The organism is Psychrobacillus sp. PGGUH221 (assembly GCF_042055255.1).
GTDB lineage: Bacteria > Bacillota > Bacilli > Bacillales_A > Planococcaceae > Psychrobacillus.
The window spans coordinates 1-57,671 of sequence record NZ_JAQMHQ010000002.1 but is presented as its reverse complement, the minus strand read 5'-3'; the positions used below and the strand labels follow the sequence as shown (position 1 = coordinate 57,671).

54 protein-coding genes are annotated in these 57,671 nt (G+C 35.2%); 32 read left to right on the top strand and 22 right to left on the bottom strand.

The features are described 5' to 3' along the window. Positions 1 to 15 precede the first annotated feature (15 nt). Positions 16 to 189 (bottom strand): hypothetical protein, encoded by a 174-nt coding sequence (locus PGC35_RS04235; RefSeq protein WP_375218312.1) that lies wholly within the window; start codon positions 187 to 189, stop codon positions 16 to 18. Between the two features lie 206 nt (positions 190 to 395). Between PGC35_RS04235 and PGC35_RS04230 the strand changes: the two genes are divergently transcribed. The 3 genes from PGC35_RS04230 to PGC35_RS04220 all read left to right on the top strand — a co-directional run bounded on the left by PGC35_RS04230 (position 396) and on the right by PGC35_RS04220 (position 4,974). Then, positions 396 to 2,291, top strand: a complete 1,896-nt coding sequence (locus tag PGC35_RS04230) for a PrkA family serine protein kinase (RefSeq protein ID WP_053590773.1) — start codon at positions 396 to 398, stop codon at positions 2,289 to 2,291. 107 nt (positions 2,292 to 2,398) lie between these two features. Next, positions 2,399 to 3,553: a sporulation protein YhbH gene (yhbH, locus tag PGC35_RS04225; RefSeq protein ID WP_056828590.1), complete on the top strand. Its 1,155-nt coding sequence runs from the start codon at positions 2,399 to 2,401 to the stop codon at positions 3,551 to 3,553. Between the two features lie 17 nt (positions 3,554 to 3,570). After that, complete coding sequence (locus tag PGC35_RS04220) at positions 3,571 to 4,974, top strand: SpoVR family protein (protein ID WP_056828588.1); 1,404 nt, start codon at positions 3,571 to 3,573, stop codon at positions 4,972 to 4,974. A gap of 77 nt (positions 4,975 to 5,051) precedes the next feature. Here the strand turns inward: PGC35_RS04220 and PGC35_RS04215 are convergent, their stop codons facing one another. Then, positions 5,052 to 5,681 carry a nitroreductase family protein gene (locus PGC35_RS04215; RefSeq protein WP_375218311.1) on the bottom strand — a complete coding sequence of 210 codons (630 nt, stop codon included), beginning with the start codon at positions 5,679 to 5,681 and terminating at the stop codon, positions 5,052 to 5,054. A gap of 132 nt (positions 5,682 to 5,813) precedes the next feature. Between PGC35_RS04215 and PGC35_RS04210 the strand changes: the two genes are divergently transcribed. Continuing rightward, positions 5,814 to 6,164: a winged helix-turn-helix transcriptional regulator gene (locus PGC35_RS04210; RefSeq protein ID WP_375218310.1), complete on the top strand. Its 351-nt coding sequence runs from the start codon at positions 5,814 to 5,816 to the stop codon at positions 6,162 to 6,164. A gap of 59 nt (positions 6,165 to 6,223) precedes the next feature. Here the strand turns inward: PGC35_RS04210 and PGC35_RS04205 are convergent, their stop codons facing one another. Further along, positions 6,224 to 6,610 carry a winged helix-turn-helix transcriptional regulator gene (locus PGC35_RS04205; RefSeq protein WP_056828582.1) on the bottom strand — a complete coding sequence of 129 codons (387 nt, stop codon included), beginning with the start codon at positions 6,608 to 6,610 and terminating at the stop codon, positions 6,224 to 6,226. 190 nt (positions 6,611 to 6,800) lie between these two features. Between PGC35_RS04205 and PGC35_RS04200 the strand changes: the two genes are divergently transcribed. Together PGC35_RS04200 and PGC35_RS04195 are read left to right on the top strand one after the other, a co-directional pair. Next, positions 6,801 to 8,000: an MFS transporter gene (locus PGC35_RS04200; protein WP_375218309.1), complete on the top strand. Its 1,200-nt coding sequence runs from the start codon at positions 6,801 to 6,803 to the stop codon at positions 7,998 to 8,000. Positions 8,001 to 8,069: 69 nt separating this feature from the next. Then, the gene (locus tag PGC35_RS04195) at positions 8,070 to 8,909 is read left to right on the top strand and encodes an aldo/keto reductase (protein ID WP_375218308.1); all 840 of its coding nucleotides are present in this window, start codon (positions 8,070 to 8,072) and stop codon (positions 8,907 to 8,909) included. Between the two features lie 445 nt (positions 8,910 to 9,354). On the opposite strand, the gene PGC35_RS04190 is transcribed toward PGC35_RS04195, so the two are convergent. Continuing rightward, positions 9,355 to 10,236 (bottom strand): SDR family oxidoreductase, encoded by an 882-nt coding sequence (locus PGC35_RS04190; protein ID WP_375218307.1) that lies wholly within the window; start codon positions 10,234 to 10,236, stop codon positions 9,355 to 9,357. Between the two features lie 160 nt (positions 10,237 to 10,396). Between PGC35_RS04190 and PGC35_RS04185 the strand changes: the two genes are divergently transcribed. The 3 genes from PGC35_RS04185 to PGC35_RS04175 all read left to right on the top strand — a co-directional run bounded on the left by PGC35_RS04185 (position 10,397) and on the right by PGC35_RS04175 (position 12,627). After that, positions 10,397 to 11,116 carry a gamma-glutamyl-gamma-aminobutyrate hydrolase family protein gene (locus PGC35_RS04185; protein ID WP_056828574.1) on the top strand — a complete coding sequence of 240 codons (720 nt, stop codon included), beginning with the start codon at positions 10,397 to 10,399 and terminating at the stop codon, positions 11,114 to 11,116. 170 nt (positions 11,117 to 11,286) lie between these two features. Continuing rightward, complete coding sequence (locus PGC35_RS04180) at positions 11,287 to 12,396, top strand: threonine aldolase family protein (RefSeq protein ID WP_375218306.1); 1,110 nt, start codon at positions 11,287 to 11,289, stop codon at positions 12,394 to 12,396. A gap of 45 nt (positions 12,397 to 12,441) precedes the next feature. Then, positions 12,442 to 12,627, top strand: coding sequence for a hypothetical protein (locus PGC35_RS04175; RefSeq protein ID WP_053590762.1), 186 nt, complete (start codon positions 12,442 to 12,444; stop codon positions 12,625 to 12,627). Positions 12,628 to 12,664: 37 nt separating this feature from the next. Here PGC35_RS04175 and PGC35_RS04170 read toward each other — a convergent pair whose 3' ends face one another. After that, positions 12,665 to 13,927, bottom strand: a complete 1,263-nt coding sequence (locus PGC35_RS04170; protein WP_275788540.1) for an Nramp family divalent metal transporter — start codon at positions 13,925 to 13,927, stop codon at positions 12,665 to 12,667. Between the two features lie 283 nt (positions 13,928 to 14,210). Between PGC35_RS04170 and PGC35_RS04165 the strand changes: the two genes are divergently transcribed. The 3 genes from PGC35_RS04165 to PGC35_RS04155 all read left to right on the top strand — a co-directional run bounded on the left by PGC35_RS04165 (position 14,211) and on the right by PGC35_RS04155 (position 16,476). Further along, entirely contained in the window at positions 14,211 to 15,083 is an 873-nt protein-coding gene (locus tag PGC35_RS04165) for a patatin-like phospholipase family protein (protein WP_375218305.1), read from the top strand. Positions 15,084 to 15,165: 82 nt separating this feature from the next. After that, a complete protein-coding gene (locus PGC35_RS04160) occupies positions 15,166 to 15,579 on the top strand; it encodes a pyridoxamine 5'-phosphate oxidase family protein (RefSeq protein ID WP_275788537.1) in 414 nt (137 codons plus the stop codon). A gap of 288 nt (positions 15,580 to 15,867) precedes the next feature. Then, on the top strand, positions 15,868 to 16,476 hold the full coding sequence (locus PGC35_RS04155) for a protein kinase family protein (protein WP_375218304.1): 609 nt from the start codon (positions 15,868 to 15,870) through the stop codon (positions 16,474 to 16,476). Positions 16,477 to 16,500: 24 nt separating this feature from the next. Here PGC35_RS04155 and PGC35_RS04150 read toward each other — a convergent pair whose 3' ends face one another. Beyond that, a complete protein-coding gene (locus PGC35_RS04150) occupies positions 16,501 to 17,304 on the bottom strand; it encodes an EcsC family protein (protein WP_375218303.1) in 804 nt (267 codons plus the stop codon). Between the two features lie 143 nt (positions 17,305 to 17,447). Here PGC35_RS04150 and PGC35_RS04145 point away from each other — a divergent pair, with 143 nt between their 5' ends. The 4 genes from PGC35_RS04145 to ptsP all read left to right on the top strand — a co-directional run bounded on the left by PGC35_RS04145 (position 17,448) and on the right by ptsP (position 23,022). Next, on the top strand, positions 17,448 to 18,908 hold the full coding sequence (locus PGC35_RS04145; RefSeq protein ID WP_375218302.1) for a spore germination protein: 1,461 nt from the start codon (positions 17,448 to 17,450) through the stop codon (positions 18,906 to 18,908). A gap of 25 nt (positions 18,909 to 18,933) precedes the next feature. Beyond that, entirely contained in the window at positions 18,934 to 20,013 is a 1,080-nt protein-coding gene (locus PGC35_RS04140) for a GerAB/ArcD/ProY family transporter (protein WP_375218301.1), read from the top strand. Next, on the top strand, positions 20,010 to 21,122 hold the full coding sequence (locus PGC35_RS04135) for a Ger(x)C family spore germination protein (protein WP_375218300.1): 1,113 nt from the start codon (positions 20,010 to 20,012) through the stop codon (positions 21,120 to 21,122). Before PGC35_RS04140 ends, PGC35_RS04135 begins: the two co-directional genes overlap by 4 nt. 178 nt (positions 21,123 to 21,300) lie before the next feature. Further along, positions 21,301 to 23,022 (top strand): phosphoenolpyruvate--protein phosphotransferase, encoded by a 1,722-nt coding sequence (gene ptsP, locus PGC35_RS04130; protein ID WP_375218299.1) that lies wholly within the window; start codon positions 21,301 to 21,303, stop codon positions 23,020 to 23,022. A gap of 25 nt (positions 23,023 to 23,047) precedes the next feature. On the opposite strand, the gene PGC35_RS04125 is transcribed toward ptsP, so the two are convergent. From PGC35_RS04125 to PGC35_RS04075, 11 genes are all read right to left on the bottom strand, one after another. Beyond that, positions 23,048 to 23,212: a YfhD family protein gene (locus PGC35_RS04125; RefSeq protein WP_375218298.1), complete on the bottom strand. Its 165-nt coding sequence runs from the start codon at positions 23,210 to 23,212 to the stop codon at positions 23,048 to 23,050. A 103-nt stretch (positions 23,213 to 23,315) separates the two neighbouring features. Continuing rightward, positions 23,316 to 24,608 (bottom strand): ATP-binding protein, encoded by a 1,293-nt coding sequence (locus PGC35_RS04120; RefSeq protein WP_375218297.1) that lies wholly within the window; start codon positions 24,606 to 24,608, stop codon positions 23,316 to 23,318. A gap of 45 nt (positions 24,609 to 24,653) precedes the next feature. Then, positions 24,654 to 25,865, bottom strand: coding sequence for a histidine kinase dimerization/phospho-acceptor domain-containing protein (locus PGC35_RS04115; protein WP_375218296.1), 1,212 nt, complete (start codon positions 25,863 to 25,865; stop codon positions 24,654 to 24,656). Positions 25,866 to 26,041: 176 nt separating this feature from the next. After that, positions 26,042 to 26,470: a hypothetical protein gene (locus PGC35_RS04110; RefSeq protein ID WP_053590754.1), complete on the bottom strand. Its 429-nt coding sequence runs from the start codon at positions 26,468 to 26,470 to the stop codon at positions 26,042 to 26,044. A gap of 212 nt (positions 26,471 to 26,682) precedes the next feature. Further along, positions 26,683 to 28,053 (bottom strand): DL-endopeptidase inhibitor IseA family protein, encoded by a 1,371-nt coding sequence (locus PGC35_RS04105; RefSeq protein WP_375218295.1) that lies wholly within the window; start codon positions 28,051 to 28,053, stop codon positions 26,683 to 26,685. A 628-nt stretch (positions 28,054 to 28,681) separates the two neighbouring features. Then, positions 28,682 to 29,779 (bottom strand): hypothetical protein, encoded by a 1,098-nt coding sequence (locus tag PGC35_RS04100; protein WP_375218294.1) that lies wholly within the window; start codon positions 29,777 to 29,779, stop codon positions 28,682 to 28,684. A gap of 121 nt (positions 29,780 to 29,900) precedes the next feature. After that, positions 29,901 to 30,203, bottom strand: a complete 303-nt coding sequence (locus PGC35_RS04095; protein ID WP_275788503.1) for a nucleotide pyrophosphohydrolase — start codon at positions 30,201 to 30,203, stop codon at positions 29,901 to 29,903. A gap of 180 nt (positions 30,204 to 30,383) precedes the next feature. Beyond that, positions 30,384 to 31,262, bottom strand: coding sequence for a DMT family transporter (locus PGC35_RS04090; RefSeq protein ID WP_053590750.1), 879 nt, complete (start codon positions 31,260 to 31,262; stop codon positions 30,384 to 30,386). Between the two features lie 429 nt (positions 31,263 to 31,691). Next, positions 31,692 to 32,906, bottom strand: coding sequence for an amidohydrolase (locus PGC35_RS04085; RefSeq protein WP_375218293.1), 1,215 nt, complete (start codon positions 32,904 to 32,906; stop codon positions 31,692 to 31,694). Continuing rightward, positions 32,903 to 34,150, bottom strand: coding sequence for an amidohydrolase family protein (locus PGC35_RS04080; protein WP_375218292.1), 1,248 nt, complete (start codon positions 34,148 to 34,150; stop codon positions 32,903 to 32,905). The genes PGC35_RS04085 and PGC35_RS04080 overlap by 4 nt, the downstream gene beginning before the upstream one ends. Before the next feature lie 54 nt (positions 34,151 to 34,204). After that, positions 34,205 to 35,779, bottom strand: a complete 1,575-nt coding sequence (locus PGC35_RS04075) for a glutathione ABC transporter substrate-binding protein (RefSeq protein WP_375218291.1) — start codon at positions 35,777 to 35,779, stop codon at positions 34,205 to 34,207. A gap of 195 nt (positions 35,780 to 35,974) precedes the next feature. Here PGC35_RS04075 and PGC35_RS04070 point away from each other — a divergent pair, with 195 nt between their 5' ends. From PGC35_RS04070 to PGC35_RS04025, 10 genes are all read left to right on the top strand, one after another. Beyond that, positions 35,975 to 36,877, top strand: coding sequence for an ABC transporter permease (locus tag PGC35_RS04070; protein WP_053590746.1), 903 nt, complete (start codon positions 35,975 to 35,977; stop codon positions 36,875 to 36,877). A gap of 14 nt (positions 36,878 to 36,891) precedes the next feature. After that, on the top strand, positions 36,892 to 37,812 hold the full coding sequence (gene nikB / locus PGC35_RS04065; protein WP_053590745.1) for a nickel ABC transporter permease: 921 nt from the start codon (positions 36,892 to 36,894) through the stop codon (positions 37,810 to 37,812). A gap of 11 nt (positions 37,813 to 37,823) precedes the next feature. After that, on the top strand, positions 37,824 to 38,837 hold the full coding sequence (locus PGC35_RS04060; RefSeq protein ID WP_375218290.1) for an ABC transporter ATP-binding protein: 1,014 nt from the start codon (positions 37,824 to 37,826) through the stop codon (positions 38,835 to 38,837). After that, positions 38,834 to 39,835 (top strand): ABC transporter ATP-binding protein, encoded by a 1,002-nt coding sequence (locus tag PGC35_RS04055; protein ID WP_375218289.1) that lies wholly within the window; start codon positions 38,834 to 38,836, stop codon positions 39,833 to 39,835. Before PGC35_RS04060 ends, PGC35_RS04055 begins: the two co-directional genes overlap by 4 nt. An 82-nt stretch (positions 39,836 to 39,917) precedes the next feature. Beyond that, positions 39,918 to 40,670, top strand: a complete 753-nt coding sequence (locus tag PGC35_RS04050; protein ID WP_375218288.1) for a sensor histidine kinase — start codon at positions 39,918 to 39,920, stop codon at positions 40,668 to 40,670. Between the two features lie 47 nt (positions 40,671 to 40,717). Then, positions 40,718 to 41,425 (top strand): response regulator transcription factor, encoded by a 708-nt coding sequence (locus PGC35_RS04045; protein WP_053590741.1) that lies wholly within the window; start codon positions 40,718 to 40,720, stop codon positions 41,423 to 41,425. Next, positions 41,422 to 42,720: an SLC5/6 family protein gene (locus PGC35_RS04040; protein ID WP_375218287.1), complete on the top strand. Its 1,299-nt coding sequence runs from the start codon at positions 41,422 to 41,424 to the stop codon at positions 42,718 to 42,720. The genes PGC35_RS04045 and PGC35_RS04040 overlap by 4 nt, the downstream gene beginning before the upstream one ends. Positions 42,721 to 42,769: 49 nt before the next feature. Next, entirely contained in the window at positions 42,770 to 43,075 is a 306-nt protein-coding gene (locus PGC35_RS04035; RefSeq protein WP_375218286.1) for a monooxygenase, read from the top strand. A gap of 226 nt (positions 43,076 to 43,301) precedes the next feature. Beyond that, complete coding sequence (locus PGC35_RS04030; protein WP_375218285.1) at positions 43,302 to 44,291, top strand: YecA family protein; 990 nt, start codon at positions 43,302 to 43,304, stop codon at positions 44,289 to 44,291. Between the two features lie 172 nt (positions 44,292 to 44,463). Then, positions 44,464 to 46,566, top strand: a complete 2,103-nt coding sequence (locus PGC35_RS04025) for a methyl-accepting chemotaxis protein (RefSeq protein WP_375218284.1) — start codon at positions 44,464 to 44,466, stop codon at positions 46,564 to 46,566. Positions 46,567 to 46,615: 49 nt separating this feature from the next. Here the strand turns inward: PGC35_RS04025 and PGC35_RS04020 are convergent, their stop codons facing one another. Then, positions 46,616 to 50,326, bottom strand: coding sequence for a S8 family serine peptidase (locus tag PGC35_RS04020; RefSeq protein ID WP_375218486.1), 3,711 nt, complete (start codon positions 50,324 to 50,326; stop codon positions 46,616 to 46,618). Between the two features lie 249 nt (positions 50,327 to 50,575). Then, positions 50,576 to 50,764, bottom strand: coding sequence for a hypothetical protein (locus tag PGC35_RS04015; protein WP_275788469.1), 189 nt, complete (start codon positions 50,762 to 50,764; stop codon positions 50,576 to 50,578). A 156-nt stretch (positions 50,765 to 50,920) separates the two neighbouring features. On the opposite strand from PGC35_RS04015, the gene PGC35_RS04010 reads away from it, so the two are divergent. The 6 genes from PGC35_RS04010 (at position 50,921) to PGC35_RS03985 (ending at position 55,180) form a co-directional block, all read left to right on the top strand. Then, positions 50,921 to 51,142, top strand: a complete 222-nt coding sequence (locus PGC35_RS04010; protein WP_053590736.1) for a hypothetical protein — start codon at positions 50,921 to 50,923, stop codon at positions 51,140 to 51,142. Positions 51,143 to 51,214: 72 nt separating this feature from the next. Then, entirely contained in the window at positions 51,215 to 51,649 is a 435-nt protein-coding gene (locus PGC35_RS04005) for a YusW family protein (protein ID WP_375218283.1), read from the top strand. Between the two features lie 134 nt (positions 51,650 to 51,783). Further along, positions 51,784 to 52,131, top strand: coding sequence for a PadR family transcriptional regulator (locus PGC35_RS04000; protein WP_375218282.1), 348 nt, complete (start codon positions 51,784 to 51,786; stop codon positions 52,129 to 52,131). Further along, positions 52,118 to 53,116 carry an HAAS signaling domain-containing protein gene (locus PGC35_RS03995; RefSeq protein ID WP_375218281.1) on the top strand — a complete coding sequence of 333 codons (999 nt, stop codon included), beginning with the start codon at positions 52,118 to 52,120 and terminating at the stop codon, positions 53,114 to 53,116. The genes PGC35_RS04000 and PGC35_RS03995 overlap by 14 nt, the downstream gene beginning before the upstream one ends. Positions 53,117 to 53,336: 220 nt before the next feature. Further along, entirely contained in the window at positions 53,337 to 54,167 is an 831-nt protein-coding gene (locus PGC35_RS03990) for a general stress protein (RefSeq protein WP_375218280.1), read from the top strand. 98 nt (positions 54,168 to 54,265) lie between these two features. Beyond that, positions 54,266 to 55,180, top strand: coding sequence for an exonuclease domain-containing protein (locus PGC35_RS03985; protein WP_375218279.1), 915 nt, complete (start codon positions 54,266 to 54,268; stop codon positions 55,178 to 55,180). Between the two features lie 430 nt (positions 55,181 to 55,610). On the opposite strand, the gene PGC35_RS03980 is transcribed toward PGC35_RS03985, so the two are convergent. The 3 genes from PGC35_RS03980 to argS form a co-directional block, all read right to left on the bottom strand. Further along, the gene (locus tag PGC35_RS03980; protein WP_375218278.1) at positions 55,611 to 56,189 is read right to left on the bottom strand and encodes a collagen-like triple helix repeat-containing protein; all 579 of its coding nucleotides are present in this window, start codon (positions 56,187 to 56,189) and stop codon (positions 55,611 to 55,613) included. Further along, complete coding sequence (locus PGC35_RS03975) at positions 56,096 to 56,620, bottom strand: hypothetical protein (RefSeq protein ID WP_375218277.1); 525 nt, start codon at positions 56,618 to 56,620, stop codon at positions 56,096 to 56,098. The genes PGC35_RS03980 and PGC35_RS03975 overlap by 94 nt, the downstream gene beginning before the upstream one ends. A gap of 358 nt (positions 56,621 to 56,978) precedes the next feature. Continuing rightward, entirely contained in the window at positions 56,979 to 57,548 is a 570-nt protein-coding gene (argS, locus tag PGC35_RS03970; RefSeq protein ID WP_375218276.1) for an arginine--tRNA ligase domain-containing protein, read from the bottom strand. Positions 57,549 to 57,671: the final 123 nt, after the last annotated feature.

The following is a 57,671-nucleotide window of genomic DNA, read 5'->3' as shown; positions in this document are numbered from 1 at the left end:
CCGCATTTTTATAACTTATTCACCGTCTTTGTCTTCCTCTTCCATTTCTTGATCTACATCTTCTTCCATATTGTCATCCACATCTGATTCATTTTCACCGTCTCCACAACCAGCCAATAAACCTACTGAAAGAAATGCAGCAGCACCGATTTTCCACCATTTTTCCCCTGCAATTGATTTCATCGTCATAATAATTCCTCCAATTCTACAATTAGTGGTGTTTCGACATACTTACTGAGTAGATACCCTAAAACAAATTGATATTAAACATAAATCGTAATTAAATAATGTGTAGTTCATGTAAGAAAGAATTAGCATCTACAAAATTAATAGGTATCATAAATTCTCTCTTTTCATACTATGTATAAAACAATGCCCCTGAATGGAGGGAATAAATGGATATTTTGAACAAGGTTAGGAACTACCGTGAAGAAGAGAGTAAACTTAAGTGGGAAGGCACGTTCGAGGAGTATTTAGCCATTGTGAGGGATAGACCAGAAGTTGCCCAAACTGCACATTCTCGTGTATATAACATGATTAAAAGCTCAGGGCTAACGGAGAGAGATGGACTTAAGATGTACCATTTCTTTGGGAAAGAAATATTTGGATTAGAGACAGCGATTGAACGCTTGGTAGAAGAATATTTTCATCCAGCTGCAAAAAGATTAGACGTTCGAAAACGAATTCTTTTATTGATGGGACCTGTTAGTGGAGGTAAATCCTCCATTGTTACATTGTTAAAACGAGGACTAGAGCAGTATTCTAGAACTGATGAGGGAGCAGTTTATGCTATACAAGGGTGCCCTATGCATGAAGATCCGCTCCACCTAATTCCACAACATTTACGGGAAGATTTTGTAGATGAATATGGAATCCGTATTGAGGGTAGTTTGTCGCCACTTAATACGATGAGACTAGAAAAAGAATACGATGGACGAATTGAAAATGTTAGAGTAGAGAGAATTTTTTTCTCAGAAGACAAACGGGTCGGAATAGGAACATTTACTCCATCTGATCCTAAGTCGCAAGATATCGCTGATTTAACAGGGAGTATCGATTTTTCAACAATTGCAGAGTTTGGCTCAGAATCAGATCCACGTGCATATCGTTTCGATGGTGAATTAAATAAAGCGAATCGTGGAATGATGGAATTTCAAGAAATGCTGAAACTAGATGAAAAATTTCTATGGCATTTATTATCGTTAACGCAAGAAGGAAATTTTAAAGCAGGAAGATTTGCTTTAATTAGTGCTGATGAGTTGATAGTAGCGCATACAAACGAAACAGAATACCGTTCTTTTATTTCCAATAAAAAGAATGAAGCACTACATTCAAGAATTATCGTTATGCCTATTCCGTATAATTTAAAAGTAAGTCAGGAAGAACGCATATATGAAAAAATGATTAAGGAAAGTGATATGACGCATGTTCATATTGCACCCCATGCGTTAAGGGCAGCTGCTATCTTTTCCATTTTAACAAGACTGGAAGTTCCTAAAAAGCAAGGCATTGATATTGTAAAGAAAATGCGACTTTATGATGGAGAAAGCGTGGAAGGATTTAACGAAATTGATGTGGAGGAATTGAAAAAGGAAACTGTGAACGAGGGAATGCATGGAATAGATCCACGTTACGTCATTAATAGAATTTCTTCTGCAATCATACGGAAGGAAATCCCTTCTATTAATGCGTTGGACGTATTAAGAGCTTTAAAAGAAGGTCTTGATCAACATGCATCTATATCACAAGAAGATCGTGAAAAATACATGAATTACATTGCTATTGCCAGAAAAGAATATGATGAAATCGCGAAAAAAGAAGTTCAAAAAGCGTTTGTTTATTCATATGAAGAGTCAGCCATTTCCTTAATGAACAATTACTTGGATAATGTGGAGGCTTATTGTAATAAAAACAAAATGAGAGATCCACTTACGGGTGAAGAAATGAATCCAGATGAAAAATTGATGCGCTCGATTGAAGAACAAATTGGTATTTCAGAAAACGCGAAGAAAGCTTTTAGAGAGGAAATCCTAATTCGACTCTCTGCATATGCTAGAAAAGGAAAACGTTTTGAATATAATTCTCATGAACGTTTGCGTGAAGCTATTCAAAAGAAACTTTTTGCAGATTTAAAAGATGTTGTGAAAATAACCACTTCTTCTAAAACCCCAGATGAGACTCAGCTGAAGAAGGTAAATGAGGTTGTTGCAAGACTAATAGATGAACATGGCTATAATTCCACTTCAGCAAACGAGTTATTGCGGTATGTAGGTAGTCTACTCAACAGGTAATAAAGAAGAACAAGACTGATTTTTATATTGGTCTTGTTTTTTTATATACATTGGCAATAACTTTGAGTAGCTGGCATATGATAAACAATAGGTAGGTGTTGATGAAAATGAATGAAAAACAAGAGAATCATTACGTCATCTCACAGGAAAACTGGTCATTGCACCGTAAAGGTTACCAAGATCAGCAACGTCATATGGATAAAGTGAAAGAAGCTATTAAAGACAATTTACCAGACTTGATCAGTGAAGAAAGCATTATTATGTCAAATGGACGAGAAGTAATTAAAATACCAATTCGTTCATTGGATGAATATAAGATTCGTTACAACTATGATAAAACCAAACATGTTGGCCAAGGGGATGGCGACAGTCAGGTAGGAGATGTGATTGCTCGTGATTCCGGTGAAGGAGAACAGGCTTCCGGTCAAGGAAAACAAGCTGGAGATAAAGCAGGAAAAGACTATTACGAGGCAGAAGTGACTATAGCAGAATTAGAAAGCGTACTTTTTAAAGAGATGGAATTACCGAATTTACAGCAAAAAGAACAGGCAAACATTATAACGGATAAAGTCGAATTTAATGATATACGTAAAAAAGGACTTATGGGAAATATCGATAAGAAGCGTACAATAATGACTGCTATTAAAAGAAATGCGATGAAAGGGAAAGCAGAAATTTCACCACTTCATAATGATGATTTACGTTTTAAAACATGGGATGAAGTGACAAAACCAGAGTCAAAAGCAGTTGTCCTTGCGATGATGGACACGAGTGGATCGATGGGTGCTTTTGAGAAGTATTGTGCAAGAAGTTTCTTTTTTTGGATGGCTCGATTTTTAAGATCGAAATATAAATCCGTAGATATTGAATTTATAGCACATCATACGGAGGCTAAAGTTGTAACGGAAGAGGCATTTTTCTCGAAAGGTGAAAGCGGTGGAACAATTTGTTCATCTGCATATTACCAGGCACTAGCACTGATTGAAGAAAAGTATAGTCCTAATCAATTTAATATTTATCCTGTTCACTTTTCAGACGGTGAAAATATGACAAGTGACAATGAAAAATGTATGAAGCTTGTAACCCAACTAATGGAAGTATCTAGTATGTTTGGGTATGGAGAAGTGAATCCCCATAGCCGATATTCTACGTTAATGAATACGTATAAAACAATTAATGACCCAAAGTTCCGCCATTATGTATTAAAGGATAAAAAAGATGTATATGAAGCTTTGAAAAGTCTTTTTAAAGTGCCAAAATAACAGAAAGGAGACAATGAATGGATACGAAGCTTCATCATGCAATTGCGGAGATTACGGAAATTGCCTCTGGATTTGGCCTTGATTTTTATCCGATGCGCTATGAAATCTGTCCTGCTGATATTATCTATACATTTGGAGCATACGGCATGCCAACTCGCTTTACGCATTGGAGCTTTGGAAAGCAATTTCACAAAATGAAGATCCAATACGATTTTGGATTAAGCCAAATTTATGAGCTAGTTATTAATTCGAATCCTTGTTATGCATTTTTGCTTGATACGAATAGTTTAATACAAAATAAACTTATTATCGCCCATGTGCTAGCGCATTGTGACTTTTTTAAAAATAATGTTCGTTTTTCTAACACAAGAAGAGATATGGTTGAAAGTATGACAGCAACAGCAGAAAGAATTGCGAATTACGAAATGATTTATGGGAAAGAAGAAGTAGAAAGCTTTCTTGATGCAGTATTGGCTATCCAAGAACATATTGATCCATCCATTATTAGACCTAAACTGCCGGAATATGATTTGCAAGAGGAAGAGGAAGAAAAAGAAGACCTACGCAGAACACCTTATGATGATTTATGGAATATAGATCAATCATCCGTTAATAAAAAACCTTTAAATATTAAGAGAAAAAAGTTTCCCCCTAATCCTGAAAAAGATTTATTGTTGTTTATTCAAGAGTACAGTCGTGAATTGGAGGATTGGCAAAGGGATATTTTAACAATGATGCGAGAAGAAATGCTTTATTTCTGGCCGCAATTAGAAACGAAAATTATGAACGAGGGTTGGGCTTCTTATTGGCATCAACGAATTTTAAGAGAAATGAATTTAACTACAGATGAAACGATAGAGTTTGCTAAATTAAATGCAAACGTAGTCCAGCCATCAGCGACGACTATTAATCCATACTATTTAGGGTTGAAAATTTTTGAAGACATTGAAAAGAGATATAATCAGCCATCAGAGGAAATGAAAAGATTGGGGATTAAGCCTGATTCGGGGAGAGAAAAGATTTTTGAAGTAAGAGAAATCGAATCGGATATTTCGTTTATACGAAATTACTTAACGAAGGATTTAATGAAGCAGGAAGATTTATATTTGTTTGAGAAAAAGAATGGGAACTATCAAATTACGGATAAAGATTATGAACATGTACGAGATCAACTAGTTTCCATGCGAGTTAATGGAGGCTTTCCATACATTGTGGTGGAAGATGGTGATTATTCACGAACTGGGGAACTGTACTTAAAGCATGGATATGAGGGGATGGAGCTAGACCCTCACTATTTAGAAAATGTATTACCTTATATTTATCAACTATGGGGGCGTGCTGTATTTTTGGAAACATATGTAGAGGAAAAGCCAACCCTCTATTCATATGATGGAAAAAAGGTTTCTAGAAGTACTATATAAATGAAAAACAAAATAATCATTTAAAAACGAGATTCCATTAATTTGGAATCTCGGCTAATATTGCATAAATGCTTTTCTTAAATAAATTGAACAAACTCATTTAGAGGTAGACGGGATGAACCATATGCTGGTGCAGCTGCCTTACCTATTGCAATAAGAACAACAGGAAAAATGTGCTCGGGTAAATCGAATCTTTCTACAAATTTCGTTTTATCAAATCCACCCATAGTAACGGTGTCATATCCTTTTTCTTTTGCGACTAACATTAGCTGCATGGAAATGAGACCTGCGTCAAAGGTTGCTATATTTTTTCTCACTTCAAGTGAAGCATATGGATAAGATCGATTTGTGCTAGTGATCATTAAATCCTTCGTAGTCTCATCCATATGATCTTCAGCTACATTTTGGGAATATATTTGTTCTACATTTTTGTACATTTCAGCATTCCCTAATACTGCTATAACTGCAGAAGAAGTTTCAACTTGTTCTTGGTTATTCGCTATCGCGCGAAGCTCTACTTTTGTTTTGTCATCTTGAATGACAAGGAATTTCCATGGCTGGAGGTTACTAGAAGAAGGAGCGCTTGTCGCCTCTTTAATAATTTCTTCAATTGTTTTCTGTGGAATTTTATGAGTGGGATCGTACACTCTAACTGATTTTCTTGCATGCATAATTGTATACAAATTTGAATCGTTTACTGTAGACATATTGTTTCCTCCTGAAACTTACTATTAGTAAGTTTATTCGAAAGTAAGCTTACCATTAGTAAGTTTATGCGTCAACTATAAAATCTTATATGATACAATAAAATAAAAGTGATAATAATGGAGGGTTTTTCATTGGATAAACCTAAAGATACATGTAGCAACTATTGTAGCAACTATCATCAAGCGATTGAATTTATGGGCAAGCGTTGGATGGGGATGATTATTTACACATTATTATCAGGCTCCAAACGCTATAACGAAATTCTCGCTAATATTCCAGGCATTTCTGATCGATTACTTACAGAAAGACTAAATGATTTAGTCGAGGCCAAGTTAGTAAATAAAAAATTTCTCGAATCCTCAACCAAAAAAGTGGAATATGAGCTAACTGCAAGCGGTATTGCCTTTAAAGAAGTGATTGGATCATTACAGAAATGGATTGAAATTTGTGAAATTGAAAAGCAATCTCAAGATTCAAAGTAAAAGTACTAAACCAGTGTAGCTTATTACTTTGGACAATTCGGATAAAAAACGAGGTTCCATTAAGTTGGAATCTCGTTTTTAAGTTTGTCATTTAATATACTGTCCTCCAAGACAGAAAATTTATCTCCATATACTTTTGTAATATGAACCTCTCCCCAGGCACATAATGCATCTAAAATACTCCCAAGGCTTTGACCATACTCACTCAATTCATACTCTACCTTTGGTGGTACTTGATTGTAAGCAATACGATTAATTACCCCATCGGCTTCAAGTTCTCTTAACTGCTGCGTTAGCATTTTCTGTGTAATGTCAGGCATAAGACGTTTCAATTCACTTGTCCTTTTCTTCCCATGAGTAAGATGGCAGAGAATAACACATTTCCACTTCCCTCCGATTACTTCTAATGTTGCTTCAACGGATATATTATATTTCTTTTTTTTCATTCAATACCTCTTTCTAAAGGAACTAAAAAGTACCTATATAACTTTTTGGTGTCTATATTACTTGAAAGTGCGTACTTTTCTTTTAAATCTCTATGAACCATAATAACATCTGCTGGTGTATTTACACTATGTTTATATTTTGTACTCCGGAGATTTATTCATACAGCACACTCAAGAAAGGAAGAGAGAAATGAGTTTAGATAAAAAAAGAAGTATGTTTGCACTTCTAGCACTTGCAATTAGTGCATTTGCAATAGGAACAACAGAGTTTGTTAGCGTTGGACTCTTGCCTCTTATTTCTAAAGACTTGGATATATCACTTACAACAGCAGGTCTGACTGTTTCGCTTTATGCATTAGGAGTAATGATAGGAGCTCCAGTTTTAACATCCCTAACTTCAAAAATTCCTCGCAAATCATTACTGCTATGGATAATGATTGTATTTATCATAGGAAATAGTATTGCGGCAAGTGCAACAAGTGTTACAGTCTTATTAGTTGCCCGAGTTATTTCGGCATTTTCTCATGGAATATTTATGTCGATAGGTTCAACTATTGCCGCAGATTTGGTTCCTGAAAATCGTAGGGCGAGTGCAATTTCCATCATGTTTACGGGACTAACCGTTGCTACGATAACCGGAGTTCCGTTTGGTACATTTATCGGTCAACAGCTTGGCTGGCGTTTTGCATTTGTCCTAATCATTGTCATTGGTGTAATTGGTTTTATCGCAAATAGCGTTCTTGTTCCGTCAGATTTACGACAAGGTACTGTAACAACAATACGAGATCAGTTTAAGCTCATAACAAACGGACGTTTATTATTAGTATTATTTATTACAGCCTTAGGGTATGGTGGAACATTTGTTGTATTCACCTACCTAACTCCATTACTACAAGCTGTAACCGGATTTAAACAAGGCACAATAGCGATTATTTTGCTTGTATATGGTATTGCAATTGCAATAGGAAATATGATTGGAGGGAAGCTCTCGAATAAAAATCCAATTGGTTCTTTATTTTATATGTTTGTAGCACAAGCAATCGTGCTTCTAATTCTAACTATTACTGCACCATTTAAAATTGCTGGATTAATAACAATTATATTAATGGGCTTGTTTGCATTTATGAACGTGCCTGGACTTCAAGTATACGTTGTAATACTAGCAGAACGTTTTGTACCAAGTGCTGTTGACGTTGCTTCAGCAATGAACATAGCTGCTTTTAATGCAGGGATAGCAATTGGTTCGTATATAGGGGGAGTAGTGACAGATTCAATAGGTTTAATCCATACTGCTTGGATTGGAGCAATAATGGTTATAATAGCTGCAATTTTAACTGCTGTTAGTCGATTGCTGGAAACAAAAGATAAAAAACGATTAAACATATTGTAATAAGGGTAACTTTATATGGGCTTGAATGAACTTTGGCTGAAAACAAAAAATATCGGAGGTAATGAAACAATGCAAAATTTACAATCTACTACAACTTTGAATAACGGTGTGGAAATGCCTTGGTTAGGACTGGGAGTATTTAAGGTAGAAGAGGGACAAGAGCTAGTAAATGCAGTAAAAACTGCAATTACTCATGGCTATCGTAGTATTGATACCGCTACTGTATATGGTAATGAAGTCGGGGTTGGACAAGGTATCCGTAAAGCAATAGAAGAAGAGGGTGTTGCAAGAGAAGACCTTTTTGTTACTTCGAAAGTTTGGAACTCGGAGCTAGGATATGAAAAAACAATTGAAGCCTATGAAGAGAGCTTAACTAAACTAGGCTTAGATTACTTAGATTTATACCTTATTCATTGGCCGGTGGAAGGCAAATATAAGGATGCATGGAGAGCATTAGAAAAGCTTTATAAAGATGGACGAGTTAAAGCGATCGGTGTAAGTAACTTCCATATACATCATTTGAAGGATTTATTAACAGACGCAGAAATCAAACCTATGGTGAACCAAATAGAATATCATCCACGATTGACTCAAAAAGATTTACAAGTATTCTGTGAGCAACAAAATATTCAGATAGAAGCATGGTCGCCGCTTATGCAGGGACAATTGCTCGACAATGATGATTTGAAAAACATAGCGGCTAAATATGAAAAATCGGTGGCACAGGTTATTTTACGGTGGGACTTACAAAATGGAGTTGTTACAATTCCAAAGTCAACGAAGGAACATCGAATTGTTGAAAATGCAAACGTTTTTGATTTTGTATTAACAACAGAAGACATGGAGCGCATTAATCGTTTAAATCAAAATCATAGAGTAGGACCAGATCCTGATAATTTTGATTTTTAGGAAGCAATAGAAAGAAGTCTTTTCTTAGTAAAAAGACTTCTGAGGTTTTCGACCAATGGATAAATGAAGGAGAAATCAATCGTCAGCATCTCTATCTGTTCATGTTCATTAATTTGGTTTTTAATCATCATGATATTCAACACTTCAACGTTTTATAAGATTTAGAAACTCAACACTTTATAAATTTGCCAACACTAGTCGATTGGAGTGGAAGGCGCGAAGACTCCTACGGGAACAGCACGAGTCGAAGCACCCGGACTGAGCGTAGCGAGGGAGAAGGCTGAGGCCGTGCCCGTGGAAAGCGTAGCGCCTAAAACGGAAATCGACGATTTCTTACTATGTATTGTAAATAAAAAAAGACTATAGACAATTTCAAATTTCTTTGAGTTTGTCTACAGTCTGAGAAGTCTTTTCCATAGGAAAAGACTTCTTTTTGTTATTATTCTTATGAGCCGACAAAGTCACCGCCATCTACATGGATGGTCTGTCCAGTCATATAGCTGGAGTCGGAGGAGGCTAAAAATACATATGCTGGCGCGTTTTCAGCTGGTTGACCTCGTCTGCCTATCGGGGTATTGCCCCCATGCTCTTCCACTTTCTTTTTATCAAAAGTTGCTGGAATAAGCGGCGTCCAAATTGGTCCTGGAGCAACAGCATTTACACGTATTCCTTTCTCGACTAAGTTAAGTGCAAGTGACCGTGTGAAGGAAGTAATAGCCCCTTTTGTCGCTGAATAGTCAATAAGTTCCGGAGAACCATTATATGCAGTGATAGAAGAGGTGTTGACAATAGTATCTCCCTTTGTCATATGAGGGAGTGCAGCCTGTGTTAAATAAAACATGGCATAAATATTTGTAGAAAACGTTTCTTGTAATTGATCTGGCGTTATCTTTAAAAAGTCTTTTGTAGGAAACTGTTTTCCAGCGTTATTTACTAAGACATTTATCTGTCCAAATTTTTGAATCACTTGATCTACAACATTTTGACAATTCTCATCATCACTTAAATCTGTTTGTATTCTAAATGCTTTTACTCCGTATTCCTCTATATGCTTTATGGTTGTTTCAGCGTCATCTTGTTCATTTTCATCCAAATAAACAATGGCGACATTAGCTCCTTCTTTAGCAAAGGCTATAGAAACTGCTCGTCCAATCCCGCTATCACCACCTGTAACGAGCGCGACTTTCCCTTTTAATTTACCGGAACCTTTATAGTTTTTGTCGTCAAAAATAGGAGCAGGAGTCATTTCTTCCTCTACACCAGGTTGTTGCTTCTGAGTTTGTCCAGGGACTTCTTCATGAATTTTTTCATATTTATCCTTAGTCATTGGAATCCTCCTTCTAAATGTTATCTATCATATTCTTCCCTTAAAGAACTAAAACAAACTTATAATTAGCAAATAATTGGAAGGTAAATTTCGTTTTTATTAAATAAATAGGGGGTATATTAAATTAATGTAGTACATATGAAAGAACGGAGAATATTATATGAAACCAATCATTGGTATAACGGTAGAAGTAAAAGAGGATGGAAATTATTTTATGCCCTCAGTATATGGTCAAGCGATTTCACAAGCTGGAGGTATACCCGTATTAATTCCTTTAATTCCAGATATGGATATAGATGAGCTTTGTGAAAAAATCGATGGACTTTTTCTTACGGGGGGAGAAGATATAGACCCATCCTATTATGGTGCGGAACCAATAGTTCATCTAGGTAGAATCACACCCAAACTCGATGCAATGGAGTTTGCAACGGTACAGAAAATACTGGAGCTAAATAAACCTTATATAGGAGTTTGTCGGGGATTACATATGCTGAACATAGTTTCTGGAGGAACTCTATACCAGTCGATTCACTCCCAGCGAAAGGAGCCTGTTATTCAGCATTTACAAAAGGCTGAGCGAACACATAGGTCGCATACTGTAAAAGTAGAAAAAGATAGTCGTTTATATGAATTAGTGCAAGAAGAGGAATTTAAGGTGAATTCTTTTCACCACCAAGCAGTAAATGAAATAGGAAAAGATTTACGAGTAGTTGCAAAAGCAACGGATGGGATTATTGAATGCGTGGAAAGCACGAAGCACAATTTTGTATTCGGCTTTCAATGGCATCCCGAGGAATTTGCAATGGATGGGGACGAAGCCTCAAAAAGAATTTTCGAAGCATACATTCAAGCTGCATTAAAACGACAAGGCGAAAAGTAAACCTTTGAAAGAGAGATATCACTTAAAAAAGTGATATCTCTCTTTATTTTCTTATATGATAAAACTAGCAACAAGACAGAGAATTAGTGACAAACTAATGGTTTGATGATTTTTACAATATATTTATATAGAATTGTATGAATAAATAAAATAAAAGGGCGGAATTTAAAATGACGAAAATAAATAATCTGTTTGAATCATTCAGACAAACGCAGTATCAGATAAATGGACATGGAAAAAGAAATATACACGTTTTAAAAGAAGCGTTCCAAGAGGTAGACGACCATTTAGAGAGTGATATTTATGGGAATGGAAAGATTATTATAGATTTTCAAGAAAAGATGGCATCTTATTTAGGGAAAGAAACGGCTGTATTTTTCCCCAGTGGTACAATGGCCCAACAAATTGCATTACGTATATGGTGTGATAAAAAAGAATTGAAAAAAGTTGCCTATCATCCTTTATGCCATTTAGAGATTCATGAGGAAAACGGCTTAAAGGAATTACATCATATTGAACCTATTTTGTTAGCGGATAAAAATAGACTAATCAAATTAGATGATGTAGTAGATATGCAGCAGGATATTGCTTGCTTATTATTAGAACTGCCACAACGAGAAATCGGTGGTCAATTACCTGATTTCGAAACGCTTGAAGAAATTTCTAACTATTGTCGTAAAAAAGGGATTAAGCTACATTTAGATGGGGCAAGACTTTTTGAGGTTCTTCCTTTTTATAATAAAACAGCTGCTGAAATTTGTAGTCTTTTTGATAGTGTGTACGTTTCTTTTTACAAAGGTATCGGGGGTATTGCTGGAGCTATTCTTGCTGGGGAAAAGGACTTTACAGAGGAATCTAAGATTTGGAAAAGACGACATGGTGGTGATTTAATAAGCTTGTATCCGTATATTATAAGTGCGGATTATTATTTCAAAGAAAAATGTCCAAAAATGGAGCAGTATTACGAAGATGCAAAGGAATTAGCTTCTTTTTTTAACTCATGTCAAGCAATTTCTACAATTCCAAGAGAGCCTGTGTCTAATATGTTCCATGTCTACTTCCAGGCACCTAAAGTGGATATGGAAAAGGTTTTAATAGATGTATATGAACAAACGGGCATTGGTTTAACTGGGTATGTAAATAAAAAAACGAATAAAACTTGCTATTTCGAAGTGAATATAGGGGATCAATATGCAATGCTTCCAAAAGAAAAAGTGAAAAAAGTAATACAAATGATCGATGAGCAGATAATACGTTCTACATTCACTGAGATGGAATAAAAACCTGTCATTTGCACAAGTTATTCTTCATGGAGGTGAAAATTCATGACAAACAATAACAAAAACAAAAATAAACTTAAGAAAAGTAATACATTAGATCGGGAAGAATATGGATACGGGTACGATTTAAGTCCGGATGATTTAGATGTAAGAGGCATTAATGATGAGGCAGAGACAATTGCAGACAGTGAAAACAAAGTAAAGCCAACGAATAATAATCGTCATAAATAAAAGAAAACCCGTTTATATACAATAAACGGGTTTTCCATTACATAAATTTAGAGAATAGCTTAACTAACTCTTGTATTCCAAGATAGCCAAACATAATTAAACAACCAGTTAACACAGCATTTGGTACCCATTTGTTTCTAGACTCTATTGCTATTGTTTTTGAATTTAATAGGAGCAGTAAAGAAAGTGCTAAAAATGGCATGAATATAGCTCCAAGTGCTCCATAAAGAATGATCAGCTCAACTGGCTTCCCAAAGTAGAATAAAATCATCGGTGGGAAAGTAAGCCAGAATAAATAAAAGCGGTATGCTGGGTCTTTAACAGATACTTCTTGTTTATTTTTTCGGATTGTTTTGATGAAATCCGCAAACAGATAGGGAACTCCATTCCATACTCCAAGCAGTGACGAATAGGCAGCGGACCAGAAAGCCACTAAGAACATCCATCTCATTGGTGTACCAAACTCAGCTCCTAGCATTTCGGAAAGTTTTATTAATCCTTCGTCATCTCGAATACTTACACCCGTTCCAGCTAAAAATTGTGCACCAATAATGAGACCTGCAAGAGTAAATAAACCAGTTAGAAAATATGCAATTTTTGCATCTGTACGCATTGCTGCGATCCACTGTTTACCGTTCCAACCTTTCTCACGTAACCAATATCCATAGGAAGCCATCGTGATAGTTCCACCTACACCACCAATCAATCCAAGCATTAGGATGAAAGAACCTTGTGGAACTCGTGGCACGAAGCCAAATGCAAAGTCACCGAAGCTTGGTAAAAATAAAGCTGCTGTACCGATAATCGTGACAAACATAACAGCGATTAGAGCCGTCATAACTTTTTCAAAGAGAAGATATTTTCCTACCCAAATTAAAATAAATCCTACAATTGCATGAATGATAGACCAGGCCCAAACTGGCATAATAGGAAACATTGCGTGCATTGCCATGCCTGAAGTGGATGCGGCAGCAGCACCATAAACAAAGCCCCAAATGATTGAGTAGACTCCGAAATATCCTGTAGCCCACTTACCTAACTGTTGCCAGCCGTCTAAGATTGTCTGACCTGTTGCTAAATACCATCTTCCTACGCCTTCATTTAGAAAGTATTTTAAAACAGATCCAACAATAATTGCCCATACAAATGTCATACCAAATTGAGTGCCGAGTACAAGAGAAGTGATTAGATCTGCTGTTCCGGCTCCTGTAGCGGCAACGACAATTCCTGGGCCAATGTTTTTTAATTTTTCACCAAAAGTTCTAGGTGGAATTAGCTGTTGATTAATTTCCATTGTCATGTATGTTCCCCCTTTAGTTCATGTAACCCCTTACATTTCTCTAATGTCAAAAACATTTGCCTTAAAAAGTAGATTCATATTTTGTACGTATATCGTACAAAAGTACGCTTTTCGATAATAGATTTATTATAACGAAGCAAATAAATAATATCAATTAAAATTTTTAAATTAGTTAGATTTATCTAAAAGTGATGGAGTTGCAGATGTTTCAACAATTTTAGTTCTATTATTCCTATTTTTCTCTTAAAGTGTAACAACACCAAGAAAAAAGGGGGATAAAGATATGTTAATAGATGGGGTGTTTTCAGGAGGTGGATTAAAGGGTTTTGCCCTAGTCGGCGCATATCAAGTGTTAGAAGAGAAAGGTTACCGTTTCAAACGAGTTGCTGGAACAAGTGCGGGATCAATTCTAGCTGCTTTTATCGCTGCTGGTTTTTCAAGTAAAGAAATAGAAAATTTACTAGATGAGCTGGATACAAACACTCTACTGGATCCTCGAAAAACACTTCTTCCTATTCCGTTTATGAAATGGTTAAACTTGTATTGGCGTATGGGATTATATCAAGGAAAAGCATTAGAAAACTGGTTTTTAGAAAAACTTGCAATAAAAGGTGTTTATACATTTTCTGATTTACAACCAGGTTCACTAAAAGTAGTTGCCTCGGATCTGACGAATGGCAAAATGATTGTGATTCCTGACGACTTAGGAGATTATGGAATATCTGCTGACAGTTTTCCTGTTGCTCGAGCTATACGAATGAGCTGCGGGATTCCATTTTTCTTTGAACCGATCAAGTTAAAGACAGGAACTGGAGATACAATAGTAGTGGATGGTGGAGTGTTAAGTAACTTTCCCATGTGGATATATGATAATGGTAATAAGGAACGACCAGTCCTTGGTTTAAAGCTAAGTGGTAGCTCTGAGGATGCTCCAGGACATATAATAAACAATGGTCTACAGTTGTTCGAAGCTCTATTTTCAACAATGAAAAATGCACATGATGAAAGATACATTTCAAGAAAAATTGAAAAGAATATAATTTTTATTCCAGTGGAGGATTATAGTGCTACGCAATTTGATATGACGGAAGAAATGAAAAAGGATTTATTGGAAAAGGGACGTCAACGAGCTATTCAATTTCTGAAAATATGGTAATATTTCATTTCAAAATCAATGTTTAATTAAGATTATTTAAGGAATAATAAAAAGGAGATGAGTGGAAGGAGACGATTTATTTATGGCAAAAGAATTAGCACTTAAAATCTTAAACGATAGCAAAATTGGTACAATGGCGACTATACAGCAAAATAAACCACACTCCCGCTATATGACTTTCTTTAACGATGAATTTATCCTGTACACTGCGACTAGTAAAAAGACACACAAAGTGGAAGAGGTTCAAAAAAATCCGAACACGCATATTCTAATCGGGTACGAAGGTAAAGGACTAGGAGATTCTTTTTTAGAAATTGAAGGTACTGTAGAGGAATCCGATGAAGAAAATGTAAAGGAAAAAGTGTGGAATGCTGATTTAAAAGGTTGGTTTACAGGTCCGGATGATCCTGATCTGACTATCTTAAAAATAACTCCTACACAAGTTAGGGTAATGAACACAAAAGGGGAAGAGCCCCAGGTAGTCGAATTCAAATGATTGACTCTCCATTTGGAAACGCATATACTAAGCCTACAAAATAAAAAATATCTTCCGTTAAGGGGAGTAGCTATACGGCAAAGTCGTCAATACAGGAATAGATTCCTCGGCTTTGTTGGCAACGAAAGTTGTTAGCGAGACCTTACCAATTATTTGGTTAAGGTTTGTCTAAGAGACGATATGACCAAATATTGGTTATGTCGTTTTTTTTACGATTAGAAGCTACTTCCTCAGGTTGAGGAGATGAAGGAGTATTATTCCTTTTTATTATTTATTGGGGGTCACAGCTTGAATAATTATTATGCACTCGCGAGTTCAGTTATTATAAACGAAGAAAATCGACTTATTTCATATGATCAATCCTTAGAGCTTGTAGGGGTAGGAAGAAGTGCATTTGTTTTCAGAATAATATCAACAAACATTGCAATTAAAGTGTACTATCCAGACTTAATATTTGTTGCACAAGAGGAAGCAGAAATTTATCAACTGCTTCAAGGAATTGACTATTACCCTATTCTTTATGATTCAGGGGTCAATTATATAGTAATTGATTTCGTTGAAGGTGATACGATATTTGAGAATGTTACGCTTGGAAATGAAATAACCGCAGCCCAAGTAAAAGAAATTGATCTAGCACTATCGTTAGCTTCGAATAAAGGATTGAATCCCTCTGATATTCACTTACGTAACATTATTATTACACCAAATGGGGACATTAAGATTATTGATGTTGCTCGTTATAGACAATCAAAAGAATGTATGCGTTGGAATCATCTAAAAAAATTCCATAGACAGTTTTATAGAAAACGTTATTTTCCAAAGAAATTATCTGCTAGATTACTAGATGGTATTGGTATTTTATATAAAAAAGGACTTATACCATTTTATAGAGATTAAATGGCATAAGTCTTTGACTAGTTATTATAAATGATCGTTATTGTTTAGCCTCTCGCTGATTCTTCTTTTACGGTAAAGCATAATGCCGGCTTCTGCAATATCATTGACAGCGGAACGGTTGATAAAGGCACCAAAGACTAGTCCGGCTATTGGAATCATTTGAAATAACTTTTTCCAACCGAATTGATCTCTATAAGCAAAAACTACCTCACGCCAACCTTGCATCTCTGAAACAACCTCTCTTTTGATGGTCTCATCGTGATGATCAAACTTCGATAATTGTGAAATAATAGTTTGTTTTCCAACAATATCAGCGGACACAAATTGTAAGCATTTTATAATAAATAAACGTTCTATTTTGTCATTAGGATCGTAACCATAGCTAATGGCTATGTCCTGTAAAGTTTTTAACTGTAAACCTAAAAGGAGCGGAATATCCAGTGTAAGTGTAAAAATTCCTCCAATGCCGGTTCCAGCACCTTGAATAGTTGCGATGTTTTTTCTATTTTTCGTAAGATTGGCTACTGATTTGTCCATTAGAGAGACAGATAGTTTTTGTACATCTTCTAATGTTTCAACTCCTAAATCAGGATAATAAGATGGGATCTTAGATACAGAACTTAAATAGTTACCACCAGTTTGAACGTACTGACCAAGCTCGTCCAAAAGTACCCCTATTTTGTTTTGTATAAATTTAGGTGTCCATTTATCAATCATTTTAAAAGGGAGACGTCCGAGCTTTTCCCAAAACCATAAATCACTTTGATCTTTCTCCCAAGCCTCTACCTTTGTTAGTTCTTCTGTTAACCATTCTTTCGAATCTTTCACTTGACCGCTCGCCTCTTTCTTTTCTTATTTACTTGAACGAAATTCGTATGAAAAAGTTCAATTCACTTTTAGATCTTATGGAATACTATTATTTAAAATGGATAAACTAGTCATTAAAGCTTGAAGAAGGGTATGTGGTACTAATGAAAAATCGTAAGTTGGTACGTACCACAATAGGTCGGCCATCTCAAAAAAGAGAAGAAAATAAAACTAAAGCTAAACCGGAGCAACCAATTGATATTATCAAGCAGTATACCAGTCAAATTAATGATGTTATATATAAAAAAATACCTACCGATGAGGGATTAGTCACAGTTATTTATAGCAACTCACTCGTAGAGAAAATGACGTTACAAGCAATGGTTCTAATACCGCTTGCCAATCATTTAAATCAAATTCATCAAGTATCTGAAATGTTGGATACATCCAATGCCTCTGAGGTCACGTCAAAACTCATTTCAGGTTATACACTTTTGTATTTTCACGAAACTAAATTGTTGGTAAATATAGATACTTATAGTGCACCTACTCGGGCTATTACAAATACCGAGACAGAATCAACGGTTATAGGGCCACAAGATGCGTTTACGGAATCATTGGAAACAAATATATCATTAGTAAGAAGACGTATTCGTAATCCAATGTTAAAGAATGAAGATAGAACGATTGGATCGGAAACGAATACAAAGATTTCTATTCTATATATGGAGGACATCGTAAATAAAGAAAATCTTGAAAAGGTAAGAGGCAGAATTGATAAATTAAACCAACCTTATTTCACCGATATTTCTATATTAAAACAGCTTATAGAGGATAATCCCTTTTCACCTTTTCCACAGTTCTATATGTCGGTTAGGCCTGATAGCATAACACATTATTTAATCGATGGAAGAATTGCGATATTTATGGATAATAGCCAATCGGCACTTATTTGTCCTACATCCTTTTTAGAGATGTTTGTTTCCATTGAAGATTATTATAATCGTTGGACAACAGCTACTTTACTTCGTTTCCTTCGATTTTTTGGTTTTTTCTTAACCATAATGATAACTCCTATGTATGTATCGATATTAACGTTTCACCCAGAAATTTTTCCCTATGAACTTTTATTGAATTTACAGGAGTCTAGGGCAAAAGTTCCTTTTCCTCCTCTTTTTGAAGTTTTGTTTCTCGAGTTAATTATAGAAGTACTAAGGGAGGCTGGATCTAGAATGCCTGCAAAAGTTGGACAAACGATAGGTATCGTAGGAGGTATTGTTATTGGTACAGCTGCAGTGGAGGCAGGACTAATAAGTAATATTCTAATTGTATTAGTAGCAATCTCCGCATTACTATCATTTCTTCCTCCTATCTTTTTAATGAGTAATACAAGTAGATTTGTTCGATATATCTTTATTATTTCGGCAGGGATGTTTGGGTTAATGGGTCAAATGCTTGCGTTTGCTTGGTTAATCGCTCATCTACTAAGGTTAAATTCCTTAGGAACTCCTTTTATGTCACCGATTATACCAAGAAAAGCAGGGGACTTAAAGGATGGCATTTTTAGGTTTCCAATAGCTTTCCTTAAAAATAAAACAGGAATAGCAAGATCACAGAAAAAGTAAAATCAGTTTGGAGAGGTAGGTTAGGGTGAGTACAAACAAACGAAAGCTTTTGAATGGTTATCATGTAGTTTTCTTGGCGCAAAGTGCAATGTTTGGTACTGGAATCCTTTCACTTCCTCAACGGCTAAGTTCTTTAGGTTACAGTGAGGCATTTTTTCCATTAGTGCTAGGTGTAATTGCAAGTTTAACATTATGGCCAATGATATGGATTATGTCTAAATTTCCAAATGAAAATTTGTTTCGAATAAACGAGCTTTTGTTAGGTAAATGGATAGGTAAAAGTATAAATATATTTTTTGTTTTACAATTTACTTTGTTTCTAGCTGCAATCATCAGTAACTATATGCAGCTCATTCAAACTACTGCCCTGCCAGAACAAAAAATTACTCCCCCTGTATTTTTATTAATTTTGATTCTAATATACATTGTTCAAGGTGGCATAAAATCTATTGCACGATTTTGTATGATGGCATTTTTTTTAACATTACCTATGCTATATTTTTTACGATGGGCAATTGAAAAAGGAGATGTAAGTCATATTTTCCCTTTATTTAATTACAATTTCAAAGAAATGTTTGAAGCTTTACGAAAAGGATATTTATCTATTCTTGGGTATGAATTAATCTTGTTTTATTATCCTTATATTGTGAATCAAAAAAAGGCATTTAAACATGCATCTATTGGAATTTGGATAAGTATAATTCTTTGTCTCATAACAACATTTGTAAGTGTTATGTACTATTCAGAGTGGCAATTAAAAAATGTCGAATTCTCCGTGTTGCAATTGTTTAAAGCAGGTGAGCTTACTTTTATAGAAAGAATAGATATTATTGGAATGACGATGTGGGTATTTTTAGTTTTGTCATCATTGGCAGGATACCTATGGAGTGCGAAGAAAGGATTAGATTCCATTCGATCAAAAAAAAGCAAGCTTCATGTTTATATACTTACTACCGTTGTTTTTTTGATCATTATCTTCCCTTATTCTAATGAAATGAAGCAAAAACTATATGAAGGAAGCTTTTATGCAGGTTATCTGCTGGTAGTTTGGCCAATATTTTTGAGTATTGTACATGTACTTAGAAAAAAGAAGGTGCAACAATGAAAGGAAAATTAAAATTGCTTGCAATTACTTTCTGCTTTATATTCTTAGCAGGTTGTACAGAAAAAGAATTAAAAATACCTCTTGAAGATGTAGGCATGGTAGGAGTCTTAGCATTTGACTATATAGATGATGAGCAAACACAGATAACGGTAGCCATCCCGCAATACGATCCAGAAGCGAAGGAGCACACACAAATCTTCAGCGTTTCCACTGATTTGATATCAAAAGGAATAGTGGAAATAGAAGCACTTTCTGATAAAAAGATAGTACTAAATCAATTACGGGTTGTTCTTGTTAATGAGCAATTTGCACTTCAAGGGGATGTTCGTAATGCAATTCAACAGCTATATAGAAACGCTGAAGTTGGTAACAAAGTACTCATTGCAGTAGTTAAAGAAAGTGCAGAAGATATGCTGAAACAAGAATATCCAGATAAACCTAGCGTAATAATGTATTTAAACGATTTATTACAGCCTAGTGTTAATACAGCATTTAATCCAAATACGAATATTCATGATTTTATGTATACACAAACCAACCCTAATTTTGACTCTATCGCTCCATTCCTAAAAACTAAAGACGGGAAAATAGATATTGATGGCATTGCTTTATTTAAAGAAAAAAGGATGCTCAAAAGTTTATCTACAAATGAAGGGTTAATCATACAGGCGTTGCAAGGAAGAAAAAAACTGGCACCACTAAATATCGAGCTTAACAATGAAAACCAAAAAGAAAAATTATTGATTGACTTGATTGATAGTAAAGTAAAAATTAGAAGTAATAAAGATTTAAAAGCACCAAAATTGAACATTGTGCTAAAAATGTCAGGTACTTTAATAGAATATAGAGGCGAGAGAGAAAACAAGTTAAAAAGTATAGATAACATCGTTGACCTGGAAAAAGATGTGAATAAAAAAGTTGAACAAGACATTAGTAATTTTTTGGAGGAAATTAAAAAACTAGAAGTGGACCCAATAGGTTTAACTGAAAATTTTCGAATGCACTACAAAGGAAATTGGGACAAGGAATTAACAAATGAAACCATTAGTAAGTTAGAGTGGGATATTCAAGTGGATACTTCTATTTTGAGTACTGGGATTTTAAGATAATTTGTAAGAGAAGTACTAAATATCAACAGTAGGAAAAGTTCGGTTAAAACAATCCGGGCTTTTTTCTTTTTTAAGAATAAGTATTGTATTGCTTTACTATGATGGTAATAGATTTTATAGCAAGAAGGGGACGATCGATGTTTAGAACAATCAATATAATAATTCTCAGGACTACTACATGGTGAATTTAAAAGGGATAGCTGCATCCACTGGAATTGCAATTGGGAAGGCTTTTTTGCTAGTGGAACCTAATCTTACAGTCATTAAAAAAGCCATTACTAGCATGGAGGAAGAAATTACTCGTTTTCACTCCGCTTTACAAGAGGCAAAAAGAGAGATACAAAAAATCAGAGATCGTACCGCAGATGGTATAGGAGAAGAACATGGTGCAATTTTTGATGCTCATTTGCTAATTCTGAGTGATCCAGAGCTATTGGGAACGATAGAGAATAAAGTAAAAGTAGATAATGTAAATGTAGAGTTTGCATTGCAAGAAACTACGGATGCTTTAATCGAGATGTTTGAGCAATTGGATAACGAATATATGCAGGAGCGTGCCGCAGATATTAGAGATGTCACAAAAAGACTATTAGCAAAGCTATTGAAGTTAGAAATCCCTAACATAGCAATGATTGATGAAGAGGTAATAATAGTTGCAAAAGATTTAGCGCCATCTGACACAGCACAATTAAATAGGGAATATGCTAAGGGATTTACAACTGACATGGGTGGGCGTACATCCCATTCTGCTATTATGGCTCGATCTTTGGAGATTCCCTCCGTTGTAGGTACATTAAAGGCAACCTCATCTATAAAAAATGGGGATTTACTAATTATTGATGGAGATAATGGAGAAGTTTTTATAAATCCATCTAAAGAAAAGATTGATTTATATATAGAGAGACGAAACAAGCATGAACTTCAAGAGAAAACATTAACATTACTTAAAAATAAACGAACGATCACGTTAGATGGTAAACAAGTTGAAGTTGCTGCTAATATTGGTTCGCCACGGGACATAGAAAGTGTCATTGCATATGGAGGGGAGGGAGTAGGCCTTTACAGAACTGAATTTCTTTATATGGAAAGAGATAATTTTCCTACAGAGGAAGAACAATTTCAAGCATATAAACAAGTCCTAGAAAAGATGAAAGATAAGCCAGTGGTCGTTAGAACATTGGATATTGGTGGCGACAAAAAGCTTCCTTATCTGAACTTATCTAAGGAGTTAAACCCATTTTTAGGTTTCCGTGCAATTCGTCTTTGTTTAGCAGAACAAGAATTATTCCGAGTTCAATTACGTGCTTTGCTCCGAGCAAGTAATTTTGGAAATCTTAAAATAATGTTCCCAATGATTGCAACTCTAGAAGAATTCCGAGAAGCAAAGCGGCTTTTATTAAACGAAAAAGCAGTTCTTTTAAAGGAAGGATTCGAGGTAGGTAAACATATTGAAATTGGAATAATGGTAGAAATCCCTTCTACAGCAATAGTGGCTGATCAATTTGCAAATGAAGTTGATTTTTTTAGTATAGGAACGAATGATTTAATCCAATATACAATGGCAGCGGATAGAATGAACGAGCATGTATCTTATTTGTATCAACCATATCATCCTGCAATCTTAAGATTAGTCAAAATGGTCATCGACGCTGCACATGCAAAAGGAAAGTGGGTAGGGATGTGCGGAGAAATGGCTGGGGATTCCATAGCAATTCCATTATTGCTAGGGCTAGGATTAGATGAGTTTTCTATGAGCGCACCATCCATGTTAAAAGCTAGAAATCAAATCAATCATTTGAAGGAAAGTGAAATGAAGGAACTTGTAGATAAAGCCTTGTTTTTGCAGACATCTGAACAAGTAATGCAATATGTTAAAGAAAGGATAAATCCCACTAGTTGAAATTCTAGTGGGATTGTTTTCACAATTAGCTCTTCTTATTATTTAACTTGTTTGTTCCTTTTTCTCTGAGTTCAGCAAATTCACGTGAAAACTCTTCTTGAATTTCATTTGGCTTTATCTTTTGGTTTTTTGGGGTCTGTGGTAGCGAATCTTTATTTTTACTTTTTCCTTGCTTATTGTCTCTTCCCAAGTGAATTCTCCTTTCTCCTATTAACGTTCTTTACTAATATGGCTTATTAAACTCAATTTAATCATAAAAAAGCACTGAGCTATTAGCTCAGTGCGTGACATGTTTAACTTAAAACATATTCCTTTTTATTTTCGAGAATTTCTATTTGTTCTAAAGACTGAGATAATAAGGGGAACGTAAACTTAAAGGTCGTACCCGAATTTATTTCACTTTCCACATGGATTGTTCCATTCATAGCACTTACGATACTATAGACTACCATCAGACCAAGGCCTGTCCCTTTATTTCCCTTTGTGGAATAATAAGGTTCTCCTAAACGTACCAATTGATCAGGTGTCATGCCTGTTCCTGTATCTTTAATTAGAATGTTAACTGCTGAAGAGGTAGACTCTGTTTCAATGGTCAATGTTCCTCCTCTAGGCATTGCTTCGATTCCATTCTTCATAATGTTTATGAAGCATTGATGAAACTTTTGCTTGTCACCAATTATCACTAAATCATTTGAGAAGAATGTTTTGATCTTGATGGACTTTTTCTTTGCAGTTAATTGCAGTGCTTGAATAGCTTGCATGAGCTGATCATGAACATGAATAGTTTCTGTTAAAAAGTCTTCTGTTTTAGAAAAAGTTAGATAATCTTGAATAACCCTTTCTGCTGATTTTAGTTCTTTTTTTATAATCGAGAGATATTGAGCACGGCTCTCCATAGAAATATTTTCACTCTGCAAAAGTTGAACAAAACCAATCGCTGCAGTCAACGGATTGCGAATTTCATGCGAAATAGAAGCCCCCATTTGTTCAACTGCTTCCAGCCTTTTTGAATTTAAAAGATGCTGTCGCAACAGGATGGTTCTAGTAATTTCTTCTATAAAATATGCAATCATTCCAACTCCTAAAGGCTGTATAAATAAAACAGCAAAATACAAATCATATTTAGGATATGGTAGATGCAAAAATTCCAATACTGTTTGTATTAAACTGAAGAGAAAAGTTAGTCCAACAGAAAAATATATGCGTTGATTAGAAGATAGTTTTAAAAAAACTGGAGAAAGTCGCCATAGCGAAATTGTTATTACACCATAAAGCGTAAAAGTCACCCAAAAAGAATCGTTAATTCCATAAAATGCTTTAATGCAGATGGTTAGTAACCCTAATAAAGGTCCTAGCCCCATATAGAGACCGCTTATAATGAGGGGAATATTTTTTAAGTCAAACAGAAAGCCGTCATGTATTGGATAGCTAAATGCAAAACATAAGAAGAAGCTAACAACAAAATATAGAATGGCAATCTGTTGAATTTGTAGTAAATTGTTTAACCGTTCAACCCATAATACACAAAAAAACATTAATACAATCAATAAAGACAAATTGAAAAAAAAGTGCTCTGTTAAATCCAAAGAAATACCTCTCTTCAACAACGGTTTAGGTAGAGAATTATATAATTAATATTTTATTGATTTAAAGGAAAATCTGAAAATAGTATCCTTTCCATTTCGACTCCTAATATCTATTGCTCCTTTCAAATCACGTACAATATTGAAGGCGGCTGTCATTCTGCAAGTCAAAGTAGATAGTTGTTCTCCATTTAACACACCATCGTTTGTAATTGAGATTAAAATACTCGTTTTGGTATCAACAGTTTCTATTAATAAGGTGCCACCGTGTGGCATGCAATCGATATAGTTTTTAATAATATTGATAAATGCTTGTTGAAATTTCGAACGATCAGCTTCGATAAATTGAGTTGATGAGAAATGGGTAATAATTTTCACAGAATGAAGATTTGCTAAAGGCTTAAGCAACTTTAAAGTATGAGTAAGTTCAGTATCGATTTGCAGTTTTTCATCTGATTCAATTATTGGTTTAGAAAAGGTTAGATAGTCTTGGATAATTCCTTCTGCTGCATCCAATTCTTCTTTTAAAATAGAAAGATATTGAACTCTTTTATTATCCTTTAGTGAGTTATTGGAAAGCAGTTCCACAAAACCAATCGCAGTTGTTAATGGATTTCGTATTTCATGGGAAATTGCTGCTCCCATTTGTTCTACCGCTTCTAATTTCTCTGCTTTTATTATTTGTTGATGCAATTGAATATTTTTTTCTGTTGCCTCGATGATATATGCAATCATTGCAACACCAAGTGGAGGAACAATAATATAGGCAAATATCAAATCCCATGTATGACCAGCCGATGATTCATATAAAACTACTATTAATATACCTACACTTATGAATATAGATATTCCCATCAATAAAAGAATTCGATGTTTGGACGCTAGCTTTAGAAACCATGGGGAAATAAACCATAATATAGGGCTAATAATAGAATAAATTAATAGTCCGAAAAAGAATCCGAAATCAATTCCGTATAACCCACGACTGACAATAATTACTACAAAAAGTATATGGCTAATTCTTAAGTAAAGCGATCCTATTAAAAAAGGAACAATTCTCAGATCTAAAACAGCTTCATCGCCTAATTGATAGGAATAGAGGAAACAGAGTATTAAAGAAATAACACAATAAAGTAAACCTGTTCGCTTGAAGTTAAAAATACTTTTACTACTCATTGTACGAATAATGGTCAAACTAACGAAAAGTAAAAGGATTAATAAGGAAAGATTAAACAGAAAATGCATGGTTATATTTTCCAATGTTGTACCTCTTCTAATCTACTTTTATAAATTAATAGTAACTAGTAAGAAAGAAATATACAATGCCTTTTATAAAATATTTTGAACATTCTTTTAATATAATATTTTTTTAAGACAATGAAAAAAGCACTTAAATCTCTAACCGATGGATAGAAGATTTAAGTGCTTCTTTACTTTTATTTATTGAAAAATGAAATCAACTGTTTATTGGATGGAGCTTGAATTTTATACATCAATGATCGATCTTCACTATTTACAATTTTTGGTACAATAGATTCGATTACATTGAACTTCCAAAAGGAAGGCTTACTCTTTGTGCTTTTTTCCGTTTCCATAGTCATCATTTTTCTTTGAAAAGAATGAAGTTTTGCCATAAGGAACTTATCTTTAATACGAATAAGCAAGTATCCTTCAACTTTATCAGGATTGTATTTTTTCATAAGCGAGTCACCCAGTTCAAACGAATTTGATTTGTTTTGAACAGAGGGAGAAATGATAAAAAAATGTTCTTTTTGAAATATGGAAGTATTGGATACTTGACGAAAACCTAAATCATTTATAAGAAAATCAAGATTTACTTGTGAAGCGGCACTAGCGACTGACATATACATACCTCCTATACGTAATAAAACACATCACATATTTTAAGTATACCCTAATTCGTCTAAAATCACTTCAAAATTAGGAATATTTTCTTAATTCATGTTTGTAGAAGTTATAAAAGCCATCGCCAATTAAACGCTATAAAACAAAAGGTAATATTAATAAAACCTTAGCTTTTAAAACTTTACCATTTTCTTAGGAGAAACTAGTGTAACTAATACATGTTTACAATGCCGACTTGGTCGATTTTAAATTCCATGTAACCGGACGGTTGGACGGTAAATAACATTTTATTTAATCCGTTTGTTAAAGGACCATTATAATTATTTTCTACTTCCACTTTTATCGTAACTAGAAATTCAACTTGTGAATTGTTTCTTTCTGTTTCTTTCAGATTTACGAACTCAAGTTTTTTTATGCCTTTTTTAAATTCGGTCACATCAAAAGTAGAATGAGGTAGGAACTGATTTTGAGCAACTTTAGAATCAATTAGTAAATAATTGAAGAGAACATAAATAGGGTTTACACTTCCTGGAATATCTAATTCCCAATAAGGCTTTTTGCTAACTCGCCAACCAACATTATTTACATTTTGATATTCTACAATATACACTTGTTTTTCGTTCGTGTTTCCAATAGGAACAATCACTTTATAATACGTGGAGTTTTTATCCTTTTTGATTAACTCCGCAGTTGCTTTATTCCATTGTGCTAAAGTACCACCATCTGCTTCAATTTGTGCGAGTTTTCCTTTGTACTCGATGATTCCAAGGTCTTTTATAAACTGCTCAGCAGCAACTTGTGTCATGGATTGCATTAAGTAGCTCAGTAACTTAGCTTTTGTGTCAATTTTGCTTGAAAGGTAACGATAGGTAGAACCGTTATGAAGAAATGTTTTGTATTCTCCTGGGCTATATTCTCCGCCAGCCTGCACATAGAGTGTAGCCTGTGCAAATTTAGCTGCTAGTTCAACTGCTACTTTATCCGTAAGATCAGTATTCTTTTCTTGAATTGGTTCTTTACTGATTTTCCATCCAGCTTTGTTGTTTACAAATTGATATTCAATGAGAAAGTTTTGTTTTTCGTTTGTATTCCAGACAGGTACAGTTAGACGGTATTGAAGATTATTTTTATCTTTCTTCACAAACTGAGCAGTTGCCTTTTCCCATTGTAATAAGGAACCACCATCTGCTTCTACTTGTGCTAATTTTCCTTTATATTCAATAATTCCTCTACTTTTTATAAATTGCTCTGCTTCAGCAGGTACTAAAACCTTTTCTAAGTATGCTTTTAGTTCTTTTTTAGTATCGATAGAACTCGATAAATAGCGATAGGTTTTTTTGTTGTAAGTAAAGGTTTTATATTCCCCTTTCTTATAATCTCCTCCGCGTTGAATATAACTAGCTATTGTGTTAAATTCCTTTGCTAAATCTATCACTTTTTTTGTAGACAGTTCATTTTGTTTCGCTTTTTGGTCGACTTTTGTTTGTTCTTTTGCAAGGACGTTAGCATTTTGTGAAAATGGTACAGTTAATAGTCCGATGGTTAAACCTGTGATTAGTAGCTTTTTTGCACTTCTAGTCATTTCATAACCCCCAAAAAATGTTTTATTTTCTAACATTTGATTAGACGTCGCAGACTATCATGCTGTTACATCTAAAAAAATTGCTCCATCTTATTTATAGTAGAAGTTAATTGTATTTATTCATAAATCCCTTTTAAATTTCATTGTTCATATGAAAATCGTAAGGTACTAGGCCCTTTCTCATGTTGAAATAGGAGTTTATTAGGTTTTAGGTCATATGAAATACTACTTATCTATATGCATTCGCGCTGGCCGTACGTCCGCATGAGCCGCTGTATGCGCTAGGCGCATCCATCTGTCTCATACGGCGCGTCTTGCGGCTGGGAAGGCGCGAATGCAGGGGTGTTAGTCATAAGGTTTTCTATTAAAATGTGCTCCATAGTATTGGAAATCCTAAATACTGTTATTAATGATTTATAAATGGGATTTTTTTTATAGACAGTGGTGAATAGGAGAGACAAAGGGGCGACTCATCCTGAGGAGGGTCATGATTTGCGTGCGGTAAGCGCATATCCGTGTCTATTCTAAGCAGTGAAACACACGTATAGATTATCCGTAATAACAGAGCCATCCATAAAAAAACTGCAGCACTCGTATTTCTACAAGTATTACTGCAGTTGGTAATATATTATTCTACTTCTTCAAAATCAGATTCATCAAATGAATCGAGGTATTTCCAGTTACCAGCTTCATCTTTTTCTAAAATGTAATAAGCGGTATATTCAAATGAATCATTTTCATCCATAGTTACTTTTTGATCATGAATAACGAATGCAGTACCTTCTAAAATATATTGAACTTCCAAACCTAACGTCTCGTATTTTATGTCATAGTCTTGGAAGGTAGAGCCAATTAATTCACTTAGAGTTTCATAGCCAGGGTATTCTTCGCTATATAAACTAAGTGTTGCTTCAAGGTTTTCTTCATTTGAGTATTCATCGGATTTTTTGAAGAACTCAATAATCTCGCTCTCTTGTGCTAGAAAGCTGGAATCATTTCTTATCATTTCATAATAAGTTTCATAAAGTTCGTTTATGATAGCTTCATCTTCAATTGCATCGAGTAAGTCAAAGAATCCAATAACTTGTGTTTCAACTGTTTGTTGATCAGCGTTTTCAGCAATCATTCTTTCTAATGCATCCAAATGCATTTTTGCAGAAATAACATATTTAGATGTCTGAAGTGCCTTTTCACCTGGAGTTTTGTATTTAACTAATATTGCATCTCTTGTTGACTTTCCATAAACACGATAAAGTAAAATCGCTTGTTTGCGTATCTCACTAGATAATTCATGGTAACTTTTTTCAGTAGCATCAGCTGTTGGATTGGCTGCAAATAAAGTATTAAATTTATTTGTTTTATCCACTATTTTCTTACCAGAAGTAATTGCATCAATATATCCCATTGCACGGGTATAGTGAATACCAACGTTATTTTCTAAACGCTTCTTTAAATCCTCTTTCTTTTGACCACTTAATTGATCTAGTTCCTTCTTAGCGTTTAAATATGCATTTTTTGTGTCGTTAAAGATTTTCATATCAGGATTTTTAATTTCTTTTGTAAGTTCATAAGAAATTTGCCATTTTAAAGCTCCGGCATGTTGTTCTGCAATTTTCACTAATGATTCAGCTTTTGAAAGTGAAGCGGCTTCGACAGAAGTGAGGGGAGCAACAAAACATGCAACCACTAAAAATGCAGTTAATAATATTGATAATAATTTCTTCATAGGTATTCTCCTAAATTTATTAGTCTTACAAAATTTTGGTCAAGTAAGCCATATATAGGATATTTCATTGTAATTGTTTATACTAGTGAATAACGATGGTAATAGAACCATATAAAGTAAATTACAAGTTTGTTGGGATAGGATATTTTACTGCATTTTTCTTTAATTTTTGTTGCGCTGCTTCTTTTAGGTCAATGTCTAACACGTTCGCCAGTTGTAAGAGGTAAATAAAAACGTCTGCTGCCTCTTCAACTATTGCCTGCTTGTCCTTTTGAATAGCTTCCTCTGAGGAGACCCATTGAAAATGCTCTAATAATTCACTTGCTTCTAAGGAAACAGATATTGCTAGGCTACGCGCATCATGATTTCCACCCCAACCCCGATCATCACGAAATTTTAGTATCTCTTCGGTAAGTTCTTTCATTTTAATTCCTCACTTTGCTAAAAAATATAAGTAAACAATGATTTAACATCGTTTTGAATACTTGCGACCTTCACGATATCTTCCATTATTTAAGTATTCATTTTGACCGACCCTTATAGAAGTATTTTATAACGACAAGAAAATTTTTTCACCACTATCTGTAAAAAGATGGGCTTCGGATTAATAATTTGCGTTGGGCTTCAGTGAAATAGATACACCTATGATAATAACAATTGCACCAATCATTTGAAGTGCTTGAATATTAATATCTAATAGAAAGAATCCAAAGATCATTGCAACAAAAGGTTCCAGGTTCAATAAAAGTGCAGCTTTAGAAGCTCCAACTTTATGGATGGAGCTATTCCATAAATACGTACAAAGACCATGCATAATAATCGCCGTTATAATAAGTAACAACCAATAGGAAAGGGGAACAGACAATACTAGATAGGCTTTATTCCAAGGGACAAAAGGAAGTAATCCAACTAATCCAAAGAGATTGCTTAATAGAGTAATAGTAGAAGGATGAATAGACTTGGAAAGATGTTGAACAAAAATTAGGAAAACAGAAAAGGTTAACATGGTTAGACTGATTAATAGCTCGCCTTTTCCGAAATTAGGTACAAGCAATGATCCATTAGTTATTACAAGCCAAACTCCTAACAAAGCAACTAAGGAGCCCAACCAAAATTGTAATGTCTTTCTCTCTTTAAAATAGTAAGACGAAAGTATGGCCGTAACTATTGGCGACAAAGCGAGGATGAGTGATGCTGTAACTGGTTCTGTATATTGAAGGCTCGCATAGAAGCTCCATTGATTTAACGATACTCCTATAAATCCAGCTACTCCTAACCAAATGTAATTATGTAAGGTTAGTTCCTGTATTTTAATAGTTCGATAGGTCATGAAGAAAAGAAAAATAACGATAAATATTAAACGAAAAAATGCTATTATACTCGGATCAAATACGTCCACCAAAATAGATCCAAAGACGAAATTACTTCCCCAAGCAATAACGCATCCTAAAAGAACTAAATAAGTAAACCATTCTTTATTCATGAAAAGTACTAATCCTCCTTTGGGTTTCAAAAGTTAAGCTCTGTTTATTTTCAATGAAGTTGCACTGAACTAAGAGTTGTTTTTTGTGAATGTCAGTGTATTTCTCTTGATAAGAAATTAAAGTAGACTCTTTTAGATGAAGTGATATTGAGAACTGGGTAGGCTTACTTCTATATTTAATAGTTTTCATTTACATCAGATGATTCAGGGCGGTACGCTTTACATGCAGCAAGAGCGCGAAGAATGAGGCCCCGTACAGGGTGGGGGAGCGACAAGACGAAGGAGCGATTCATCCTGCGGAGGTTCATCCGTGATCTTCCCTTTAGTTTGCGCAAGAACATATTCTATTAAGCACTTCAAATCATTCATTATAAATATAAAAACCAAAAGTTAAAAGAGAAAGAGGTACCTCTTTCTCTTTTAGGTCCATTATAATAATTCGCCTTTTACCATCACTAAACGATTTTTAGGTTTTCTAGCTACAACTTCTGCGGAAGAAGCGGCGTCAAAAAATATAAAATTTGCGTCATCTTGAATATTTGGCCAAACCTTTTGACCTTCTTTATTTAAAGGTAATATTCCACCAGTTACCCATTTTAGTGCATTTCTTAATGATTTTTCATCCTTTTTATTTGTAAGTTCGCAAAAACGTGTCGCTTTCTCTAATACATCACCATTCCCATATGGACTCCAAGAATCATAAAAACCATCACAACCAAAGTGTACTTTTACTCCATGATTATCTAACAGGTCGATCGGCGGAATCACTCGATTTAAATTGATAGGAATTGTCGACATAATGGCTACATCTGCCTCTGCAAGACGGTTTGCAACAACGATTTGTTGTGGAATTGGGATGTCCCCAAGACAGAAGGAATGACTTAAAGCAGTTCGTCCACGATAGTTTGCTTCCAGTACAATATCTATCCATTTATCTGTCGTATAATAGCCGACATGTCCACCATCATGTAAATGAATGTCGACATCAGCATCAAATTCAGTTGCAATATCCATTACTTCATATAAAGATTTTTCAATAGCACGATCTATCCCTGCTGGGTCTAATCCACCAACCATTGTTGCTCCACTTCTCATAGCTTCTCTCATAAGTTGAGGAACTGATTCACGTAATAGGCCATGTTGTGGAAATGCAATAATATCAGCGGTTACTTTGCCTTTGAATGTTTCAAGAGCAGCTACTACACCTTCTAAATTTTTCAGTCCAATATATGGATCAATATTTACGTGGGTACGAATATGAGTTGAACCAGATTGAAGTAATGTTTCGATCATTTTCGTTGCTCTTTGCTGTGCGCTTCCTGCTAGGATAGATAATTCTTGAGCTTCAAGATCCAAACGCTCTTTTAAGTTTGCTACAGGGGTACAGGCTTTCCAGTCCAATGTCATATATGTTTTGTCTAAATGATTATGCATTTCTTTAAAAGTGGGTAATGCTAGTTTTTGTTTCATATCAATAATGTCATAACCTGCAGGTACATTTTCATCTGCTGTTAACTGATCAACAATTTTCCCATCTTCTACTTTAAGATGAAATAACCCGGTTTCAGTTTCTATTGTTCCATTGTGGAGTAATTTCTCTCCTATTTCTAATTTAACATTTGAAAGCCATTTAACTTTACTCATTGTGTTACCTCCTTAGCTAGAACCTCGTCATTTATATAGACAATGTTTCCATTTGATATGACATGCGTTATCGGGCGTCTTCTAGCAACGGCTTGAGCGGAGCATACAGCATCGAGAAGAAGTACATTTGCTCTATCTCCTATTTTTGGCCAAACTCTGTCTCCGGAATCAGTAAGAGGGGTAATACCACCTGATGCATATTTCCAACAACGATTTAAGGAGTATTCATCGATAAACTTAAATCTCTCGGCTAAAATGCTTAATTTTTCAATTGTATCACCTGTACCAAAAGGAGACCAATGATCAGTAAGACTATCATGACCAAGGGAAACAAGGACTCCATTCTCATGTAAATAAGGGATAGGTATAGTGGATCGGCCGATAGGGACAGTTGATGTGACATCAATTTTTGACTCAGCTAAAACTGCCACTAATTCTTCTAATTCTTTACCGTGAAGATCTCCTAAAGCCATTGCATGGCTAATCGTAACTTGCCCATCTTTTTTTGCTTGCTTTGTTAGTTCTGCTAGCTTATAAAATTCGAATGCACCAAGAGAATTTGGATCATGAATATGAATGTCTACGCCTTTTCCGGATTCTACTGCAATGTCCATTGTTAAGTTCAACGAACGATCGATATCTCGATCAATAGTAGCTGGGTCAACTCCACCAACAAGCGTTGCACCCAATTTCATAGCTTCACGCATTAAAGGTTCAACTTTTGAACGTAATAACCCATGTTGTGGAAAAGCAACAATGTCATATGTGACTTGGTTTTCAAACTTTTTAAATGCTTCTTTAGTAATTTCAATATGTTTTGTCCCTATTTGTGGGTCAACATTACAGTGGGAGCGAATATGTGTATGTCCTTGAGAAATGAGCCACTCTATCATTTTTTCAGCTCGGTTTAAGGCAAATGGAAGCTGGGCAGGTAATAATTCTTGTTCTTCTTCAATTCTTGTCAAAATCCCATTTGTAATCGGTGTACATGCTTTCCAAGGACCACTGAAGTAAGTTTTGTCCACGTGTATATGCATCTCTCTAAAAGAAGGCATTAACAGCTTTCCGTGTGCCTCGATTACCTCATAGTCAGAGCCAGAAGTTTGTATATGGTTTTCAATTTCCGTAATTTTCCCATCTTGAATAAGTACATCGAAAAGATCCGTATTTGTTTGTACAACACGTCCATTTTCAAAAGCAAAACCAGTTTCAAGCAGAGCATTTTTAATAAGAAGAGTTTTCATGTTTTATCCTCCCGATATATTCAAAGAGACTGGTTAACCAGTCTCTAGTGTGTATTATTTTACTGTCACTTCATTTAGAATCAGGTAATTTGAAGCGTCTAACCAAAAGTTTTCAACATCATTATTATAGACAGCTAAATGTTCGTAGTTTCTAATAGGGATATATACAGCATCGTCCATTTCAATCTGCATAGCTTGTTTGTAAATTTCTTCTCGTTTATTAGGCTCTACTTCTACTCGACCTTGTTCAATTAGTTTGTCTACCTCTGGATTTTGGTAATAGAAATGGTTACCTGGAGAACCTATAGATGCCGAATGGAATAGATTGTACTGGTTGTAGTCTCCGTCACCTGTTGCATTACCCCAACCCCCTATAAACATTTGATGTTTTCCACTATCGACCTGCTCGATATATGAACCATATTCCATTACTTGTATTTCTACTTCTACTCCAATGCCTTTTAGCTGAGATTGAATAACTTCTGCCATATTAATTCGTTCTTTTCTGTCACTAGTTAAAAGAGTAGCTTTAATTCCTTTTTCGTGGCCAGCTTCTTTTAAAAGTGATTTTGCTTTGTTTACATCGTAAGGGTACGCTTCAATATCTTTACTATAACCAAACACTTTTGGACTCATTGCAACGTTTGCAAGTGTTCCGATGTTATTATAAACGCCATCGATAATTGCTTGTCTTTCAACTGCATAGCTAACTGCTTGTCGAACTTTAACATCGTCAAACGGAGCTTGTGTTGTATTAAATCCTACATACTCTACAGCTAAACCATCTGTTCTAAAAAGATTTAGACTATCGGAATTTTCAATTCGATCAATTTCAGTAACAGGAACTTGATCAGAAATATGTGCTTCGCCACTTTCAACCATCGCTAGTCGTGTTGCATCCTCTGGAACTACTTTGAATTCTACACTATCAACTTTAACTTTTTCACCCCAGTAGTCATTGTTCTTATTTAGGGTAATTTGTTGTCCGGATTTCCAAGAACCGAACACGAATGGACCTGTACCAACGGGTGTTGTTGCTAATTGATCAGGTGTTTCAGTAATAGATTTTGGACTTAAGATACTTCCTTCATTGCTTGCCAAAATGGAAAGCAAAGGAGCATAAGGCTCGGATAATTTAAGCGTTACATGTGTTTCGTCTTTTACAATTACTTCTGAAATCATCCCTAATTTATCTTTTTGTGGAGACCCGGTCGCAGGGTCAAGTAATCTTTCTAGAGTTACTTTTACAGCTTCTGCATTAAATGGTGTTCCATCATGGAATTTTACACCCTCTCTTAATGTGAAGTCCCAAGTTAAATCATCCACTTGATTCCATTCAGTAGCAAGTAGTGGGACAATTTTTCTGTCTTTATCAAAAGCAACAAGCGTTTCATACACTTTTCCGTGAACAACGTTCGCAGAAGGTATATCTGTAATAAAGTGTGGATCGAGTCCAGTTGCATCCGATAAGCGAACGACAACAAGGTTTCCTCCTGATTTATCTCCACTTGCAGATTCTTTACTTTCTGAATTTTCTTTTTCTCCTGAAGATCCTGTTGAGCATCCTTGTAAAAGGAGTACTAAAACAGATAAAAATGCAATAATGTGTAACCATTTAAATTTCTTCATTTGTTTCCCCCCTAATGTTTTTTTGTGCTGCTAGTTTTCAATTATAAATAAAAGAATTAATAATATTTTTAAAATATTTACTATTTTTTAAAATATTTTGACTATTGTTTTCAACTCTATTTACTTTCTTTCTTTTCTTATATATCGTGATGTTACCTTATTACGAAAAGGATGCAGAACATGGGGGTTTTAAAAATGACGATTAATAGTACAGAAGTAGATGTTGGAGCGTTAATCATTGCAAGAAAGAAAGTTCGGAGAGAAAAATGGAAGTCATTTTTTTGGACGATAGGTCAAAATAAGGCGGCAATGGTAGGAGGAGTAATCATTTTCCTATATATATCCCTCACTTTTTTAGCTCCAATTCTTGCACCTTATGATCCATATGAAATTAATCTACAAGACAAGTTGCAATCACCGTCTCTGTCTCATTGGATGGGAACCGATGATAAGGGAAGGGACATATTAAGTCGTATCTTATATGGCTCTAGGTTATCGTTAGGTGTTGGTTTTTCATCTGTGTTTTTTGGAGCATTTTTTGGGATAATTCTTGGTCTGATTGCTGGTTACTACGGTAAATGGTTAGACACTATTATAAGCCGTTGCTTAGACGTAATGCTTGCCTTTCCAGGGATTTTATTGGCACTTGCAATTATTAGTGCACTTGGACCAAGTCTTATAAATGTAACAATTGCTGTAGGGGTTTTTTCCATTCCTTTATTTGCAAGAATTGTTCGTGGATCAACGATGGAAGTAAAGAAACTAGAATATATAGATGCGATTCGTACGTTAGGAGCAAACGATTTAATCATCATTTTCCGGCACATTTTGCCTAATATTTTGTCACCAATTATTGTTCAAGGTTCTTTAAGGCTTGCTACTGCTATTTTGTCAGCAGCAGGGTTATCCTTTTTAGGTTTAGGTGCTCAGCCACCATCACCAGAATGGGGGGCAATGCTGTCTAGTGGTAGGGATTTTATTTTTAGTGCACCTTATATGGCCATCTTTCCGGGGCTTATGATATCTGTTTTAGTATTAGGCTTTAACTTATTTGGAGACGGATTGCGCGATGCTTTAGATCCTAGAATGAAAAAATAAAAGGGGGATTCATAATGTTTTTATTTATAATGAAACGCTTGGTGCAGATTGTTCCTGTCATATTAGGTGTCACCTTAGTTGTGTTTTTAATTATGCAAATGGTTCCCGGAGATCCGGCCGTTATTATGGCAGGAGAGGGAGCTTCGAAAGAAACTATTAATGAATTAAGAGAAGACTTAGGTTTAAACAAACCACTTCACGAACAATATCTTTCGTATGTAGGTAATGTATTTCAAGGAGATTTAGGAAATTCGCTCAAAAATAATCAACCAGTGTTAGATGAAATTATGATTAGACTACCTATTACAATGGAGCTTGCTTTTTTTAGTATTACTATAACAATAGTACTCGGACTAATTGCTGGAATTATTTCAGCAGTGAGACCATACTCATTTTCTGATATTACAGTAATGGTTATAGCGTTGCTTGGAATATCACTGCCAAGCTTTTGGTTAGGTCTATTACTGATGTACGTGTTCTCGGTTAAGTTGCAGTGGCTGCCAGTAGCTGGGTGGGATAGTTTAGCACATATAATTTTACCGGCTATTACGCTTGGTGCAGGAGGAGCAGCTATTGTAGCGCGTATGACGCGTTCCAGTATGCTCGAGGTTGTTGGGCAAGACTATATACGTACCGCAAAAGCAAAAGGACTTAAAGGTCAAGTGATTATTTATAAACATGCTTTACGAAACGCATTGATTCCTGTTATTACAGTCGTTGGGTTACAGTTTGGTAGTTTACTAGGGGGAACTGTCTTAGTAGAATCAGTATTTGCCATAAATGGTTTAGGTCGAATGATAGTAGATGCAATACGTACACGTGATATTCCAATGGTACAAGGTGGAGTACTTGTAGCTTCATTAGTTTTTGTATTCGTAAATCTATTAGTAGACGTTATGTATAGAGTGTTCAATAAACGAATCGATTTAAACTAGGGGGGAAAACAATGGAAAGAGAAATTGTATTAGAAGTAAAGAATTTAAAAACACATTTTATTTCTAATAAAGGCATTTCAAAAGCCGTGGATGGCATAGATTTTACTTTGAGAAAGGGTGAAACACTGGGGATTGTTGGAGAATCAGGTTGCGGAAAATCCATGACTTCTTTATCGATCCTTCGGTTAATCCCTTCGCCGCCTGGGAAAATAGTGGATGGTCAAGTTTTATTGAAGGGACAGGACTTAGTAAAAATGTCCGATGAGGAAATACGGAAAATTAGAGGAAATCGTATTTCGATGATTTTTCAAGAACCTATGACTAGCTTAAACCCTGTTATCCCCGTAGGGGAGCAAATTGCTGAAGCATTAAGGTTGCATCAGGGATTAACTAAAAAACAAGCGTGGGATAAATCAGTTGAAATGATTGGTCTCGTTGGTATTCCTTCTCCTGAAAAAAGAGCAAAGCAGGAACCATTTCAGCTTAGTGGTGGTATGAGACAAAGAATAATGATTGCTATGGCATTAGCCTGTACTCCAGAAGTTCTGATTGCCGATGAGCCAACTACTGCGTTAGATGTTACTATTCAAGCGCAAATTTTAGAAATTATGAAAGATTTACAAAAGAAAATTGGAATGGGCATTATCTTTATCACACATGATTTGGGTGTAGTAGCTGAAATGTGTGATCAAGTTGGGGTCATGTATGCAGGACAAATTGTAGAACACCAAGTTGCGAAAGATTTATTTATAAATCCTTTACATCCTTATACACAAGGGCTGATTGGCTCTCTTCCTAAACTATATGAAGATCAAGAAGAGCTACAAATTATTGAAGGTACTGTTCCGAGTCCTTATGACTATCCAGTTGGTTGTAGATTTGCAGAAAGATGTCCATTTGCACAAGATATATGTGTTCAAAAGCAACCGAATTTAACCCAAGTGGATGAATTAAGTAAAGTTAGGTGTTGGAAGTATTCAGAAGAATGGCAAGAAAGTTTTACAAAAGAGGTGGTTGCGCCATGAATAATACCCTAAAAGAAAAAGTGCCATTATTAAAGATTTCTGATTTAAAGCAGCATTTTGTGTTGAAAAGAGAAGTTATGTTCCAGCCTAAACAGGTAGTAAAGGCTGTTGATGGTATAAACTTTAGTCTATTTCCTGGAGAAACATTAAGTATCGTAGGAGAGTCGGGGTGCGGTAAATCGACAACTGGACGTTCTATTCTACGTCTTGATGAACCTACTGAAGGGGATGTAGTGTTTAAAGGCAAATCTCTTCTTAGAATGAGTAAAAAAGAGCTTCGAGATATAAGAGGTAACATACAAGTAATATTCCAAGACCCCTATGCTTCTTTAAATCCTAGAAGAACAATACGTCAAATGTTAGAGGAAGCAATGGCGATTCAAAAGGTACTCCCTCCTAATAAGCGAGAGGTGAGAATGTTAGAGTTGATGAAACATGTTGGGCTACGCCCCGAATACTTAGAGAGGTATCCACATGAATTTTCTGGAGGTCAAAGACAACGTATTGGTATAGCTAGAGCACTAGCTGTAAATCCAGAGATAATAATCTGTGATGAAGCTGTTTCAGCTTTAGATGTATCGATTCAAGCGCAAATATTAAACTTATTAAAGAAATTACAAAAAGAGTTCGATCTTACATTTTTATTTATTTCTCATGATTTAAGTGTGGTGCGACATATTTCGGATCGAGTAATGGTTATGTATTTAGGGAAAGTAGTAGAAATTGCAGATAAATCTTCTTTATTTAATAAGCCTATGCATCCATATACGAAGGCCCTTTTATCAGCTATACCTGTAATCGACGAAACAAAAAGGAGAGAAAGAATCATTTTAAAGGGAGATGTTCCTTCTCCAATAAATCCTCCTACAGGTTGTAGATTCCATACGCGTTGTCCCTTTGCAACAGAGCGTTGTTTCCAGGAAGAACCTATTTTAAGGGAAATAGAGACAAATCATTCGGTCGCTTGTCATTTTGCTGAGGAATTATTTACAAGATAAAATATTACTTAAGATGATTTACTATTCTTAATAATGAGGATACGATAGTGAAATAAGATATTTAAGAAAGGACGTATACAAAATGATGCCTTTAGAGTCTTTTTCCTTATACGTCTTGATATGTGTATTAGCTCCTCTAGTAGGAGCTTTTACTCTTTCGTTTGTAATGATTTTTGAAAGACAGATTGATAATCTTCAGAAAGAAGCATCTAAGCTTGCTCTAGAAAAAGAATTACAACACGCAAATTACGACCAGTTGAATCAACAAATACAGCCACACTTTTTTTTTAATACATTAAATACGATGTTGAGTTTAGCGCGCTTAGATCGAAAAGAAGAATTGATAAAAGGTTTAGAGGTTATGGCTAAATTCTTTAAGTTTAAATATATTACACATGCTTCTTTAATCAAAGTGGAGGATGAAATAGCATATGTAAATAATTACTTGGAAATTCAGAGCTTACGTTTTGGAGAAAGGCTAGAAGTTAGTATACATGTAGAAGAACAATGTGAAAAAGCACTTTTACCGCCATTCATGATTCAAACGATTGTTGAAAATGCTTTTAAACATGGTTTTGAGAAAAATATGGGTCCTGCAAGATTGAAAATAATTGTTTACCATTCGGATGGATTTTTGTTTTTGGAAGTTTGGAATACATATTTAATTGAACCTATAAATGAAAAGAAAGAATATAAACCAGAAGAAAGTGGATATGGAGTACGGAATATTCAAAAAAGATTAGATTTGTTATTTCCGACACAGGTCCACTATTTACAAATGAACTATGTCGGAAATGAAACACTCGTGGAAGTAAAGTTTCCATTAACTAAATAAGAAGGATTATCATTCTATTAAAATATTTAAAAGAAAGGGGGAGAAATATGAATATCTTACTAGTTGATGATGAAGCATTGGAATTAGAGCAATTGGAATATATTATGAAGCCGCAATTTCCTAATTGGACATTTTACAAAGCACAAGATGCGTCTATTGCGCTTCAAATAGCAGGAAAAGTTACTATATCTTTGGCTTTTTTAGATATTCAGATGCCTGGTAAGAGTGGCTTAGAGCTTGCAAAAGAATTAAAGAAAAACTATGAAATCGATATTATTATGGTTACGGCTTATCAATCTTTTGAGTATGCACAGACTTCTTTACGAATAGGTGTAAACGATTATTTAACTAAACCTATTGTAGAGGATGAATTGTTAAGTCTTCTTGAGAAGTATAGAAAATGGAGTTCCCAAAATGACTCCATTCAAGAGGTACTACGTATTATTCGAGAGGAATTTAATGAAAAGTTGAGCTTAAGTATTGTAGCCAATCGCATACACTTGAATGCTACTTATTTAAGTCGTAAATTTTTTGAAGAGGTTGGAATAGGTTTTGCAGATTATTTAAATGCTTATCGATTAGAAATGGCTAAAAAACTATTAGTGGATCACAAGGAGATGAGTATTGCAGTTATTTCAGAAAAAGCAGGATTTAATAGTCAGCATTATTTTAGTGCAATGTTTAAGAAACAGTTTGGAATAACACCATCCGAATATAGGATTAATCCAAAAAAAGCTGTAGGATATGGAATATGAAAACGTATCGTCACTATATAACAGGTTCTTTGATTTTTGGTATTTCATCCGGAATGATTAGTCTATTGGCAAGATGGATTACAGGGAACACGATTCTTTCTTCCCCTGAATCTCTTGTGAAATATGGATTACTCGGAGGAATTGGTTATTCATTAGTTGGGGCTTTCTCGATATTTATGTTTGGAAATCTAGCAGGAAAGATTAGAAATAGATTTCCTCAAATTGAAACACTGGGAGATGTGTTTCAGAAACGTTTACGAAAAGATGGCTATTGGTTAATGACAAGTATAATTCTTTTTCTAGGATTAGATTCTCTGTTTATGCAAGCAATAGGAGCAGCTGTTTTATTTGATTTAATATTTCACATTCCATATACAATATCGTTATTTTTCTTTTTCCTCTATTGTTTTGTTATAGCGGGATTAGGAGGGATGAAATGGATTTCTCGATTAGAAGGTGTTGCCATTTTTTTTATATTTGCTGCTGTCATTTTTATCCCACTGTATTTCTTCATTCAAGAAGGGGCATTTAGAGTGTATGATGGCATACGCTTATATCATCCATATTTATTGTTTGCTAAAAACCAAGAAGCTTTTGTATTTATTTTAACTTTTATGTTAGTAGGCTTTGGACAGGTACTTACCGATCGATCTACTTGGCAAAGACTCTATATGATGGATCAAAGAAAGGTCCGAATCACTTTATGGTCCACAGCATTTGTTTGGAGTACGATTCCTATTGCACTATCTGCCATGCTCATGATTGTAATCTTTGAAGGATCTTTTGGAGAAACCTACACGCTCTTATTTCAATTAATAACTAAAATAGACCCGCTTTTTCTTTCGATTTTATTCTTTTTATTTTGTTTTGGTGCTATTTCAACAACGATAAATGCAGAAATACATGCTACGACCATTCATTATATTAAACACATACGGTTACCGATTAAAAAGACTATGTCGGATAAGCAGCTGAAAAAAGAATCGTATATTTTTTCAGGTATACTATTATTTTTTCTCTTAGTGGTAACCCATTTTGTAGAATTTAGTTTGCTGGACTTTTTATTTTTCTATGGACACTTATACGCTGCTTCTATTCCTGTAATGTTAATCATCATTTTTTCAAAGCGTGAGATTTCTAGATTACTACCCTATTCAATTGTCATTGGTTGGCTCTTAAGTGTGACACTTTTTACAGAGTTCACATCCCTGCAAACGATTTGGATTAGCTTTGTTCTTTCTTCCATTTTTTCTTATATATCGATGTTATTTGCAAGGATAGAAATGTCCGTGTAAAGCCAAACTACAAATTATAAAATAGAAGTAGATAAAAGGAGATCAACAAATGCCATATATTTTACAAGTAGATTTTAAACAAAATGGTCCTTACGGAAAAGAAATGTATGAAGCATATGCAGATTTGGCAAAAAGTATAAATGAAGAAAAAGGGTTTAAATGGAAAATATGGACAGAGAACGAAGAGATGAAAGAAGTAGGTGGAATTTATCTTTTTGAATCAAAAGTAGATGCCGAAAACTACTTGACCATGCACTCCAAACGCTTAGAAAGTTATGGGATAACCGAAGTGAATGGAAAAATTTTTAAGGCGAATGAAGCATTAACAACGATTAACGGTGGACCAATGAAATAAAGTAAAAAAAAATAGGGAAACACTAGCCTTGAATAAGAGCTTGGTGTTTTCCTTTTTTATATCCTATAGGCGAATTGCTGCATCCATTCTTTTCATTACATATCAACAATGAAATTTAACAGAGCTTTATACTAAGAAATATGCACCAAGTCGTTAGTTCCTTAATTGTCTACCAATATTATGATAGACTAAAACGATATGTTAATTAGTAAAAGGAAGTGTTTAGATGGTAGGACGTAATGATCCCTGTCCATGTGGGAGCGGGAAGAAATATAAAAAATGTTGCGAGTCGAAAGAGACTATTACAATAGAAGAAGTTCAGTCAGAAGAGTTGGAACGAATATTACAGACGTTTTACGAGGAATATCCAGAAAGAAAAGATTTACCTAATTACGTAGAGCTTGTAAAAACATGGAGTGAGCCATTAAAAAAATATTTGGACCAAGAAATGATTGAAGCGATTGTACTAGATGAATTCTTTTTCCATCATCAACAAGAAATTTGGAGAGATTATTTAGAAAAGCAGCAAAAGAAAGTAGTGCGACCTTCGACATTAGAAGTGTTAAAGATGTGGGAAGAACCTCGAGTGTACATTGGTGAAGTAGAAGAGGTGGAAGAATATTATTTAACTGTAAGGAACATTTTTACAAAAGAAAACATTAAACTGAAACGAGAAAGTGAAAAACCAGTACCGGTAGGAATGCATACGTATTGCTTTGTATTACCAGATGGAACGGAAGAAAACCATTTTTTAGCTATTTCCAGCTTAATCTTCTTTCCGACAGATCACAAATGCGTATTTGAGAATCTAACGAAACAATACGAGGATCAGCAGGAGGTATCACCATCAGATTTTCTTAAAGAAAACGGCCCAATATTTTGGAGTTTACTTGGAGAAAATGGCTATGAGGGTGGGGAATATACACACTTTGAAGCAGGGGTACTACAAGTCGCTATTAATTTTTTGAAGAACAATGATAGAGAGTATGAAAAATTATTAGAAATAGTGGAAGACTATTTATTTGAACAGCAACCGAATGCTCGTAAAGAAGTAGCTATTGCGGCAGGAGCTATTCGATTCGGACAAGAAAACGGTCTTTTTGAACCGTTAAATTTGACGGTGAAGGAAATCGCTGAGAATTTTCAAGTATCGACTTCATCTTTAAATAAGTACTATCATGAGTTAAACAGTTATTATAAGCATGAATCTAACTAAATAAATTGACCTACAGCGAGTGGTATTAAGTCCCACTTGCTGTTTTTTTGTTTAAGACAAAAAACCTTCACTAAAAACGATCAAATAGGTCTAATTAAATTCCAAATTATAGTCTTGTTGCTTGATAAATAAAACATTATGATAAATTTAGTTGAAAAAGGAGTGTAATAATGTGAAAAAGTCAAAAAGTATTGCTATAAAGTTATCAGCACTTATTATTGGTCTATTTTTGATTTTATTTCTTGCTTATACAGTTGTAACAAGTGTGATTTTGTACAACCAAAGTATAGATGATTCTGAGAAATCAACTCTTCAAAATGCACAATTCTCTGCCGCGAAGATGAGCGATCGTTTTAAGAAAACAAATGATGTCTTGCAGACTACTAAGAATATTCTTGAGACAATGCAGGCAAACGGAGACCTATCAGAAGACGAAGTATTAAATGTTTTAGAAACAAATTTAGCTAAAAACAATGATTTGTTCGGAGTAGCGGCACTCTTGGAACCCGGAACAGTAGAAGTAGATTCCACTATTTCCAATACGCTTACTGATAGTGAGAAACGCTTTATTCCTTATTTGTATAAAGAAGGGGATAGTATAATAACTAGTCCTATAGAAGGGTATGAAAAAGAAGATTCTGCTGACTGGTACTGGATTCCGAAAAAAGAGGGACGAGCAGTTTTGACGGAGCCATATGATTACGATGTAAATGGAAAAACAGTTTCTATGACAACGATCTCCGTCCCTTTAGTTACATCTTCCGGCACTTTTTTTGGTGTCCTTACTGCCGACTTGTCCATTGAATTTTTAGCAGAACTAGTAAATTCCATTAAACCTGCTGGTGGATATGCAGGTATTATTACGCAGAGTGGAATGCTTACAGTAAATAGCATTAATGAAAAAATGAATGGAACGAATATGGAGGATTCAATTGATTGGAACCCAGTGAAAAGTACACTTGATAGTGGAAAGCCAGCGCATTTATATGTGGATTCGAAGCAGCTTGGAGAAAACTCCTATAATGCATTTTCACCAATGATACTTGAGGGAATTGATGATACATGGTCAGTTCAACTGGTATTACCAAAATCTAAAATCTTAGAGACGTATAATCAAATATTAATATTAACAATTGTTGCAGCTATTGTAATGGTAGCTTTAATGGCAATTGTAACTGCGTGGTTTATCTTTAGGCAATTAAAACCTTTGAAGTTTTTACGCGCGTCAATTGAAACTGCTGCAGGTGGAGATTTAACTAAAAAGGTGGAAGAAAAATATATTAAATCCGATGAGATAGGCGCGGTTGCATTAGCTTATAACAATATGCTAGAAAAAACAAAAGATGCAATACATACCGTACTTAATTCTTCTACACTTCTTAATAAATCGTCTAGTGATGTACACGAAGCATTTGATGAAATAGTTGCTTCTAGCCAAGAGGTGTCTTTAGCTACGAATGAAATTGCACAAGGTGCTTCTAAGCAATCAGAGGATACAGAAGAAACGAATCACCGAATGATTGAATTATCGGAACAAATAGATGCACTTACAACATTATCTGAGCAAATGAATGAGTTATCAAATAAAACTAGTATATCGACACAAAAAGGCATGAATGAAGTAGTGGCATTACGTGAAAATAATATTGCAACGAATGAAATGAATGAAAAGGTTCAACAACAAATAGAAACCCTATCTTCAAACATTGCAAATATCAATCAAGTTATTGCTTCTATTCAAGGTATTGCAGAACAAACAAACTTACTTGCCCTTAATGCAAGCATCGAGGCTGCTCGAGCTGGAGAGCATGGTAAAGGATTTGCAGTAGTTGCAGAAGAAGTAAGAAAACTGGCCGAACAGTCAAGAAGCGAAACCGAAGTCATTAAGCGCACTGTGGATAGTATATTAGAGGAATCAAAACAAACCGTAGCAGTTATTGCTTCTAATGTAGCTTTAATGCAAGCACAGAGTGAATCGGTCCATAGTACAGAGACGGCTTTCAAAGATAATAATGAACTTTCAAGTGCCATTGCCAGTGCGATTAACGAGTTAGTAACGGAGCTTTCTGATATGTTGGAACATAAAAATCAAGCAATAATGGCCATTCAAAGTATTTCGGCTATATCAGAAGAAACTGCTGCTTCAGCAGAAGAGGTTAGTGCTTCTGCTGCTGATCAACAAGCTGAATTAGAAAGAGTTGCTGGTTCCGTTGAACATATGAACAAGATTGCGCAAGAATTACAGGAAGTTGTAAATCGATTCAAGCTTTCTTAAACAAAAGAAGGGTTGTCCCAAAAAGATATTGGGACAACCCTTTTCTTATTTAATTTTTATCTTTTCCTTTTGGTGGTTTTGTTTCTTTTACTTCTTGCTTCGTAACGGTAATATTTTGTACTGATTCGTTACCGGCTAAGTCCACCACTTTTAGTTCAAAGTTATTATTACCTGGTTCTAATGGAAGTTCTACATCTACAGTATGATTGTAGCCTTTCATTGCGTATGGCTCAGAAAGTGGATTATAGAATACTTCACTTCCATTCAAGTACAGACGAACCTCATCAAAGTTATCACCAACTTGAACTTGTATTGTTGGATTAGGATCTTCTGCTTTAACATTTTTAGGTAATGATTTTTTCACTGCTTGTACAGTTGGTTTTTCTGTGTCTACAATAATTTTACGAGTGATAGCCATTTTATTATCAAATTCATCGATTGCTTCCACATTTACATCGTGTACACCACTATTGAATGTTAAAGTGTGTGAGAAAGCTTTACCGTCGAATGATTTTGCAGCTACACCATTTATTTTAAGTGATTTGATAGCAGAATCATCTTCGACAGTTCCTTCTACCAATATATTAGAAGTATTATATGTTCCTAATGCCTCTGGTGATTGAATAAAGATAACAGGTTCTTTTGTTTCGGTTGCATTTCCTATTGAAGCCTCTTCTGTAGTCACATTACCTGCGATATCCCAAACTTTAACAGACAGCTTATCTCCTGGCTGAGCTTGTTCCACCACATAAGACTCAAGAGTAGCAGCTTCTGTTACTTCCTGATCATTTACATAAACTTCTACACGATCAATTCCAACACCGTCATCACTTGCATTAGCAATTGCTAAGGTTTTTGTAGATGGATCAAATGTAACATCAGCAGAAGGGGCTTTAGTGTCAACAATGATTGGATATTCAATCGATTGCCATTGTGCACCTTCAAAATCAATAACTCCTCTTAGTTGGATTTTATATTGTCCATCAGCAGTTGGTTTACCGTTTATTAAACCGTCCCATCCATAGGCTGAATTATAAGTGTATGGAGCTCTAGTTGGTGAATCAATATAATGTTTCGTCAAATATCTTTCCGTACGAATGGTTCGTAACTTTTTACCATTTGCATCTAGAATATTAACTTCAAAGTTTTTTGCGTTACGTAATAAAGAATAAACAGGAATAGCTTTATCTAAAGTTCCATCTCCATTTGGAGAAAATGCGAATTTAGTAGGATCGAAATCATCGCTTAGAGATGAACCATTTATAAAGTTTCCTTGTTCATCAGCTAGAGCTTGGAAACCCCAGTAAGTTAAATCTTCCCATGCAAATTGATCGAAGATTGGTGCATCATCCCATGAACCATTAAATCCAAAGAAAGGTACTGTTAATGGTACATTTCCAGAAGTCTCTTCATTAGGGTCCACTAGCTTAACAAATCCATCAATGAAGTAACCATTTGTGAAATACTCACGTAACCATTCAGAGCCGGAAGCGTCTACAGCTACATTAATTGTTGACTCCCCGTTAGCTGGAATAGTCACAGTTGCAGGTACAGAAATTGTTGCATCCGTTTCGTCCAATACATATGATCCATAAGCTGCATTGTTTGGAATAGTAACAAAATTAGCCCCAGCATTTACTGGGCGATCCACTTGCAACTGAACATTCACATCATATGTTTTTTGTTCATTACTAAAGTTTTTAGCCTTTAATGCGAAGTTGAATTGTCCACCATTAATTTCTTTTAAAGCTACTTTTGCTTCGCCAGTTGAAGCATTTGTTACCATTACATCCGTTTCTAAAGCATTAGCTAGCTGCATAATCCCAGCACCTTGGCGACGTGGTGATACATATTCACCTGCTTTAAGTTCTACTGGTTTAGCAGTGTTCATCATTAAGTTTTTGGCAAATTGAACACGAGCAGCTCCAGTAAGTCCGAATTCCTCATTAACTCTTTCTAACACTAGTGCAGTTCCGCCTGCTACGTGTGGAGCAGCCATGGATGTACCACTCATTAACCCATATTCGTTGTCATTTAATGTAGAGAAAATATTTCCACCTGGTGCAGTGATTTCAGGTTTGAAATCTAAGTTGGGAGTTGGACCCCATGATGTAAAGGAACTCATTTTACCTTTTTCAGGGTTTGGCGTATCCAAATATTTTCCATCAAACGCAACAGTTACTACTTTTCCTGCATCTAATCCAGCTTTCATAGCAAGACCATCTGCTTGAAGTGTAGACATATATGGAATTTTAATAGCTGGATCAGATGCCATATTAATCGTGCCAGCTGCATTATTGTAAACAATAACACCTGCAGCACCAGCAGCTTGAGCATTTAAACCTTTTTCAACAAAAGAAATGCTTCCACGAGAGACTAAAGCAAATTTACCTTTTAAATCTTTGCCAGCGAAATCTTGAGGTGTACCAAATCCAGCAAATACAACTTCATAGGAATCTTGTGGAAGTTCGCTAGGATCTTGGTCGTTAGCTAATAAAAATAAGGAACGACCAGATTCGGTACCATCCAATGAATATTTGAAGCTCGATGCTGTAATGGAATCGTTCTCAAAGGAAGCAACTCCAAAAGAATCTTCAGAAACAGAAGGGGAGCCAGTTAATCCATAGTCTTGGTTATCTGCATATGGATACCAAGTACCTGATCCGAACATATCAGAGTTACCTGCAGAGATCGCTACTAACAATCCATTTTCTTGTGCTCGTGTCACTGCTTGTTGTTCTGGACTGCTATTATCTACATAGCCAGCTGTAGAACCTAGAGACATATTTAATACGTCCGCTCCTAACTTGATCGCATCATCCATTGCTTTTACATATATATCCCCATATGTAGAAGGGAATAATGGGTCATTTCCAAAAACTTTCAAAGCAAGTAATTGTGCTTCGGGAGCAACTCCTTTAATTCCACCGTTTTCCTCATCACCATTTGCTCCAACAGTACCAGAAACGTGCATACCATGCATGGAAGCATCTGGGCCAAGGTCACGAATCTCAGTATTTCCATCCATATAGTTATAACCAAAAGGAACTTTAGATGTGAAATATTGTCCTGGTTCAATAGAACCTTCTGCTAAAAGTGAACTAACTTCCGAGGAAGTAATGTCCCCTGAGGAATTGTCGGATAAAATCATATCCCTGTGACTTGGATCGATACCAGTATCGATAACTCCAACAACCATACCTTCCCCTTTGAAGGAGTATTTTTCCCATGCTAATTGAGCTTGTACCAATTCTTTTGAATGAACCATTTGTGGCTCGATGCTTGGTCGTTCGTATTCTGTCGTTTCATAGACAGCTTTGACCCCTTCCAATAAACCGATACTTGCAACATCTCTTGCTTCTACTTCAGCAGAGAAACCATTGAACACAGCAGTAAACTCTTCTTTAAATTGTATATTAGTAGAAACCTTTTTTACTTTTTCTTTAACATTCTTTTGATTGTTTTCAATTGCCGATTCTACAGATTTGCGTTGGGATTTTGGTAGGTCCTTGTAAAGCACCCCTTTGTTCGTTGCAGTTTCTATAGCAGGTGCTTGTTCGAGTTCGACAATAATCCTAACCATTTCCTTAGGATTTTCAGGAGCTAAAAGTCGTTGTGGTACTTTAGGCGTTGATTTTTGTACTTGAATAGATGTGAGCTGTTTTTCTAGCTGTTTAGCTGCTACTGGAGCTGGTGCGCCAAATGATGCAGTGCTAAGTGCCAAAGTAGTAGCAAGTGCAATGATTGTCCCTTTTCTCATTTTCCCCAATGTTATTTCCTCCCCCAATGTGGTTCATTAATTAGACAAAGTTCTTAATAAAAACTCGTCCTATTAATATGACAATAGAAATTTACCATATATTCAGAAGATTTAAAATCCTACTTAAGAATGACAAAAAATAGAATTAGAGGGAAAATAGACATATATAAATAATGAATTAGGAGTTAAAATCCAATTTTTCTACATAAAAAGACACTGATATCTTTTTTAGATACCAGTGCTTTAACATTACTGACCTAATATACTATTGAACAAACCCTTTTTTGAATTCGAAGTAGAGTTATTTTTTGTTCCTCTAATAGGAGTGTTTGTAAAACTATTGAATTGCTTTGATAGCTTATTACGAGATTCTTTGTTTCTCATTAAAAACGCTGCACCTAAGCCTAGTGCCGTCAATGCCATCGTATTTTTTTTCATATGAATTACCCCTTTCAAAAAAATGTTTTGTTAATTAAATAGATTCCCCCAATTTAAAATTTGTAAACTACAAATCTTGTTTTTAGAAAATGTTTAGTGTAGGTAAAAAAGGTTATACAATTAATAACAAATTTATATATAAAGGGAGCGAAAAATATGACGAAGAAATCATCTGAAGATCGTGAACGCAAAGAAGGTCGTCGATTGGATAATCCTGATTTAGTCGATACTGAAAAGGAAAGTCTATTCGATATAGATGAAGATATGCAAACAGTTGATCCGATACCTGTGGAAGAATTAAATGAAAAGGTAAAGGATGAAAAAGATCATCGTGCAACAAAGTCTACTTCATCCAGCGAAAAGCGTTATCCAGATTAAACGTTTATCCTTCTATACTTATGGATAACCTAAGTTTAGAAAATCATTTATGTATAAGAGGGAGATTTGGCTATGAAGAAAAGGTATGCATTATATGGGAGTTCGTTATTATCTATTGCACTGTTTCTAGGAGCATGTGGGGATAATGAAGAAATGGAAAATGCTCCATCTGCAGATGATGCCCAGAGCGAATTTGGATTCCAAGCATTTGATTTAGATATTGATACTGCAGAACATAAGGATGCAATTGATGCCTCGTTTGATATCGATGTATCGGAAACAGAAGCAGAATATGAAAATAAATTAGAGTCAAAAAAATTAGTAGGTGATGAGGCTTACGAGGCGTTAAAACCGATTTTTAAAGATCTCGCCTTAACAAAAGATATGAACAAAGAAGAAACAATTGAGAAAGTATCTAAAGCATTCGGGGTAGAAGACTATACAGAATTTGAATTAGAAATTGAATTTTCGGATGGAGATACACAAGAATTTACAGATAGAAAATAAGAAAAAAACCAATTCATATGATGAATTGGTTTTTTTTATTGTAAAAAAATCATTGTTGTATGTATCACAATAGTGTATGATGCATAGTATAAGTATATAGTGTACAACACACAGTATAAGAGGTGATATTAAGATTGAGCAATTTACTAAATTCTTTCATTACAGAATTAAGAAGAGGAACACTGACTTTAGCTGTACTAAGTCAACTACGTGTTCCGCAGTACGGGTACTCACTTGTCCAATTATTAGAGAAGTCAAACATTGTAATAGATCAAAGTACTCTCTATCCATTACTTCGTCGCTTAGAAAAACAAGATTTAGTAGTCAGCAGCTGGGACACTACCGAAAGTAGACCTCGTAAGTATTACGTATTGAGTGAATATGGTAAGGAAATTTTAGAACAGTTAAAGGAAGAATGGGAAAAAACGTCAAGGGAACTTTATATGTTATTGAAAGGGGAAGAAGGGGATGCATCTAATTGATATTTATATTCAAGAAGTAACGCGCAGACTTCCTGAAAAAAACCGGGAGGATATTGCACTTGAGCTACGTTCGACAATTGAGGATATGTTACCTGAAAACTATACAGAGGTAGATGTAAAGGAATCCTTAACAAAGCTAGGTAATCCAGTTACTCTTGCTAGTGGTTATTTAGATCGACCTATGCATTTGATTGGTCCGATATATTTTGATGCGTATGTAACTTTATTGAAAATGATTTTACCAATTATGGCTGTTATTGTTCTTGTAATCGTGAGTATTGAAAATATTTTATCCTATAATGGGAAAGAAGCAGTAATTGGTATACTTCTCGATATTATGGGAGAGGGAATTTGGGGAGTTATTAATGCGGCAATTCAAACTTTCTTTTGGATAACATTAGTATTTGCGGTAATAGAGAGAACCGATATATCAAAAGAGAGTGTATCGCTAAACACAGGGTTTAAGAAATGGACCCCAGATGACTTAAAAGAAATACCTGTTATTTCAAAGAAAAGGAAAATTCCCAATATAGAGATATTTGGAAGTATCGTTATGATTGCAATTTTTACAGCTGTATATTTCAATGCCGTTCATTTAGTTGGGGTGTATGAAAACGTTCAGGGTGAGCTAAGATTTGTAACGCCCGTTTTTAATCAGGAGGTATTACAATCTTATTGGTTAATTGTAGTTGTGGCAATTGTAGTTGAAATGTTTTTAGTATTTTACAAGTTTATGGTTGGTCAATGGACTAAAAAGGTTGCAATACTGAATTTAATTAGGAATTTAGTATCAACCATTGTTTGTATTATTATCTTCACAAACACTCAGTTAATAAATGAGGATTACATCATCTATTTTGAGGAATTGTTTAATATTACAATGAATGTCAAGGGCACTTTCATGGTAGGAATTATTCTATTGTTTGTCGTCTTTGCAGTCATTGATGTTATCCAAGGATTTCGAAAAGCTTATACGAAGGGATAAGAAGATGGAAGAGGTGCAAATTTGCAGCTCTTCTTTTTTTCAAATAAATGGCTCTATTAAACTATGCTATTGATTTCCGTTATAGGCGGACGCTCTCCGCGGACATCGCTTATGTTTTTCCTTATGTCAAATATTACAGGTCTATTAAATTATGCAATATAGGTTTTTGTGAATGATGAGAGGGTAAAGGATACATAAGACAAATAAAGGAGGAAACACAATGAACATTGAATCAAATCGACGAATTGAAATAGCTCGTTCAGAAGAAGAGATGTATGAAAAGTTGGAACTCCTACAAGAACAAGGATACGCAGAAAATGACATTCATGTAATTTCTCGAGAAAGTGCACACCTTAACACACTTAATCGTCATTCGGATGTCTCTACTCATGAAGCGGGTACGTTTGTGGACAAATTTAAGTCGTGGTTCACTGGAGAAGATGCTGTAACAGAAGGATTAAGAAAGTTGGACTTGGATGAATATGAAACAGAACGCTACGCAAAAGAAGTGTCAGGAGGAAGCATCGTTCTGTATACTGACGTTTTAACTCATGCAGATGATGCAAATTTTGAAAATCGACAAGATGATACTGTATATACAGATACAGTTGGAACAAGCGTTGTTCAATCTCGTTTTACAGAAACAGAGGAACCAATAAGTGATTATTCGAAAGAGCAAGGTTTCACACCATCTACCAATCAATTTGTAAATAAAACAGATGGACGTTATGATGAACCTCAAGATCGATTTGTACGAGGAGAAACATTTGCAACAGATCCCTATTTAGCAAAAGAAGATCATATTGGACATTCTATGCAAGAGGAAAGAATCGTGCGTGAAAAACGACCAAGCTTTAATGAAAGTCTGACTAATGAAGAAAAAAATTATGGAAACCAATCCCCCGGTGCGGATCCAAATTTAGGACCAGCAGCATTTGGAGATGAATCAATAGAGGAAGAAGAAAATCGTCACACTCCTGAACAATATGAGGAAAAATTGGAGAGAGAAAGACGTCTGGATGAAATGCCTCCAATGAATAGATTATATTAAAGAAAACACTTAAAACCCCTTGCAGCAATTGCAAGGGGTTTTAAGTGTTTAGTAGTTTATGAGATAATAATGAACAAAGCGTAAAAAGGAGTGATGGAATGGACTTCGTAGCAATAGATTTTGAAACTGCAAATAGTTTACGTACAAGCGTGTGCTCTATTGGGATTGTGCAAGTGAAAAATGGGGAAATCAAAGAAGAAATACATACTCTCATCAATCCATTAAGCGAGTTTCATTACTACAATACAAAAATTCATGGAATAACAGAAGATATGGTCATTAGTGCCCCAACATTTGAAGAATTTTGGCCGAATTTTAAAGGATTCATAGATAATCAAATGATTATTGCTCATAATGCTAGCTTTGATATTAGTGTTTTAAGGGCATCATTAAATAACTTTCATGAGACATATCCTAATTTTCAGTATGGCTGTTCCTATCAAATTGCTAAAAAGGTTTGGCCAGATCTTTATAATCATAAATTATCTACAGTATCGAATTATCTAGGCATTAGCCTAAGACATCATGATGCTTTGGAAGATGCACGGGCTGCAGCGTTAATAACACTTGAGGCCCTTCAGAAAACGCAGACAAATTCTATTCAAGACCTTTCAAAAATACACAAATTAAAAATAGGTACTCCAATGCCTACAAAGAAACAGGTATCTCGTCCTAAAAAAAGTAATGCAGATGTATTTATTCAATCACTTGAAACTGAAATTAGTTCTCCAAATAGGAAGCATCCACTTTATGGAGCTAACATTGTTTTTACAGGTAGAATGATTTCGATGACAAGGGTGCAAGCTGCCCAACTCGCAGTTAATTGTGGTGCTAACTGTAAAGGTGGTGTCGATAGCAATACAAATGTTTTAGTCGTTGGCGACAACGATTTAGTGAAGTATGTACAAGGGGTTAAAAGTACTAAAATGAAAAAGGCAGAAGAGATGATTCGTCAAGGCATGCCAATTGAAATTGTTGGGGAACAAGATTTTTTAAGGTTAGTAAAAGTATAATTTTTGAGAATGGTTCAGTCAAAAATAATTATGACTGAACTATTTTTTAAAATAAAATAATACTTGTAATAGTATAGTAGAAAGATTTATTAAAAAATTCTTAAAAGCTTTTTATAAATAATTATTGTATGGGAGTTGTTCTTTAAAGAGCAACTCTTTTTACGGTTCTGTTATTTATTACGGTAGACTTTTAAATTGTAAAACGCGCATTAAAGTGGTTTCAACACCTTAAAGAAAGAGGTGCCGAGGTGTGATCATACAGCAGGTTTTTGTGAGTATACAGCAACTCATACGGACATGGTGCCAGCGTGAATGGCTATAAATTTACGCATCTTTACATATAAAAAAGAAAGTTTAAACGAGAGTACTTAACTAAATGAAAAGAAGCTGACCTTTAGTTTTTTTCACTAAGGGCAGCCTTATAAAGTGACTATGAAGAAATTTTCTTGAGAGTGATGGCAGCATTGATACCGATTTGTGAACCGCCTCCATCCAACCGTAAGTCAAGATAACTCGGTAGGGACGTATGATTACGGAGAGTTAAATCAGTATTATCCTTTAAACGAAGAATTTGAATACCTACATTTTGGTTATTTCCACTTTCATCACTAAAGGATGTACCTTCAATCTCTATACCATTTGCAAATAGAGTTAACTGGTTTGGATGTCTTCCTGATAAGTGATAAATAATTTCGTAAACTCCACCATGTTTTATGTGGATAATTGCTTCTCCTTCTTTATGGGTAATTCCTGCTGTCATAATACCATTCTTATTAAATTTGATATCTTCTTCTTGAAAAGTCCGTTGCTTATCGGTATTAAAAATATAAGCATATTCTGGAATCCCTACAGATGGTCCAGGAGGTCCCGCCACTCCAGGGGGACCTTTAGCTCCAGTTGGTCCAGTCGGCCCTGCTACCCCAGGAGGTCCTTGTTTTCCACGAGGACCGGTTTCACCTTTATCTCCCTTATCTCCTTTTGAACCAGGTATCCCAGGAGCTCCTGCCACTCCAGGAGGACCCTGTTCACCAGGAACTCCAGGAGGTCCTTGTTTTCCACGAGGACCGGTTTCACCTTTATCTCCCTTATCTCCTTTTGAACCAGGTATCCCAGGAGCTCCTGCCACTCCAGGAGGTCCCTGTTCACCAGGAACTCCAGGAGGTCCTTGTTTTCCACGAGGACCGGTTTCACCTTTATCTCCCTTATCTCCTTTTGGACCAGGTATCCCAGGAGGACCTTGCTCTCCTTGAGGTCCAGGCCTGCCTCGCGGACCCTCATAACCCATTGCCCCCCGAGGTCCCCTTGCCCCAGGAGGACCTTGCTCGCCAGGAGGACCTTGCTCACCAGAAGGCCCCTCCAAACCTCGTGGTCCTCGCCTGCCCCTAGGGGGATGAATCTTTCCACACTTGCTGCATGGTTCTCTTTTTTCCAATTGTTCACTTCCTCTCTCTATTAAAGTATTCAAAAGGGGTGAGGGGGGTTGGACTTTAGTCAGTGGTGGAAAATCTAATATTATTCGGGTGAATAAGTATTTAGGAGTTGTATTGCATGGCATTTGATTATAGTTGGGACTTTGGCTCAATTAATTTTTAGGGAACTTCTAGAGTTGCATTGCTTAGGAAGAGGAGAGCAGGGAGACTTTTATAGTCAGGAATAAAGGATACAAGACTAAAGCGGTAAAAGGAATGATTAATCATTTGTTTGAGATTCAAATGTTGTACTAATAGATAATATAAGTTCAAATGAAAAGGGGGAACAAAGGAACTGAACTAAGAAATGGACAGTTCCTTTGTTATGTTTACATTTCGCTTGGCGCTTTCATACCTAACAATCTTAAAGATTCTCCTAACACAGTTACTACAGAGTGAACAATCGCTAAACGATAAGGTAAGTGAGTAGGGTCTTTTAAGATCTGCACGTTACCATAAAATGAATTAAATACTTGTGACAGATCTAATGCGTATTTTGCTATTAAGGATGGGTCATACTCAGAAGCAGCTCGCTGAGTGATGGATGGAAATTGTTGAAGTGATTTAATAACTTCCCATTCATAATCATTGACTTCTGTCACTAGGTAGGTTTCTACTTCTTGAGCTTTTCTTAAAATAGAGCAAGCACGTGCGTACGTATATTGTATATACGGTCCTGTTTCACCCTCGGTTTGAAGCATTTTCTTTATATCGAATTCTATATCATGCTTTCGGTGTTGTTTTAAATCACTAAAGATAATAGCTCCAACACCTACTTCTTTTGCAACCTCTTTTTTATTTCTTAGCTGAGGATTTTTTTCTTCTATTGTTTTCTCGGCTAATTGAATAGCCTCATTTAATACTTCTTCTAACAGAATTATTTTACCTTTTCGTGTCACTAGTGTTGCATAAATAGTGTCATAATTTTCAGTTTACTCACCTTCCCTGTTTAGAGGCAAAAAAGTAAATACCCAATCAAAGGTGGCCCCATCCATTTGGAAATTTATTTACAATTAGACTTT

Bases quoted from the DNA above. Each gene is read 5' to 3' on its own strand.
- PGC35_RS04235 (WP_375218312.1), bottom strand. From the start codon at position 189: ATGACGATGAAATCAATTGCAGGGGAAAAATGGTGGAAAATCGGTGCT.
- PGC35_RS04230 (WP_053590773.1), top strand. From the start codon at position 396: ATGGATATTTTGAACAAGGTTAGGAACTACCGTGAAGAAGAGAGTAAA.
- yhbH (WP_056828590.1), top strand. From the start codon at position 2,399: ATGAATGAAAAACAAGAGAATCATTACGTCATCTCACAGGAAAACTGG.
- PGC35_RS04220 (WP_056828588.1), top strand. From the start codon at position 3,571: ATGGATACGAAGCTTCATCATGCAATTGCGGAGATTACGGAAATTGCC.
- PGC35_RS04215 (WP_375218311.1), bottom strand. From the start codon at position 5,681: ATGTCTACAGTAAACGATTCAAATTTGTATACAATTATGCATGCAAGA.
- PGC35_RS04205 (WP_056828582.1), bottom strand. From the start codon at position 6,610: ATGAAAAAAAAGAAATATAATATATCCGTTGAAGCAACATTAGAAGTA.
- PGC35_RS04200 (WP_375218309.1), top strand. From the start codon at position 6,801: ATGAGTTTAGATAAAAAAAGAAGTATGTTTGCACTTCTAGCACTTGCA.
- PGC35_RS04195 (WP_375218308.1), top strand. From the start codon at position 8,070: ATGCAAAATTTACAATCTACTACAACTTTGAATAACGGTGTGGAAATG.
- PGC35_RS04190 (WP_375218307.1), bottom strand. From the start codon at position 10,236: ATGACTAAGGATAAATATGAAAAAATTCATGAAGAAGTCCCTGGACAA.
- PGC35_RS04185 (WP_056828574.1), top strand. From the start codon at position 10,397: ATGAAACCAATCATTGGTATAACGGTAGAAGTAAAAGAGGATGGAAAT.
- PGC35_RS04180 (WP_375218306.1), top strand. From the start codon at position 11,287: ATGACGAAAATAAATAATCTGTTTGAATCATTCAGACAAACGCAGTAT.
- PGC35_RS04175 (WP_053590762.1), top strand. From the start codon at position 12,442: ATGACAAACAATAACAAAAACAAAAATAAACTTAAGAAAAGTAATACA.
- PGC35_RS04170 (WP_275788540.1), bottom strand. From the start codon at position 13,927: ATGACAATGGAAATTAATCAACAGCTAATTCCACCTAGAACTTTTGGT.
- PGC35_RS04165 (WP_375218305.1), top strand. From the start codon at position 14,211: ATGTTAATAGATGGGGTGTTTTCAGGAGGTGGATTAAAGGGTTTTGCC.
- PGC35_RS04160 (WP_275788537.1), top strand. From the start codon at position 15,166: ATGGCAAAAGAATTAGCACTTAAAATCTTAAACGATAGCAAAATTGGT.
- PGC35_RS04145 (WP_375218302.1), top strand. From the start codon at position 17,448: ATGAAAAATCGTAAGTTGGTACGTACCACAATAGGTCGGCCATCTCAA.
- PGC35_RS04135 (WP_375218300.1), top strand. From the start codon at position 20,010: ATGAAAGGAAAATTAAAATTGCTTGCAATTACTTTCTGCTTTATATTC.
- ptsP (WP_375218299.1), top strand. From the start codon at position 21,301: ATGGTGAATTTAAAAGGGATAGCTGCATCCACTGGAATTGCAATTGGG.
- PGC35_RS04110 (WP_053590754.1), bottom strand. From the start codon at position 26,470: ATGTCAGTCGCTAGTGCCGCTTCACAAGTAAATCTTGATTTTCTTATA.
- PGC35_RS04105 (WP_375218295.1), bottom strand. From the start codon at position 28,053: ATGACTAGAAGTGCAAAAAAGCTACTAATCACAGGTTTAACCATCGGA.
- PGC35_RS04100 (WP_375218294.1), bottom strand. From the start codon at position 29,779: ATGAAGAAATTATTATCAATATTATTAACTGCATTTTTAGTGGTTGCA.
- PGC35_RS04095 (WP_275788503.1), bottom strand. From the start codon at position 30,203: ATGAAAGAACTTACCGAAGAGATACTAAAATTTCGTGATGATCGGGGT.
- PGC35_RS04090 (WP_053590750.1), bottom strand. From the start codon at position 31,262: ATGAATAAAGAATGGTTTACTTATTTAGTTCTTTTAGGATGCGTTATT.
- PGC35_RS04085 (WP_375218293.1), bottom strand. From the start codon at position 32,906: ATGAGTAAAGTTAAATGGCTTTCAAATGTTAAATTAGAAATAGGAGAG.
- PGC35_RS04080 (WP_375218292.1), bottom strand. From the start codon at position 34,150: ATGAAAACTCTTCTTATTAAAAATGCTCTGCTTGAAACTGGTTTTGCT.
- PGC35_RS04075 (WP_375218291.1), bottom strand. From the start codon at position 35,779: ATGAAGAAATTTAAATGGTTACACATTATTGCATTTTTATCTGTTTTA.
- PGC35_RS04070 (WP_053590746.1), top strand. From the start codon at position 35,975: ATGACGATTAATAGTACAGAAGTAGATGTTGGAGCGTTAATCATTGCA.
- nikB (WP_053590745.1), top strand. From the start codon at position 36,892: ATGTTTTTATTTATAATGAAACGCTTGGTGCAGATTGTTCCTGTCATA.
- PGC35_RS04060 (WP_375218290.1), top strand. From the start codon at position 37,824: ATGGAAAGAGAAATTGTATTAGAAGTAAAGAATTTAAAAACACATTTT.
- PGC35_RS04055 (WP_375218289.1), top strand. From the start codon at position 38,834: ATGAATAATACCCTAAAAGAAAAAGTGCCATTATTAAAGATTTCTGAT.
- PGC35_RS04050 (WP_375218288.1), top strand. From the start codon at position 39,918: ATGATGCCTTTAGAGTCTTTTTCCTTATACGTCTTGATATGTGTATTA.
- PGC35_RS04045 (WP_053590741.1), top strand. From the start codon at position 40,718: ATGAATATCTTACTAGTTGATGATGAAGCATTGGAATTAGAGCAATTG.
- PGC35_RS04040 (WP_375218287.1), top strand. From the start codon at position 41,422: ATGAAAACGTATCGTCACTATATAACAGGTTCTTTGATTTTTGGTATT.
- PGC35_RS04035 (WP_375218286.1), top strand. From the start codon at position 42,770: ATGCCATATATTTTACAAGTAGATTTTAAACAAAATGGTCCTTACGGA.
- PGC35_RS04030 (WP_375218285.1), top strand. From the start codon at position 43,302: ATGGTAGGACGTAATGATCCCTGTCCATGTGGGAGCGGGAAGAAATAT.
- PGC35_RS04020 (WP_375218486.1), bottom strand. From the start codon at position 50,326: ATGAGAAAAGGGACAATCATTGCACTTGCTACTACTTTGGCACTTAGC.
- PGC35_RS04015 (WP_275788469.1), bottom strand. From the start codon at position 50,764: ATGAAAAAAAATACGATGGCATTGACGGCACTAGGCTTAGGTGCAGCG.
- PGC35_RS04010 (WP_053590736.1), top strand. From the start codon at position 50,921: ATGACGAAGAAATCATCTGAAGATCGTGAACGCAAAGAAGGTCGTCGA.
- PGC35_RS04005 (WP_375218283.1), top strand. From the start codon at position 51,215: ATGAAGAAAAGGTATGCATTATATGGGAGTTCGTTATTATCTATTGCA.
- PGC35_RS03995 (WP_375218281.1), top strand. From the start codon at position 52,118: ATGCATCTAATTGATATTTATATTCAAGAAGTAACGCGCAGACTTCCT.
- PGC35_RS03990 (WP_375218280.1), top strand. From the start codon at position 53,337: ATGAACATTGAATCAAATCGACGAATTGAAATAGCTCGTTCAGAAGAA.
- PGC35_RS03985 (WP_375218279.1), top strand. From the start codon at position 54,266: ATGGACTTCGTAGCAATAGATTTTGAAACTGCAAATAGTTTACGTACA.